This window comes from Granulicoccus phenolivorans DSM 17626 = NBRC 107789 = JCM 15570 (assembly GCF_000423085.1).
GTDB lineage: Bacteria > Actinomycetota > Actinomycetes > Propionibacteriales > Propionibacteriaceae > Granulicoccus > Granulicoccus phenolivorans.
The window spans coordinates 172,007-227,433 of the sequence record NZ_AUHH01000002.1 but is presented as its reverse complement, the minus strand read 5'-3'; the positions used below and the strand labels follow the sequence as shown (position 1 = coordinate 227,433).

Sequence of the window (55,427 nt, the reverse complement as noted above, 5' to 3'; positions counted from 1 at the left end):
CGCGGGCAACGGCCTGCCCACCTCCGGTTGGCTCAACGAGCTCGAGGGCGATCCCGCGCTGAAGCTGGGGTTCCCGCACCGGCCGAACCTGGTCGTCTTCGGTGGCGGCGTACCGGTGCTGCTCGAGGGTGAGCTCGTCGGCGCGATCGGGGTCTCCGGCGGTTCGGCCGAAGAGGACGCCGAGGTTGCCACCGCGGGAGCGAATGCGGTCGCCTGAGATGACCAATGTGGAGGACTACTGGCACACCAGTACGCCGAAGAAGCCGAATGAGGGCGAAGGTCTGCGCTCGGTCTCGGCGGCCCTGGACGTGCTGGAGTGCTTCGCGACCGACCGGGAACTCGGGGTCTCCGACGTGGCCCGCCGGATGGGGCTCGCCAAGAGCACCACGCATCGGCTGCTGACCACGCTGCGCTCCCGAGGATTCATCGAGCAGAATCCCGAGAACGGCCGCTATCGCCTGGGCCTGCACCTGCTCGAGCTCGGCCACCTGGCGCAGGTCCGTAATCCGCTGCGCCAGGTGGCCCTGCCGGTCACCCTGGATCTGGTCCGGCGGACCGGCCTGACGGTGAACGTCTCGGTCCCCGACGGTGCGGACATTGTGTTCATCGAACGCACCGAGACCTCCGCGCACGGGCGTACGCTCAGCCAGTCCGGACGCCGGCTCCCGGCCCACGTCTCCTCGGCCGGCAAGGCCGTGGCGGCATTCCTGCCCGAGTTCGCCCAGGCCCGCATCGACGCGGGCTTCCCGCCGCGGGCTCGCCAGACCATTCGGACGCCGGCCGAATGGGAGCATGCGCTGCGCGACGTCCGCCAGCGCGGTTTCGCAATGTCGCGAGACGAATCCTTCGACGGCATCACCACCGTTGCCGTCCCGATCATGTTCACCCGGCAGACCGCCCAGGCGGCGCTGTCCTTCTTCGGTGGTACGCACGATGTCGAATCGCGCTATCCGCTGCTGGTGCAATACCTCCAGCGGGCCGCCGGTCGAATCCAGCACGACGTGGCCCGGTTGCGCCGGGACCTCAGTTCCTGACCTCTTCAACAGCGCCCATTCGTGGGCTGACTGTGGAGGACGTTCCTGGGGTGGGAACACCCTCCCCAAACCACCGACGAGCCGATTAGGCTCTCTTTCAACGAAGCCGTTATCAAGGAGGATCCATGGCCCAGTGGGACGAGAAGAGTGTTGCTGCCGAGCTGCTGGCGTGCGAGGCCGAGCGTCGCGACCGCGAACCCTTCACCGACGAGTGGCCCGAGCTGGACGTCGACACCGGCTACCGCATCCAGGACGCGAACCTGCAGGTTCGCCTGGCCCGCGGTGAGAAGCTGGTCGGCGTGAAGCTGGGCCTGACCAGTGAGGCCAAGCAGAAGCGGATGGGTGTGTACGCCCCGTTCGTGGCGTGGTTGACCGACGCCATGCTGCTCGAGGCCGGCAAGCCGGTGCCCCAGGACAAGCTCATCCACCCGCGCATCGAGCCCGAGATCATCTTCATCATGAAGGACCGGCTGGAGGGCCCCGGAGTCACCCGGGAGTCCGCGATGGCCGCGGTCGACAAGGTCTCCGGCGGCTTCGAGATCATCGACTCCCGGTACAAGAACTTCCGCTTCCGCGCCGGTGATGTCGTCGCCGACAACGCGTCCTCCGGCGCCTGGGTGAACGGCTCGGAGTGGAAGGACATCGCCGACGTCGACGTGGCCGCCGAGAAGGTCGAGGTCTACAGCGACGGCGAACTGCAGCACACCGGTGTGGGCACCGACGTCCAGGGGCACCCGGGCGAGGCACTGGCCCTGGCCGCGAACGACCTGGCCCGCCGCGGCCTGGCGATCGAGGCCGGCTGGATCGTGCTCACCGGCGGCACCACCGACGCCGTCTTCGCTCCCCGCGGCTCCAAGACCGAGGTCAAGTTCAGCACCCTCGGCTCGCTGAGCATCGATGGCGGCGAGTGATGGCACCGCTGATCGAGGTCACCCTGACCGAGGGCCGGAGCCCCGAAAAGATTCGCGCCATGATCTCGGCGCTGACCAACGCGGTCGTGGAGACCGAGGTCGCCAAGAAGCCGGCCATCCGCGTGATTGTGCGCGAGGTGCCGAAGGCCCACTTTGCCGCCGGTGACGAAACCCTCGCCGAGCGCGCCGAGAAGCAGTCCGCCCAGGCCGAGCAGTCGGCCACCAACCAGCCCTCTTGAGCAGTACGAAAGGAACCGACATGCGCAAGGAAATCCAGGCCCGCGACGTTCAGAACTTCATCAACGGGAAGTACGTGAGCACCGCCGAGACCTTCGACGTGCTCTACCCGATCACCGGTGAGGTCACCGCCAAGGTGCACAAGGCCGGCCAGGCCGAGGTCGATGCCGCCGTCGCCGCTGCCCGCGCCGCGCTGAAGGGCCCGTGGGGCACGATGCCGCTGGCCGAGCGCTCGAAGATGGTCAAGGCCATCGCCGACGGCGTGATGAAGCGCTTCGACGACTTCCTCGAGGTCGAGGTGCTCGACACCGGCAAGCCGTACTCGGTCGCCAGCCACGTCGACATCCCCCGCGGTGGCTCGAACTTCGCCGCCTTCGCCGACATCCTCAAGGAACACGCCACCGAGGCGTTCAGCATGGACACCCCCGACGGCCTGGGGGCCCTGAACTACGGGGTGCGCCGCCCGCGTGGCGTCATCGGCGTCATCTCCCCGTGGAACCTGCCGCTGCTGCTGATGACCTGGAAGGTCGGCCCCGCCCTCGCCTGTGGCAACACCGTGGTGGTCAAGCCGTCGGAGGTCACCCCGTCCTCGGCCGCCCTGCTGGGTGAGGTCATGAACGAGGTCGGCGTCCCCGAGGGCGTCTACAACGTGGTCAACGGCTTCGGGGACACCGGCGCGATGATCACCTCCCACCCCGACGTCGACGGCATCACCTTCACCGGTGAGACCGTGACCGGCTCGATCATCCTCAAGGCGGTCGCCCCGACCCTGAAGGCCTCCTCGATGGAGATGGGCGGCAAGAACCCGGGCATCGTGTTCGAGGACGCCGACCTGGACCTGGCCATCAAGGAACTCGGCCGCTCCTGCTTCCTGAACACCGGTCAGGTCTGCCTGGGCACCGAGCGCGTCTACGTGCACGAGTCGATCTTCGACGAGGTCCGCGACCGGCTGAAGGACTACGCCGAGAACGAGCTGAAGTACGGCTTCCCCGACGATGAGGGCGTCAACTTCGGCCCGGTCGTCTCCGATGAGCACCGCGACAAGGTCCTGTCCTACTACAAGCTCGCCGAGGAGGAGGGCGCGACCGTCGTCACCGGTGGCGGCGCCCCGAAGTTCGGCGACGAGCGCGACGGCGGCTCCTGGGTCGAGCCCACCATCTGGACCGGCCTGGCCCAGGACTCCCGCACCGCGACCGAGGAGATCTTCGGCCCGGCCGTGGCCCTGATCCCGTTCTCCGATGAGGACGAGGTGATCAAGCTCGCCAACGACACCAAGTACGGTCTGGCCGCGACCTTCTTCACCCAGGACGTTTCCCGGGTGCACCGGGTGGCGCCGCAGCTGGAGGCCGGCATCATCTGGGTCAACTGCTGGTTCCTGCGTGACCTGCGCACCGCCTTCGGTGGCATGAAGCACTCCGGCATCGGCCGCGAGGGTGGCGTGCACGGTCTGGAGTTCTACACCGAGATCAGCAACGTCTGCGTCAAGATGTGATCTCCCAGCACTGATGCGACGGCCCCGGACCCTGTGGTCCGGGGCCGTCGTTCGTTGTGGGGTGGGTCAGCGGCGGAACCAGCGCTGCCACCAGCGCCGCCGTGGGGCTGCCGCCGGGGGAGCGGGGGTACGCCGCCGCTCGGCCTCGGCGAGCTCGGCCCGGTACGCCCGCCACCGCTCCAGCAGCGGGTCCACGTTGACCAGCGGAATGACGAACAGCCGGCCCTGATCGGGCAGGGGCTGGAAGTACGATTCCCGGATCCGATCGTTCAGATCCTCGAGGATCTCCCGGGCGTCGGCCTCGTAGGTCACGTCCGCGATCTTGGCGAACGCCTCCTGGGCCTCCTTGCGCAGCGCCAATCCGGCCGGCAGGGGCATCTCCAGGCCCTCGTGTTTCAGCTTGCCCTTGATCCACCAGTCCGGGGAGTCATCATCCAGGTTGGTCAGCGGCTGGCCGGCGCCGGGCAGGTTGTCGAACTCGCCCCGCTCGGTCGCCTCCCGGATCTGGCGGTCGATCCACGACTCGTACACCACCGGCTGGTACCGGCGCCGGAGCGTACGCGGTGGGTCCGGCGGCGGCTGGTCCGCGGCGCCGGATCCGGGGTTCTCGGGTGACTCGTTCTCGTCGGGCACGATGAGCGGGGTCGGGCGTACGGCTAGCCGACGCGGCCGGTGACAGTGGTGCGCATGGGGCAAGGCTAACCGAATGGTTTCAGCCCGCCATCGGCGTCGGTGCGCCTATTGACAGCCGATTCCGGGCGCTGGCAGATTTCTCGGTACGCCGGGAAATCTTTTGGCCCGAGCCTGGGGATCGCCCGGCGGTAGGCCGTCGGCGCGAATCGCAACGGGGCAGGGTGCCAGCGGCGGACCACAGTTTCATCGAAAACCCGGCCGGGCAACGCCGCCCGACCCGGATTCTAGGTAGCACCGGGCCGTCGCCCGGGTCGAGGAGCGACACGATGAGCACACCGACACATCCTTCCGGCGAGGCCGGGGGAACCGCCACCGGCACAGTGATTGATATCGCCGACGAGATCGACAAGGCGCCGATTTCCGGACTGCAGATCGGGGTGATCATCGTCGCATCACTGGCGGTGGTCTTCGATGGGTTCGACAGTCAGCTGTTCGGCCTGTCGATCCCGGCGATCGCGGCCGAATACGGGATCCAGCCGGCAGCGCTGTCTGCCCAGCTGGGGTGGGTGCTCTCGCTCACCTTCGTCGGGATGGGCATCGGCGCGGTCAGCGGCGGGTATGTCGCCGACAAGCTGGGTCGCAAGCTGGCCCTGAACATTTCGTTGCTGGTGATCGGGGTCACGACGGTGGCCGCGGCATTGATGCCCAACATTCCGTTGCTCGGCGTGATGCGGGTGTTGACCGGCCTGGGGATTGGCATGGTTCTCCCGGTGGTGGCCTCCTTGGTGGCCGAATACACCCCGGGCCGTCGGCGCAGCTTCACCGTGGCGCTGAGCATTGTGTGCGTGCCGTTGGGCGGATTGCTCGGCGGGATCGTGGCTGCCGGTCTGCTGGATGCGATCGGCTGGCGCGGGATGTGGCTGCTGGGTGGCGGCCTGGCGATCCTGATCACCGTGCTGATCCATTTCGTCGTGCCGGAGTCGCCCCAGTTCCTGGCGGCCCGGCACGCGCCTGGGGACCGGGAGCGGGTGATTGCGACGCTGAGGCGGATGGGGCACAACATTCCGGACGATGCCCAGTTCCTCAACCACCACGACCACGAGAAGCAGCGCGCCTCGGTCGGGGCCCTGCTCAAGCCGGAGCATCGCCGCGACACCCTCGGAATCTGGCTTGCCTTCTTCGGCAGCCTGCTGGGGGTCTACATGATCTTCGGCGCGGCCCCGACGCTGCTGCGCCAGGGCTTCAAGTTCACCAGCGCCGACGCCAGCCTGTCGATCACCTGGTACAACATCGGCGCGATCGCGCTCACCATCATCGGGTCCTGGGCGATGGGCAAGTGGGGATCGAAGCCGGTGCTGATGACCCTGGCGGTCGGCGCCGCGGTCAGTGCGGCGTGGCTGTGGCTGATGCCGCCGGTGGTCGGTGCCGGGGCGACCGGTACGTTCGTGGCCCAGTTCGTCATTCACGGGGGCTTCTTCGCCGGGCTGCAATCGGTGCTGTACTCGCTGTGTGCCCAGTTGTATCCGGTGAGTATCAAGGGCATCGGCGTCGGCATGGCCGGAACCGTCGGCCGGATCGGCGCGATCGTGGCCTCGGTGCTCGGGCTGGCGCTGGTCACCAGCGGCGGCACGTTCTTCCTGGTGATCGCCCTGGCCGCGGTCGCGTGCTTTGTGGCGATGCTGATCGTGAAGAACCACACCCCGCCGGCCGGTCGGGAGACGAAGTATTGACCTGGTGAGCCGTTCCGGGGATTGCGATCCCGGGTTGGGGCAGCGGGCGTCGGCAGTGTGCCGGCGCCCGTTGTCGCGTCCGGGATTCGCCATTCCCATTTGACAGGGGGCCCCGGCGCTGGCGTACATTGCTGATCACGCTGTGAGAGTCATCGGGGTCGCAGAGGCCCGGAATTGTCGCGCGGGCAGAGCAGCCGACCTTGAATCGCAATGGAGCAGGGTCCGATCGGCTGCCCCTTGCCACATTCTTTGACCGCACCAGATCGGCAAAGACGCCCGATCCGGATTTCACGCAGTGCCGGGGCAGTCGCCCCGGCCGAGGAGCGACACCATGCGTACAACACCAACTGACCATTCCGGCATGCCCGGGGGACCAAACCCGAGCACAGCGATTGATATCGCCGACGAGATCGACCGGGCGCCGATTTCCGGCCTGCAGATCGCGGTGATCATCATCGCCTCCCTGGCCGTCGTCTTCGATGGGTTCGACAGTCAATTGTTCGGCCTGTCGATCCCGGCGATCGCGGCGGAGTTCGGCGTACAACCGGCAGCCCTGGCTGCGCAACTGGGGTGGGTGCTCTCGCTCACCTTCGTCGGCACCGGCATCGGCGCGGTCAGCGGCGGCTTCGTCGCCGACAAACTGGGGCGCAAGCTGGCCCTGAACATTTCCTTGCTGGTGATCGGGGTCACGACCGTGGCCGCGGCGCTGATGCCCACCATCCCGCTGCTCGGCGTGATGCGGGTGCTGACCGGCTTCGGGATCGGCATGGTCCTGCCGGTCGTGGCCTCGCTGGTGGCCGAGTACACCCCGAGCCGCCGGCGCAGTTTCACCGTCGCACTGAGTGTCGTGTGCGTCCCGTTGGGCGGCCTGGTCGGCGGGATCGTGGCTGCCGGCCTGCTGGATGCGATCGGCTGGCGCGGCATGTGGCTGCTCGGCGGGGGACTGGCGATCCTGATCACCGTCCTGATCCATTTCGTCATTCCGGAATCGCCCCAGTTCCTGTCGGCCCGCAACGCGCCGGGGGACCGGGAGCGGGTGATTGCCACGCTGAGGCGGATGGGGCACAACATTCCGGCCGATGCCCAGTTCCTCAACCATCACGACCATGAGAAGAAGCGCGCCTCGGTCGGGGCTCTGCTGAAGCCGGAGCATCGCCGCGACACGGTCGGCATCTGGATCGCGTTCTTCGGCAGCCTGCTGGGGGTCTACATGATCTTCGGGGCGGCGCCGACGCTGCTGCGGCAGGGTTTCAGGTTCACCAGCGCCGACGCCAGCTTGTCGATCACTTGGTACAACATCGGCGCGATCGCGCTCACCCTGATCGGGTCGTGGGCGATGGGAAAGTGGGGATCGAAGCCGGTGCTGATGATCCTGGCCGCCGGTTCGGCGGTCAGTGCGGCGTGGCTGTGGCTGATGCCGCCGGTGGTCGGGGGCGGGGCGACCGGTACGTTCGTGGCCCAGTTCGTCATTCACGGGGCCTTTTTCGGTGGCCTCCAGGCCGTGCTGTATTCGCTGTGCGCCCAGCTGTATCCGGTGAGTATCAAGGGCATCGGGGTCGGGATGGCCGGAAGCGTCGGCCGGATCGGTGCGATCGTGGCCTCGGTCGTCGGGCTGGCGCTGGTCACCAGCGGCGGCACGTTCTTCCTGGTGATCGCCCTGGCGGCGGTTGCGTGTTTTGTGGCGATGCTGATCGTGAAGACGCACACTCCGCCGGCCGGCACGGAGACCAAGTACTGACCCCCCATGAGCCGGCCCGGATCCGGGGTTTCGGCTCAACCAGCGGGCGCCGGCAGTGCCGGCGCCCGCTGTCGTGCCCGGCTCAGGCCAGGGTGACCAGCCGGGAGAGATCGTCGACCGGCAGGGAGTCCGCGACCGCGGTGACCGCCATCCGATCGAGCTGGATGATCCCGCGATGGGTGCTCAGGAACGAGGTGTCGGAGGCATCCCGGCCGGTCGCGATGCGTACCAGGGACTGCCGGGGAGCCAATCCGGTCGCATCGACCACGACCCACTCCCCGTCGATCTTCGCCTCCGCGACGGCATGGAAGTCCATCGGATACAGCCCCGGGGCGTACACCGAGACCAGTCGGGCCGGCACATCGCGGGCTCGCAGCAGGGTGACCACGACATGGGCGAAGTCGCGGCACACCCCCTGCCGCAGGAGGAAGGTCTGGACCGCCCCGTCGGTGGGTCGGCTCGACCCGGACACGTACGCCAGGTTGCGTCGGGTCCAGGTGGTGACCGCGTCCAGCAACTCCTTGCCGTGCAGACCCTGGAACAGCGAGTACGCCACCGGGCCCAGCGAGTCGGAGTCGGCGTACCGGGAGGGGCGCAGATAGATGAGGTCCTGGACGGCGTCGTCATCGGCCGGCAGGGTGTTCGGGGTCCCGGTCCCGGTGTCGGTGACCGCGGCGTACTCCACGATCAGCTGGCCCTTCGGCAGGTCGGCCAGCCGATGCAGTCGGGTGTTGTGGTGCAGCAATTCCTGGGCCTCAATCGGGCGCCCGTCGAGGGTGACGCTGAGCTGTTCCTCGATCCGACCGGTCGAGGGTGCGACGGCGACCGACAGCACGGCCAGGTCGGTGGGTTCCACGATCGTGCAGTCCAGTCGAGAGGTCACCGTGCAGCGCATGGCGGTCACTATGTCACGCCCGGGCACGGTAGGGTATTTCGGCCGAGTTACCCTACCCGCCTGCGGCGCCCCGGACCCTACCCGCCTGCGGCGCCCCGGACCCTACCCGCCTGCGGCGCCCCGGCCCCTACCCGCCTGCGGCGCCCCGGACCCTTTCCGCCTGCGGCGCCCTGGCCCGGCCATGGCTACGAAACCTGTTCCGGGCTACTGCTGCGGCAATAGCCCCAGCAGCTTTCGTAGCGTTGCTCCGACGCACCTCGTCCCCCTTCGGCATCGGGGATCGTGGGTCTGTGATCTAGACTTACGCGGTGCGTGTGACCCTCGATGCCCCCGACCGACCCGCGGCCGTACAGACGAATACCCCCGTCGTGCTGGCCCCGATGGCCGGGGTCACCAATGCCGCGTACCGACAGCTGTGCCGCGAGCAGGCCGAATCCTCCGGCGTCGCCGCTCCGGCCGGGCTGTTCGTCTGCGAGATGATCACCAGCCGCGGGCTGGTCGAGCGCGACCGCAAATCCCTGGCGATGCTGGCCTTCGACCCAGGCGAGACGATCAACTCCGTCCAGTTGTACGGGGTCGACCCGGCCACGATGGCGCATGCCACCGAGATTTTGTGCAACGAGTTCGGGGTGCAGCATGTCGACCTCAACTTCGGCTGCCCGGTCCCGAAGGTGACGCGCAAGGGCGGGGGCGGGGTGCTGCCGTGGAAGCGGGACCGGCTGCGAGCGATCCTCAGCGCCACGGTGTCGGCCGCGGCGCCGTACGGGGTTCCGGTCACGATGAAGACCCGCAAGGGGATCGACGCCGACCATCTGACCTACCTGGACGCCGGCCGGATCGCGGCGGATTCCGGGATCGCCGCGATTGCGCTGCACGGGCGAACCGTCGCCGACGCCTACTCCGGCACCGCCGACTGGGACGCCATCGCCGAACTCAAGGCGAGCACCGGCATCCCGGTCCTCGGCAACGGAGACATCTGGGAAGCCTCCGACGCCCTCGAAATGGTCGCCCGGACCGGCGTGGACGGGGTGGTGATCGGCCGTGGCTGCCTCGGCCGCCCCTGGCTGTTCCGCGACCTGGCCACCACCTTCGCCGGGGCCCCGGCCCGCGCCCTGCCCACCCTCGGCGAGGTCGCGGCGACCGTACGCCGGCACGGCGAACTGCTCGCCGAACTGATGGGGGAGACCCGCGGCCTCACCGATCTGCGCAAGCACATTGCCTGGTACTTCAAGGGCTTCCCGGTCGGCGGCGACATCCGGCGCGGACTCGGCCTGGTCTCCACCTTCACCGAACTGGATGCGCTGCTGGCCCAACTCGACCACGACGCCCCGTTCCCGACCGAAACCCTCGGGAATCCGCGCGGCCGGCAGGGCTCCCCGCGCGACAAGGTCGCCATGCCCGAGGGCTGGCTCGACGACACCTGCGGGCTGGATCTGGCGCTGGCCGAGGACAACGTCTCCGGCGGCTGACCCGCCGACTTGGCATGGGGGCTACCGTTGAGCCATGGGTGCCGGTGAGCGTTACCGCGTTGCGATGTGCGGCGCCCTGCTGGTGCTGGCCGGGTGTACGCCCGCCACCCCGAACCCCGCCTCGCCCGCACCACCGGCCACCATCACTGCGACGACTACCGGCGGCGCGAGTCCGGTGACCCCGACGCCCGGCCCGTCCCCGACCGCGCGTCCGTTCGATCGCGCGGCCGCCCTGGCCACCGTCGCGCACCTGGCCGATTACGGCCCGCGCGAAGCCCGCAGCGCGGCGTACCGGAAGGCGGCGGAGTGGGTGCGGACCCGGTTCGAGTCCTACGGATACACCGTCAGCTCCCAGGAGTTCCCGATCCCGGCCGGCAAATCCTGGGGGATCTCGGTCCATGCCGGCTACTCCCACAACGTGATCGCGGACCCGCCCGGCTTCGACCCGGCCGCACCCCACCTGGTGATCGGCGCCCACTTGGACACCGTGCCCCAGTCGCCGGGGGCGGAGGACAATGCTTCCGGAGTCGCGGTGATGCTGGAACTCGCCCGGATGCTCGCCGAGCAACCGGCCGGCCTTCCGGTCCGCTTCATCGCCTTCGGGGCGGAGGAACCACGCGGGTCGGGCGACCGGCTGCACCACTTCGGCTCGCAGTACTACGTCGCCCAGCTCGGGGACACCGCCCGCTCGGTGAAAGCAATGGTCGCCCTGGATCGGGTCGGCGCGCCCGGCCCCGCGGTGCCGATCTCCTTCGGCGGAAAGGGTACCGGCGCCGTCCGGGACCAGTTGGTCGCTGCCGCCGGCACTATCCCGGTGACCGTCAGGGAATCCAACCGGACCAGTGATCACTGGTCGTTCGAGAAGGCCGGGATTCCGGCCGCCCGGCTCGGCAGCATCCCATACGCCGGCTACCACTCCGCCGGCGACGTCCCGTCGGTCGTGGACGGCGCCCAACTCGCGGCGGCCGGGGCGATCACCTGGAACTGGCTCCGCGCTCAGCCGGCATAGGGCCCGGTGCTCGTCCGGCGGACATCGGCCAGGATCTTCGCCGATCGGTCGGCATCGGCCGGCCGCGGGATGTGACCTTCGATCACGTACGGCACCGGCTCGACGGCCTTGACCGCGCCGTCCCACAGCACGATCTCCACGAAGATCCCCTCCTGCACCTCCCGGCTGAACTCCATGTCGAAGATGAAGTTTCCCAGCGAGTGCACCACCGTGGTGTCGCCGCTCACCTCCCAGCCCTGCACCCAGTGCGGGTGCCCGCCGACGACCAGATCGGCCCCGGCCGCGGCGAATCGGGCGGCCACCTCGTGCTGCACCGGTTCGGGCAGATGGGTGTACTGCGTGCCCCAGTGCGGCAGCACGATGACCGTATCGACCCGGCTGCGCAGGGCGCTGATGTCGGCGGCGATCCGGTCCAGCGCGGCGGTATCCAGCGGTCCGGTCCGCGGCGGCATGTTCAGTCGGTTGGTGCCGGGTCGGTCCGCACCGGCGGCGGGGGTTTCGCCGATCGACTCGGTGCCGAGAAACCCGATCCGGACGCCACCCGCCTCCACGATCCAGGGGGCCCGGGCGCGAGAGAGGTCGACTCCGGCACCGAAGTAGGCGATGCCGGCGGCGTCGAAGCGGGTGAACGTCTCCCGCATCGCGGTAATGCCGTAGTCGCCGAGGTGATTGTTGGCCAGGCTGACCCCGTCGATACCCGCCAGCTGCAACCCGGCCAACACGGCCGGATCGGCGGCGAAGGAGTCGCCGCCCTGGGTGGGGGAGCCGTTGCGGGACAGGGTCGATTCGAAGTTGCCGACCGTGACATCGGCGGCGGACAGTCGCGCCGCGAACGGCCGGAACGGGGCGGCCGGGTCAGCGGTGATCCCGCGACCGACCCGGCGTCCGAGCATGATGTCGCCGACCACGGTGATCGTGGTCACTCGGGGCGTCGCCGCGGCGGGCGCCGGTGTGCGCAGGGCGTACTCGTGCGGTTCGCGCAGCGGGTCGACCCCGTCGACGGCCAGCACCCGGACCCGTTCGTCGACCGCCTCGGCCGGCACCAGGGCAAGGGCCGCGGGATCGCCGGTCACCTCGGCGACCGCCGCGGCGGGGGAAGTGGTGTCCGGGATCACCCGGATCTCGGCGCCCGGCTGGCCCAACTCCGCCCAACTACCGGTGCGTCGTTCGACCAGGGCCCGGGCCGTCGCCAGCGGGACGCTGCCGGCCGGTCGGGAGTGATGGACCGCCAGCACCAGCGGAGCAGTCGGGCCGGGCGTCGACGTTGCGACGGCCGAAGGGCTCGTGCTGCCGAGCGGCTCCGGCGCCGTCGGCGGACCGGGATGGGGCGCGCAACCGGCGCAGAGCACCAGCAGCGCGAGCCCCGGCGCACGCAGTCTCATGCACCAACGTTACGCGCCACCGGTACGCCCGGCCGGGACGGGCGGCTCACTGGCTGCTGATGACCGCCACCGCCACCAACACGACCAGGCCGATCACCGGGGCCAGCACCGACATCACGATGGCGCCGACACCGGCTCCGCGGCCGCGACCGGTCGCGGTCGCCATGATCCCCATCACGAAGGCCGCGATCCCGACCGCGGACAACACCCCCAGACCGGTCCAGGCCGAACCAGCCCCGGCCTCGGCGATCGGCCGGGTATTGGGCACGTCGTAGGCGAGCACCAGGGTGGCGCCCCAGTAGCCCAACCAGATCCCGCCGGCGGTCACCAGCAGGGACAGGATCAGCGCGACGATCCCGAGCGTGCCGGGCTTCGGTTCGCGCGGGCTCGGGACCGGCGCCCCTTGGTGCGGCAGCGGGGCCCGGTACATCGGCGGAGTCTGGTACATCGGCGTGGCGGGGTAGGCCGGCTGGGCCGGGTACGCCGGCGGCGGGGTCGGTGCGGCCGCCGGGGTCGGTGCGGCTGCCGGGGTCGGCTGCGACTGATCGGGCTGGCGTCCCCACGGATCGGTGTTGCTGGATCCGCTCCCGGCGGACCACGGATCCTGTCCGGGCGGGCCGCTCCAGGGGTCGGCCGGCGGCGGGGTGGTGCCATAGCTCATGCGGTCAGTGTAGGTCGCGCGGCCGGGACGACCGGATCCTGAGCAGCTGCGGCTGTGCGGATCGTGTTGTTACTTTGTGGTATTCGGTCGTTATGGGTCGATTGAGGGCATCGACACGCAGGATCCGCACAGATCAGCGAACCGACCCGCGACGAGGCACCTGCCGGCGCCACGCCGTGGAACACTGGGCCCGGCGACGGGAGGAGTTCGGATGGCTGAATTGTTGCCGCGGACGGTCAAGTGGGCCGACACGATGGGCGGGCATCGCCACGACGGCGAGGTCGTTCGGGCCCACCGCGACTCCGCCGCCGCCCTGGCGGCCCGCCCGGCGCACACCCGGGAGGCGCGGGAGGAGTTGGAGGCCCGGCTGCTGCGTCCCGGCGCGACCCTGGCCCACGGCGCCGGGAACCGGGCGATCGAGGAGGAACCCGATACCGAGCGCACCTGTTTCGAACGGGATCGCGACCGGATCGTGCACTCGACCGCCTTCCGCCGCCTGGCCGGGAAGACGCAGGTGGTCGTGCATCCCAAGGATCACGAACGCACCCGGCTGACCCACGCCCTCGAAGTTGCCCAGGTGGCCACCTCGATCGCCCGTGGGGTCGGTGCCAATGTCGCGCTGACCGATGCCATCGCGCTGGGGCACGACTGCGGCCACGGGCCGGGCGGGCACGCCTCCGAGGACGCCTTCGACCTGTTTCTGCCCGAGGGTTTCGATCACGGTCCGTGGGGGGCCGACGTGACCCTCCGGTCGCTGAATCTGTGCGCGGAAACCCTCGACGGAATCCGGAACCACTCCTGGTCCCGGCCGGCGCCGGCCACCGTGGAGGGGGAGATCGTGTCCTGGGCCGACCGGATCGCCTACTGCGCCCACGACCTGGAGGACGCCATTCACGCCGGGGTCGTCGACCCCGAGGAACTGCCGGCCGAGATCGTGTCGGTCGCCGGCCGGACCCGCCGGGACCAGTTGCGGACCTTCGTCCATGCGGTGATCGCCGGGGTCGCAGCCTACGGCGAGGTCTGCATGGCGCCGCGGGAGGCCGCCGCGCTCACCGCGATGCGCCGGTTCAACTACGAACACATCTACACCCGGCCGGACTCACTGGCCCAGGCCGAGGCGGTGGTCCGGGTGCTGCGCGCCCTGGTGGATCACTGCGTGGGCCACCCGGACGTGATGCCGGAGGCCTACCGGGCAGCCAAGGGATCGCCGGAGGTGACCCTGAACGCCGTCACCTGGATCGGTGGGATGACCGATCGGTACGCCTTCGACACCGCGGTACGCCTGCTCGACTGGGACATCCGCGATCTGCCCCGGGCGATCGACGAGGACTGAGCCGGCCGCTCAGCTGTAGGAGATTTCTACGCTGCCGGTCCCGGTGGTGGTGGTGATCTTGTTCGGGGACTGGGGCACGGTGGTCACCCGGTTGTCCACGCGACCGCCCTGGGTCTGCACCTGATAGTCCCCGCGCGGCACTCGGATGTCGGTGCTGCCGGTGTTCGCATTCACCGTCACCGATTCCGGTTGACCGCCCTCGGCATTGACGTCGACGGATCCGGTCCCGGAGGTCACCGTGATCGTCTTGGCGTCGGTGGTGTTGATGTCGAGCGAACCGAGTTCGCCTCGGGCGTCCACGTTCCCGTAGCGGCCGCGCAGGTCGATCGAGCCGGTGCCATTGCGTACGGTGACCGACTCGGCCGAGCCCCGAGCATCGATCGAGCCGGTGTTGGCCTCCAGATCGACCTTGCCGTAGTCACCCCGCAGGTCGATCGAACCGGTCTGCGAGACGACCTTGATGTCCGGAGTGGTGCCGGCCATGCTGCGCGGCAACTGGATGGTGACCGATCGGCTGCCCGGGGTGATCTCCAGGTTGCCGTCGGTGATCTTGTACGCCACGTCCCCCCGGCGCGACTTGATCTGGGCCTGGCTGACATTGGCGTACTCGACGTCGACGCTGGCGGTGGACCCGGTGACGGTCAGTCCGGTGAACGCGCCGTCGATCCGGGTGGTGGCCCCCTGGTTTCCGCCGAAGAGCATGGAGCCGACCACGACGCCACCGACGATCAGCGCCACGGGGGCGGCGCGGCGGCGACGACGGAATCCGCGCGGCGGCGCGGCGGGCGGGTACATCGCGGCCGGCGCCATCGCCGCGGGCCGACGAACCCGGTCACCGTAGCCGTCGTCGGCGGCATTGCCGTAGGTGGCCCGGGGGTTGTACTGCGGGAACGCCTGGGTCGGGCGCGGCTGATCGGTGGGCTGCGGCTGATCGGTGGGCTGCGACTGATCGGTGGGCTGCGGCCGGTCAGTGGGGCTGGGCTGATCCATGAGTCGATCACTCCTTCCCCTCAAGGGTACGGCGGGATGCCCGCCAACCACCCGGCAGCGGGATCGATTCCGGGGCCGGGACCGGGTAAACCCGGAGTCAGGGGCGCAGCCGCTCGGCCAGATCCGTGGGCAGTTCCTTGGCCCGACCGATCAGCGCCGCGGTCACCGAGACCGTGACGAAGTTCGCGGCCAGGATCCCGACCAGCACCAGCAACTGGGCCGCGCCGGCCTGCAGCGGACTCCCGCCACCCAGGAGTACGCCGATGAACGCGCCGGGCAGGGTGACCAGGCCGACGGTCCGGGTCGAGTCGAGTTGCGGGACGATCGCATCGGCGCGCACCCGGCCGATGATCTCCGGGATCACCTCGTGGCGCTGCAGCCCGATCGCCAGTCCGGCCTCGTAGGTGCCGATGTTCGCGCGGAGTTCGGCGAACGCGCGGCGGGCCATCAGGGTGTGCCCGCTCATCGTGTTGCCGATGATGATGCCCGCGGTGGGCAGCAGCGAAATGCCGTTCAGCGGCATCGTGCCGGAGCCGAAGATGATCAGCAGCACCGGCGTGATGCCGCAGGCCATGGCCAGTGCCACCCAGCCGCGCTTCCGAATCGGGATCTCACACCGTTTGGCGGTGGTCCAGGTCGCCACGACGAACATCAGCGCCACGAACAGCGCCGATCCCCACAGCACCTGGACCGCGGCGGTGATGATCAGCGACACCACCGCCAACTGGAGCGCGGCGCGAATCACCGCGATCCAGATGGCCTTGGTCAGATGGAGTTTGGCAATCACCGAGGCGGCGGTGGCGACCAGGGTCAGCAGGACCAGGGCAACCGCCAATTGCCACGAAGGTTCGACGCTCACGCCGTCACCTTACGGTGCCCGAAACGTAACCGGAATTTCTGGATCCGGGGCCGGTGAATGCCCCGCCGGTGTGCAACGCTGGTCGGGTTCAGCAAGGCCTCACCAAGGAGAATCACATGTCGAACTACCAGCCGACTGAGCCCGGCGGCTACGGCCAGCAGCCCTACGCCGGTCAGGCCTACGGCGGCGTTCAGACGCAGGAACACCCCCAGGCGCAGACCACTTTCATTCTGGGAATCGTCGGCATTTTCGTCGGTATCTGCGCGTTCATCGCGTGGTACATGGGCGGCAAGGCCAAGAAGGAGATCGCGGCCGGCGCGCCCTACCAGTGGGGTGGCAACCTCAAGACCGGGTACCTGTTGGGCAAGGTCTTCAGCATCATCTACATCGTCTTCCTGGTCATCTACATCATCGCGATGATCGCCACCGTGATCCTCGCCGCCTCCTCCGGCAGCATGTGATCACTCGCCCACGCGCGAACTGAGGGCCGCCGGTTGTTCACCGGCGGCCCTCAGTGGCAAAATCACAATTGTGCCCCGACGCACCGGTCGTGGGAACCCCACAACTCTGACGTGCGTCAGACCACCGACAAGCGTCGCCGATTCCAGGAGCAACATGTCCTACCAGCAGCCGTACAACCCCGCCGAGCCCGGCGGCTATGGGCAGGGCGACCCGTACGCCCCCCAGGATCCGTACGCGCAGCCCTACCCGACGCAGGATCCGTACGCGCAGCCCTACCAGGCGCAGGATCCGTACGCTCAGCAGGTCACTCCCTATGTGGCCGGCGCCTACGGGCAGCAGCCGGAACACCCGCAGTCCCAGACGGTTCTCATCCTCGGGATCGTGGGTATCTTCACCGGCGTCTGCGCCTTCGTCGCGTGGTACATGGGCGGTCAGGCCAAGAAGGAGATCGAGGCCGGCGCTCCCTATCAGTGGGGTGGCAACCTCAAGACCGGCTATCTGTTGGGCAAGGTCTTCAGCATCATCACCATCGTTGTGGTGGTGCTGTACGTGCTGATCTACGCCATCATCTTTGCGGCCATTCTGGCTTCCTGAAACTACCTTCGGCAGGAGACGACATGTCGTACCAGCAGAATCCGAATGACCCGCAGGGCTACCAGGGCGGTCAGTCCTACGGCTCGGCGCCGGACCAGTACGGCCAGCAGGGTTACGGCCAGCAGGGTTACGGCCAGCAGGGCTATGGTCAGCAGGGCTACCCGCAGCAGCCCTACCAGCAGCAGCCCTACCAGGCGTACGGGGCCACCGCGACCCAGGAGCACCCGCAGTCCCAGATGGTTTTCATCCTCGGCATCGTGGGCATCTTCACCGGCGTCTGCTCGTTCATCGCGTGGTACATGGGCGGTCAGGCCAAGAAGGAGATCGAGGCCGGCGCCCCCTACGCCTTCGACGGCAATCTGAAGACCGGCTACATGTTGGGCAAGATCTTCAGCATTATCTACATCGTGTTCATCGCGCTGTATGTGGTGTTTTTCGTCGTGTATTTCATCTTTATCGCCGCGGTCATCGGCGCTAGTTCTCGGTACTGACGCGCACTGACCCCCGCCGTCCGGTGGCCCCACCCGTATGGGTGGGGCCATTTTTTGTCGGGACTGGTGGGTCCGGGGTGATTCTCGCGACGACCGGCACCCGTCGGCGTGGCGGGTACTATGCCCACGTGGCCGGGAGAATCAGGGATGAAGATGTCGCAGAGGTCCGCGCCCGGGCCCGCATCGATGAGGTCGTCTCCGGCTACCTGACCCTGAAGAACGCCGGCGGCGGGTCGCTGAAGGGGCTGTGCCCGTTCCACTCGGAGAAGACCCCCAGCTTCCAGGTCACCCCGTCGCGGGGGCTGTACTACTGCTTCGGGTGCGGCGAGGGCGGGGACGTGATCACCTTCCTGCAAAAGGTCGACAATCTCTCCTTCGCCGAGGCCGTCGAGCAGTTGGCCGACCGGGTCGGCGTCCAGTTGCGGTACGCCGACGGGTCCGGTCCGGGCACCGAACCGGGGCTGCGTACCCAGATTCTGGAGGCGAACGCCGCGGCCGCGGAGTACTTCGCCGAACAACTGACCGGCGCCGACGCGTTGCCCGGGCGACAGTTCCTCGACCAACGCGGATTCGATCGGTCCGCCGCCGAACATTTCTCGATCGGCTGGGCGCCCCAGGGCGGCAAGCAGCTCGGGAAAGTGCTTCGGGAGCGTGGCTTCCGGCCCGAGGTGTTGGTCCGGGCCGGCCTGGTCCGGGAGAACGGCTGGGACTTCTTCCAGGGCCGACTGCTGTGGCCGATCCGCGATTCCGGACGCCACGTGTTGGGCTTCGGGGCCCGACGGATCCTGGACGAGGATCGGATTCCCGCGAAGTACATCAACACCCCCGAGACCCCGGTGTACAAGAAATCCCACGTCCTCTACGGCCTCGATCTCGCCCGGCAGCAGATCGGCAAGAAGGCCCAGGCCGTCGTGGTCGAGGGCTACACCGATGTGATGGCGGCCCATCTGTCCGGAGTGGACACCGCGGTCGCCTCCTGCGGGACCGCGTTCGGCGCCGATCACGCCAAGCTGCTGCAGCGCCTGATGGGCAACCATGACGCCTTCCACGGCGAGGTCATCTTCACCTTCGACGGGGACGCCGCCGGTCAGGCCGCCGCGATCAAGGTGTTCAACCTGGACCGGACCTTCATCACCCAGACCTATGTCGCGGTCGAGCCGACCGGCCTGGATCCGTGCGATCTGCGACTGCAGAGCGGGCCGGAGGCGGTCCGGGAACTGGTCGGGCGGCGGGTCCCGCTGTACCGCTTCGTGATGCGCAATGTGCTGGACTCCTACGACCTGGATCGTGCCGACGGCCGGTTGGCTGCGCTGCGGGCGGCCGCGCCCCTGGTCGGCAGCATTCGGGATGCCTCGCTGGTGGATGCGTACGTGCGCGAACTCAGCGGCATGCTCGGGATGGACCTGGATACCGTGCGCGCCGCGGTGCACCGGGCCCGGAGTTCGCGGCCCGGTGAGGATGCGGCCGTGGTGGTCGAGCCGAAACCGGACCGGACGCAACTGCCCGATCCCGATGATCGGGAGCTCGAGGTGGAGCGGGACACCCTGAAGCTGCTGCTGCAACGCCCGCAGTTGTTCGGGGCCGACTGGGAGATCAGCGCCGAGGACTTCACCCACCCCGGCTACCGCGCCCTGTACGCCGCCACCGAGCAGGCCCGCGACGCCGAGGGGGACTGGACCCAGCGCGTCCTGGCGATCTGCGGGCACGGCCTGCTCGGCCAGTTGGCGATGGAGCTGTCGGTCGAGCCGCTGCTGCACGAGCCGGATGCGGCGTACGTGGATGCCTATCGCGCCAAACTGCAGTTGTTGACCTGCGTACGCCGGATCGGCGACCTCAAATCGAAGCTGCAGCGTACGAACCCGGTGGAGAACCAGAGCGACTACAACCGGCAGTTCGGCGAACTGCTGTCGCTGGAGCGGACCCGCAAGCAGCTGCAGGCCCGCAGCCTGGGCGGAATCACGCTCTGACCGGGCCCGATCCGGGGCTGTGAGGGCGTCCACACCACCGGTGTTGTCCGTGTGCGGACCGCCGGCGCTGTCCACAGCCGGGCGCGATCCCGGCTCGAGCAGCCCTGCGGTGGCCACGCTTGGGACATGGACGTCATCGATCAGATCTGCCGCCGTTCCCCGGACCTGCTCACTGCCACCGACGAGGCCCGCCTCGCCGCCGCCATCGAGGCCGGGCTGTACGCCGCGGAGTGCCTCGACCACGGGCACTACCCGCAGCGGGCCACCCCCGCCGAACTGCACGAACTGGTACGCCGGGGCGAACGCGCCCGGGACCGACTCGTGCTGGCCAACGTACGCCTGGTCGCCCGCCTGGCCCGCCGGGAGGCCACCCGCTCGGCGGAGGAGGCATCGGAGTTGTTCGCCGAGGGGCTGCTCGGGCTGTTCGAAGCGGTCCAGCGGTTCGACCACCGGCGCAACCTGCGGTTCTCCACCTACGCGGTGCCCTGGATCCGCACCCATGTGCGGGCGGCGGCGCGCAGTCCGCACCTGACTCGGTACTGGGCCGGCCGGCTGGCCGAGGTCCGGGCGGCGAGTGCGGCGCTGACCCAGCAACTCGGCCGGATGCCGACCGATGAGGAGGTGGCCCAGCGCGTCGGCCGGCCCCGGGCCTGGGTGGAGGAGCTGCTGAACCGGAGCATGCCGGCCGAGTTGGACCGCCCCGACGGTGGCGAGGTCCAACTGCGGGACGACACTGCCCAGCGCGAGTTCGACCGGGTGCTGGAATCCGGGGCCCGGGTCGATCTGTTGGCGGAGTTGAGCGGCCTGGACCGGGTGGTGATCGAGCTGCGGTACGGCTTCGGCGGCCCGGTCTGTTCCCAGGCCGAGGCGGCCCGCCGCCTGGGCATCAGCGCGGGTCGGGTCCGCCGCGCTGAGGAGCGCGCCCTGGACCGGCTGCGCGGGGTGTGCACCCGTCCGGAACCGATCGCGGCGTGAGCGCCGGCTCCCGATTCGGGCGGGCGCTCGACCGGTTGGCCGGCTGGGCAGAATGGGGCCATGGCACTCTTTGGCACGGCCGGTCCGGATTCGCAGACGCTGGCGGCGGTGGCCCGGCTGATCGAGCAGAAGCCGCGGGTCCTGGTCGCGGTGCCCACCGAGGACGGCTGGTGTCTGGGGCTGCCCGATCGGCTGGTCTGGTCCGACCCGATCGTCCCCGGCGGGTGGCGCCAACTCGGCTGGCACGAGATCGAGCGGGGCCAGTACAACGCCGAGACCGGGACGCTGCGCTGGACCACCGTCGAGGGCCGGGCGGGCAGCGTACGCCTGCCGAAGCCGGGGAACCTGCCGGGACTGTTCCGGGATCGGGTGAACGCCTCGATCGTGGTTCGTCAGCAGGTGGAGGTGGAAGGGACCCTCAACGGTGCCCAGCTGAGCGGGCGCCGCAACCTGGGGGACAACTCCCTGACCTGGCACATCAGTCGGGGCAAGGGCACCCCGAACACGCCCGAGCTGACCGCGGAACTGGAGGGCAAGCTGGCCGACCTGCGGCGCGAGTTCGGGTGACCTGAGCGCCGGGTACGATCACCGGCGACTTCGGTATCGGATCACAGGGGGAGTGCCATGCCGAATCTTGCTGTCGTGCTGCTGGTCGCCGGTGCGGTCCTGGTCCTGCTCATCGTGCTCGACCTGGCCCGGCGGGTGCCGCTGATCAATCCGGTGGTGGTGGGGATCTGCGTACCGCTGGTGCTGAACGCGCCGCTGCTGGGCCGACTCGGCTACCGGGAGCTGGGCCCGGACGGGCTGTGGATCCTGGCCGTCTTCGGGCTGCTGCTGCTCTGGTTCTGGATCCGGCTCACGGTGGCCCCGGTGCGCGACGGAGTACCCACCGGCCTGCGGCTCAAGGCACTCGGCGGGGCCGCCCCGATCCTGTGGGCCCTGTGCTGGGCGACGATCGTGGAGGCGGTGGTGCTGCCGCTGTCGTTCGTGCTGGAGGAGTCGGTGGTGCCGTTGTGGCTGCTGGTGACCAACACCGGGTTCGCGCTGGGCTGTTGCCTGTTGCTGTATCTCGACGGGGCACTGCGGGCGATCCTGCTGTCGCGCAGTCTGAGCCCGGCCGGGAAGGTGTTCCTGCTGGCGACACTGTGGATCCCGGTGATCGGCTGGGTGGCCGGCGTCGGGGTCGGGCGTACGGTCCGCAAGGAGTATCTGGCGGCGGTCGACCGGGTGCAGTGGGAGTCGACGATGCCCGAGGACCAGCGCTGCGCGACCCGGTTTCCGATCATCCTGGTGCACGGGGTGGGGTGGCGCGACTACCGGCTGTTCAACGCCTGGGGCCGGATTCCGACGTATCTGAAGCGGCACGGTGCCACCATCTTCCACGGGGAACAGCAGGGCTGGGGCAGCATCGAGGCCAACGGCACCCAGGTCGCCGCCCGGATCGACCAGGTGCTCGAGGAGACCGGGGCCGGCAAGGTGAACCTCATCGCCCACAGCCGTGGTGGCATTGATTCCCGGTACGCCATCTCGGCGCTCGGCATCGGGGACAAGGTGGCGAGCCTGACCACCATGAACAGCCCGCACCATGGGGTCCGGTTCGCCGACACGGCCACCAAACTCAAGGAGCCGCTCTACCGCCGGCTCGCGGCAGCGGTGGACTACACCTTCGGGGTGGCCGGGGACGAGTCGCCCGACTTCTTCGCCTCGACGATGGCGTTCCGGACCCGGACGGCGCGGGAGTTCAATCGGGCCCACCCCGACGACCCGCGGGTCTACTACCAGAGCTACACCTCGGTGATGAGTTCCCCGGCCGGTGACCGGTTGCTGGGGCCCTCGTACCGGGTGATCAAGGCCCTCGGCGAGGAGAATGACGGCCTGGTCTCGGTCGACTCGGCCAAATGGGGCGAGTTCCGCGGGGTGATCCGCAGCAGTACTCGGCGCGGGGTCTCCCACGGAGATCTGGTCGACATGCACCGGGAGGATTTCGCCGGGTTCAATGTGCTGGATGCCTACATCGGCATCGTCGCGGACCTGAAGCAGCGCGGCTTCTGACCATCGGCCGGTCCGCATGGCCGGTCCGGCCCGCGACAGGACTGGTGGCGTTGGGGCTTCGTGCGATAGGAAGTTCGCCGTCGGGGCTTCGTGCGATAGGAAGTTCGCCGTCGGGGCTTCGTGCGATAGGAAGTTCGCCGTCGGGGTTTCCCGCGACAGCCCGGACCATCCGGCGACAGTAACCATGTTCTCGCGGGCGCTGCAGCAGATGCGGGAAGCGTTCCGGATCGCTGGATGTCGGGAACCGACGCGGGACCTTGACCCGAGCTGCCGATTCGAGTGCGCGGCGGGTGGTCAAGTCCTGTTGGGTGGGTCTTTGGGGTGGTTCATGGGGGCGCTGCTCGCGGGCCCAGGCAGGCCCCGCGGGTCCAAATACGGCCCGCGGTTGCTCAGGGCTGCTCGCTGGTCCAAATCCGGCCCGCGGCCCCTGCAGGGCCCGCGCACCCGAACCCGACCCGCGCACCCGAACCCGACCCGCGCACCCGAACCCGACCCGCGCACCCGACAGGCAGATCGCGGGCTTCATGACGGTACGCGGTTCCTCATGCCTGCTCGCTGGCCCAAATCCGGCCCGCGGCCCCTGCAGCGCCCGCGCACCCGAACCCGACCCGCGCACCCGAACCCAACCCAGCGGATACCAGATCGGCATCGTTGTCCGTCCGGGGATCCACCCCGCGGGCATCCAGGAGGAGTCAACGCGTCGATTTGCCTCGCTCCCGGGTTCGTTGCTAATGTTTCTTCTCGCGCCCACGGTGGTGGGAGCACGGTCCCCCGTAGCTCAATTGGCAGAGCATTCGACTGTTAATCGAAGGGTTACTGGTTCGAGTCCAGTCGGGGGAGCCACACGCAACAGGCCTCTGACTAGGTGAAACACCACCAGTCAGGGGCCTTTCCAATTCCAGCGTGCAGGTTGCGTGCAGGATGGTCGGCCCCGCTTCCACAGGGAGAGCAGCAGCCATGACCGTCACCACCGAATCGTTCACACCTCCGCCGACGTCGTGCCCGTCCTGGTGCACGCTGCCGGCCGGCCATCCGTGGGAGCACTACTACGGCCTGGGCGCGACCCGGTACCACTCCCGCAAGGTCTGGACCGGTGCGGCTCAGCGGGTCGAAGTCCTCACCCAGGAGGTCGCCTACTCCGCTACCGACGTTCGCACGCTCGGGCCACATCTGAGCCTCGGGGATGACCACGGCTATGTTCCGTTGACCGCGCTCGAGGCGCGCGAGCTCGCGGCCGCCCTGGTCGAAGCTGCTGCCGAGCTCGAGGGAATCGAGGGGACGCTGTGACGGCCGTTAGTGAGGGCTTCGTGAGCATCTCTCCGGAGGTGGCGCGCTACATCCAATCGGGCCCGGTCGGCTTCGAGGTCAGCTACCAGCATGATCGGGAGACGCACTCTGTCTGTCACAGCCTCACCCGTCACGGGGTCCGGGTTGAGCTCTGGTACTCCGTCGATGTGCACGGGGAACTGATGGAAGATCCGGCGGTGTGGGTCGAGCGTGTGGACCTGGGTGAGGCGGGCGGATCGCTCACCGTCGCACAGGCCAAGTTCCTCGGTGACACGCTCGCGGAAGTGGCGCGGGTCGCGTCCGGGTGGCCCCTGGTCGGGGACACCGATTGACGCGATGGGGTGTGCCAGACACACCAGATCGATCCCGATGCCCTAACTACTAGTGAGGTCATCGATTCGATTGCCCGCCCAGGGCATGTCAGACGCACACCCTACGCGAATCGCCCCCGGCACCTTACTCGGTGCCGGGGGCTTGCATATGCCCTATGCCAGACATACCCCACCGGCATAACTTTCCCCGATCCGCTCAACTTCCGGAAGACGGATGTTGAGGGGTACGCGCCAGTGCGTACCCACAGGAATTGCCGTGCTGGGCGCTGTGAGGCTCGCAGGGGTACCCGTCGGAGACTTCGAGGCCGTCAGAGCGGCGTACAGGGCCGGGGCGGATGGGGTTAGTCCGAGTAACCCCATCCGGGGCCCAGGTCGACGGTGAACGCTTTCCCCTCGCGGCCGGTCGGCTCCTTGCAGAGCTCCTGCAGGGCCTTGATGTCGGAGGGCCACAGCTTCCATCCGGCCCTGGTCCGGGTGTCGACGGTGGTCGTGTTGGCGAACGGTCCGGCGGTCATCTGTTGGGTCTGGAGTCCGCCAGAACCGGCTTTGCCCCACCGTTCGAGCGTGGCGAGCATGATCAGCTTGGCCTCGGCTAGCTTCCCCGTGTCCGGGGCATCGGTGAGGCAGGGCGCTACCCGTGACACCTGCGAGTTGAGCGCTGCAATCATCAGGTCCAGCAGGATGCTGTCCCCGATGGTCGCCGCGATCCCGGCAGGCACCTCTGCGGGTTCCAGGATCATCACGGGCAGCGTCCCTAGCGGTCGGCGTGGAACAGGGCCTGTGCGACCGAAGCGCCGCCGTTCTGGTTCTTCGGTTGCTTGCCCTCGGTGGGCACGTAGTTCCCGCCGGCCAGCTGTGCGGCATCGCGGGCGGCGTCACGGGCTAGGAGCGCGTCGGCCTGGGCGGCCAGCTGTTCCTCGTCGGTGCTGGTCAGGAACAGGTCCGCATCGGCGCGACTGATACCCCGGTCAAGGGCGACCCGGTACCGGGCCGCTGCCTGGTTGGCTGCGGCCCGGGCCTGGTCGATGTCGGCCTGGGTAAAGACCGGTTCGGCGTGCTGGTCGCTCACGGGGTCGGGACCTTGACGGTGAACTTGACCACCCGCTCACCGTTCATCACCTTCGCACCGAAGCGGAACGTTCCCCGGATCGCGTAGGAATCGGCGGTGAAGTAGGCGTGCTCGCTGGTCGCGTACTCCACCGGCGACGCTGCGGCCGCAATGGAACGCCGGTCGAGCACCAGGCCCTCGGTGTCTTCCAGAGCGAAGGTGACCAGCACCGGAATCCCGAGCAGGGTCGAGGCTGCATCCCCCGAGCCGGCCCCGAGCAGGGACTGTGCCGAGCCGGTGGTGACCTTCAGCTTGCGGAGCTCGGCCCAGGCCAGCGGGGACAGCAGAATGTGCGACGGGGTCCCGCCGGATGCCTGGATCCAGGAGACCGCATCAATCAGGGTGTCGAGGTTGCCACTGACCTCCCCGGCATCGCTGATGCTCGAGGCGAGCACGCCGGTCGGGGGGATCACCGCCGGCGGGACAGGGGCAGTCTGGTTGAGGAACGCGACATCGGCCGACTTGATGATCTGCTTGGCCATCTCGTGAACGATGAGCTCCTGGGCGTTCGCCTGCTCGAGCTGTTCGCGGGAGATCCGCAGCAGGCACGACACCTTGCCGGTGGATACGGCGACCTCGGACAGGTCCGGCTCCGACAGGGTGATGTTGGTGCCCTCGGGAGTGAAGCCGGCCACCAGGGACGTGTCATCGACGTACGGCACCCGGACCACGGGCGCATCCCCGTCGGCGGATCCGAGCACGGTGGCGCATTGCATGACCAGGGCGTCGGGGATTGCGTCCTGCGGGGGCAGCGCAACAACGTCGGGGCTCCAGCTGATCGCGCTGGTAGTGGTGGTAACAGTCATGGGCTGTTGTCCTCTCTGATGATTCGGTTCGGCTGCTGGGGTCCGGCCGGCGGTGCTTGCTCTGGTCTGGCAGCAGACCCGGGCCGGGGAAGAATTCCATCCGTCAGGCGGAGGGAATTCCTGGAACTACCCCGGCCCGGTGCAGCAACCGACCGGAAGAGAGGCCCACCGGCAAAAAAATTCTCTCACGCGTCGGTTAGCCGTGACTCACCGAACACGCGGGGATCCCCTGGGCGGAGGGGCCGGTTAGCGGCGGTTCACCAAAAAATGTTGGACACACACACGCGCCTATCCGGGAAAGGCGGATTTTCGGGCCCCCCGGGGGGTCCCTCCCCACCCCGGCGGGCCCGCTGCGGCTACTGCTGTTCGGCTTCCATCGCGGAAATCGTTGCGTCGATGTCGGCCAGGATCTGCCGCTGGATTGTGGTGAGGACTGTTCCGGGTTGACCGAGTTGGCCGGCGAGCCCTCGGCAGATGTCGGCCAGGACCAGGACCAGGACCGCGAACGATCCATCTTCGGCAGTCCCTCGGATGAGTCGGAGTGTGCCGTCCTGGTCGCCCCGGCCCGTGGCGTGGAGCAGGGCGAATGCGTCAGCGACTGCGGCGCGATTGAGTCGAGCGTCTTCGAGGTGGGTCATTGCGTTGCCTCTCGGTTGTGGTTGGGCGTGGTGTGGTCGATGGCTCCCCAGACGCCTGCTGTCTCGTACTGGCCGGCCTCGGCGCATGGGTCGAGTACCGGGCAGGAGAGGCAGAGCGTTGCGGCGTGAGCGCGTTGCTTGGGATCGGGTGAGGTGAATGCTTCGGCGGTTCCGAACGTGCCGCAGGGAACTTGTTGGTTGAGCTCGGCGGCTGCGACCAGGGCGAGCTCGAAGCGAACTCGGGCGGTCACTGACATGGCAGAACGTTCCTCGGTGCCTGTTCGGTGTTGCTGTCTCGGCGGGGCCGGCGTCGGGTCTCGGCTGTGCAGTGGGGGCAGCCATAGCCGCGATGGTTGACCGGCCATAGGTGGGCGCGGCAGACCCAGCCAGTGAAGGGCACCCAGGCCGGAACGCGGGGGTACTCGAGGGGGGGGGGCTGGTCGAACGGGTCGAGGGGGGCCTGGTCATATCGGTTGGTCACAGGTGCGCTCCTGGTCGGAGTGGTTGGGTGCGAGCTCGAAGGGGGCCGGTAGTAGCGGACGCCCTTCGTGGGTAGCCGGCTCGGGTGCCGGTCATCGGGTCACCCTCATTTCAAGTGAGGGTCGCGAGCTCGAGGGGGTCACTACTGCTGACCCCCTTTTGTGGGCTCGGGTGCCGGTCATCGGGTCACCCTGCTTTCGGGTGGCCGGTCGCGTACTTGGCCCGGCACGAACTCGTGCCCGGGGTTGGCGTGCTTGCGGTGCTGCTCTCGGGTCATGCCGCAGTCACAACGGCTGGGCGTGTAGTGCCAGCCGTCGCGGGGTGCGGGGAGCCAGGGCCACTCCTGGCAGAGGGGGCAGGTGTCGGCGTTGCGGCGGTGCAGGCAGAGGGTTGCCCGTGGGTAGCCGGGGCGCGGGTCGGTGCCGGGCGTGAGTCCGTCCCCGCTCACGCTGCGCCGCCCTGGTCCTCGGTCTGCCGCCAGCGGGTGTGATGCCGTGCACAGGTGGCAGCGCCCGGGGTTGCAGCGGTATTCCGGCCGCAGTCGGGGCAGGTGTTGCGCTCGGTTGCCGGGCGGACCCTGGGCTCGGTGGGGGCGCGGTGGGCGCGATCACCTAAGAACTGACCGTCAATGCCGTCAACAGTGTCAAAGCCCTTAGGACTCCCCTTGTCTAAGGACTGACCGTCAATGGTGTCAACAGTGTCAAAGTCCTTAGGGTCTACCGTCTGGTCTATTACAGGTTTGACACCTTTGACGGTAGGACCGTAGAGGCCGGTGCTGATTTTGGTGATTCGCTCACTGTCGGAAAGCCGCTTGAGGTAGCCGCCGGCATTCCTGGTGGCGTTGTCTCCGGTGAAGCCGGGGACGGCTGCGACCACTTGACCCGCTCGAACGCCTTCGGGGTGCTGGTTGACGTAGCGCAGTACTGCGGCCTGCAGGTCTCCCAGGTTGCTGGTTGCCTGCCGTTCCTCGGCTGCTGCGGCCGCGTCGGCCAGGTCGTCACCGGTGAGGGCCCAGTGACCGCCGGCGGCTGTGACTGCGTACTGACCATCGCTCACGTCCCGGCCGGTGATGTTGATCAGCCCTTCGTCCTCGCCACGCTTGCGGCTGAGGTTCAGGGTGAAGTCGGCAGCACCGTTGAGGCCGTTCGTTCCTGAGGTGGACTCCATCCAGTCCTCTGTCTGGGCCTTGCGGACGTGGTGCACGACCAGGACGGTCGAGCCGGGGTGATCGTCAGCTAGCCGCTTGAGCTGGGCACCGATCCGGTAATCCCGGTCGTACGGGGATTCGCCGGGCAACTTCTGCGGCATGACTCGCCCTAGGGTGTCTAGGACTGCTACCGGGCTAGCGTCGTCGCCCTGGGCGTCGAGCCATGCGGCCATAAGGTCGAACGCCTGATTGGGTCCGGTGACCTCGGTCCGGTACTGGAAGTTTCGCGGGATTGGTGCATCCTCTCCCAGTAGCTGCCGGCACCGGGCCTGTAGTCGCCGCTCCCCATCTTCGAGAGCCAGGTAGAGCACTGGGCGGGGCCGGCCTACAGGGAGCTTCCCCAGGGCGCTCCCGCCGGTGGCGAGGGCCAGCGCAGTCCCCAGGACCAGCCATGACTTGCCGATCTTGGGCGCTCCGGTGAGCAGTCCGAGCCCTTCGGGGACCAATCCGGGGATTGCCCACTGCAGCGGAGGGAACACCTTCGCGTCGAGCTGGTCACCGGTGCGCACCAGGTCGAGAATGCTGGTCTCGATCATGCAGCATCACCGATCCCCAGGACGGCGCGCATGTCGTCATCCCACAGCGACGGGTCAGCCATGATCACGGCCTTGGCTCGGCAGGCCTCGGCCAGGTCGGCCAGCTCGGCATCCTTGGCCGCTCGGGATTCCGGTGTGGTGTTGCGGCCGATGAAATCACCGGGCCGGCGTCGGCAGTCCTCGAACACCTGGGCGCGACGTAGCCAGTAGTCAGCGGTCGCCTCAGCCAGGGCATCCTGTAGCGCGCGACGGGTGAACTGGTCGGCCCAGTCCGTTAGACTGACTTCAGCGCCTGCGAACGCTTTCCCAGTCCCCTCGGTTGCCCGACCGGGGGGATTACTTTGTCCCTCGGTCATCCGGCCACCGCCGGAATCGGACGGAAGGCTGCGTCAACTTCGTCCAGGTCGACGCGTATGACTCGCCGGTTGAGCCGGTAGCCGGTGATCTTTCCGGACGCGATCAGTCGGCGGATGGTGTCAACGGATACGTCCCAGCGCTCTGCTGCGACTTCTTGGCGCACATACTTCGCGTGCGCGGGGAGATCCTGGGGTTTCTTCGGATAGGGCACGATTGCCTCCAGGGCAGGGGGAACCTACCCGGGGCTGGCCCGGCGAAACGTAGTGGAACTGTAGCGCGACTTGTGCCGACTTCTACAGAAGAACACTCCGGAGGTGGGCAAGGTCGATGGTGGTGACCCCGGCGACCCGCAGGCGCTCCAGTACCGGCTCGAGCCGGGCCCCGCGGCTCTGCAGTGTGTGACCGCAGTCGGAGCACCGAAACCGCCACCAGGTGCCGCCCATCTTGCGCCCGGTCCGGCGGTCGGTCAGGAGCTTGGCGCGCGCGGCGGGGTCTCGCAGGACCTGGCCTCTCTCGGTGGTCGTGAGCTCGGCCAGGACGCCCCACTGAGTCCGGAGGGCGTTGCCGCCGTCGCGCCACTCGAGGAATCCGAAGGTCTCACCCTCGGTCGGCGGGGTGTGGTGAGTGATCACCGTGACGGTTCGGGTGTCGGCGGTGACGTCCGGCCGGCCCTGGTGGGAGCACGTCACGGTCAGTCGGTAGCTGTCAGGCATGCTCGGCCATCCTCGAGAGTGCTTCGGCAATCTGGGCGTCACGGTCCTTCGCGGCGTGCTGGTAGCGCATCGCAGCTGCTGGGGTCGAGTGCCCCAATCGCGCCATGAGCTCGGCCAGGGTCGCGCCGGTCTGCGCGGCCAGGACGGCGCCGGAGTGGCGTAGGTCGTGTAGTCGCAGGTCGGGCCGGCCGGCAGCCTCGGCGGCTCCCTTGAATCCGCTCGCGGACTCGTTCACTACTCGGCCCTTGATCAGCCGCGTACGGCCGGGTTTCCCGTTCAGCGTGGATTGCGCCAGGTGCCCACCGTTGCGGCCGGTGAACAGGAGCGCGTCCGGCCTGCGCTCCACATAGGTATCGAGGTGTTCGCGGACCACGGGCACCAGGTGTGGCGGGATGGTCACCCAGCGGATCCCGGCCTCAGACTTGGGCGTTGTCACCTGCCGTTCACCGTCGACCAGGACAACACCGCGCTGTACGTGGATTCGGTTCTTGCGTCGCACGTCGATATCGGAGCGGCGTAGCTCGGTGACCTCACCGAAGCGGAGCGCACACCAGGCCATCAACAGGATGGCCAGCCGGTACTGGGGTTTCATGTGCGACACGATCACCTCGAGCTCGGCGACCGTGGCCGGCTCCACCTTGTGCGCGGGCTTGGTCCTGGTCGCGCCGCTGATCGTGCACGGGTTCTTCTTGATCAGCTGGTCGGCCTCGGCGGCCCGCAGGATCGAGCCCAGGAGCGCGTAGGCGTGTGCGGTGTAGGTCGGGGTCTCGTCGGCTTCGAGGGTGCGAAGCCAGACCTTCACCATTGACTCACTGACGTGCTTGAGCTCCAGGTCTCCGAGCTCGGGCAGGATCCGGGTGTCGAGCAGCTTCCTGTAGTGAGCGAGGGTCCGGGCCTTGAGCGGCTTCCCGTCGCTGCGTCGGTGGGAGTCGAGCCACTGGCCGGCGTACTCGGCCAGGGTGATCCCTCTGGCGTGCCGTGACTTCTGCCGCTCGGCCGGGGGAGTCCATTCGTCAAGAGAGATCAGGCGACGCTCTGCGGCCAGCCATGCCTCGGCGTCTTCGAAGGTGTCGAAGGTGGCGGGTGCGTAGTGAAGTCCGGTGTCCGGACCGGTGTAGAACGCCTGGACCCGCTTCGACGGTAGGCGTCGGAGCTGACCGAATCCGCGCTTGCGTTTCGTCATGTGTGGGGACCTTCCGTGCAGGATACGTGCAGGATTAAAGCCATTTTAAGCCCACATCTGCCTACTTGTGCCTATCCGACATTCCCACTACTGTATTGCGTAACACCTAGTGAGAAGCATGTCTGATGCGTCCCAGCTCAGTTAGGGAAGGTTCACCGTGTTACTGGTTCGAGTCCAGTCGGGGGAGCCAATGGCAACAGGCCTCTGCACCGGGAACACTACTCCGGGGCGGAGGCTTTTGTTGTTCGGGGCCGACCCGGTGCGCGGTCGGCTGAACGAAGGGGATGTCGGTGAGTGAACCGGTGGCGGTGGCGCAGGTCAATGAACTCGAACCGGAGTCGGCCATCCGGATCCCGGCGGACCGCTGCGGGGCCACGGAGGACATCGCCCTGGTCCGGGCCGAGGACGGCACCTTCTACGCCATCTCCGACCTGTGTACGCACGCGGAGGTCTCCCTGTCGGAGGGGTTCGTCGAGGGCAGCCTGATCGAGTGCCCCGGACACGGCTCCCAGTTCTGCCTGCGCAACGGTCACCCGCAGATGCCGCCGGCCAACGTCCCCGTGCGGACCTATCCGGTCGAGGTTCGCGGCGACCAGGTGTGGCTCACCCCGGTCCCGAACCCGGTCGAGCCGTGACCGGACCGGCCTTCGCCGCCGCCGACTCGGTGCTGCGCCGGCCCGGCGTACGCACGCTCGGCTCGCGCGCCGACCTGGCCGACGCGCTCGCCCAGATGGCCCCCGGCCTGCGGTTGGTGGTGGCCGGCGGCGGCGTACTCGGCTCCGAACTGGTCGCCGCCGCGGTCGAGGCCGGCGCCGTCGCGGCCCTGGTCGACCCCGACCCGGCTCCGCTGACCCCGCTGCTGGGTCGCGAACTCGCCGAGGTGGTGATGGCCCGGCACCGCGCCCACGGGGTCGCCACGATCCTCGGGGCGATCACCGGCGTACGCCCGGACCCGGAGCATCCGGGCCGGCTGGTGGTCGAGGTCGGACCGAAGTTTCTGCCGGCAGATCTGGTCGCCGTCAGCGCGGCCGACCCGGCCGACGCCCCGACCCGCCACCTGGCGCTGTACCGCTCGCGGATCGAGCGCCTCGGCGACCCGGGCGCGGACGGGGAGACCCTGCTGCGCATCATCGCTGGCGAGCCCCGGTACGCCTTCCGCATCCGGGGGCACCGGCTGCTCGGGGCGGTCGCCATCGACCCGGCTCCGAGCGAAGTTGCGGCGCTGACCCGGCTGATCGAATCCGGGGCGGAGGTGGACCGGGACCGGCTGTGTCGTCCGGAGATAGGACTCGAAGACGTGGCCAGGTGAGTCCCGCAGTGCCTAGGCTTGCCCCCAACGGGGTTGGGGGATCCCGCTACGGGGGGAGAGCATGCACAGCGAGATCGTCGGCCCGGTGCCGACCGGTGCGCCGCGATGAGTCCGGGGTACGTCCTCCCGCAGGGGCCGACGCCCCCGTCTCGGTCGCCGGTGGCGACCCGACCGCCGGGCGCCGCACCACCACCCGGAGCCCAACCACCACCCGGAGCCCCGCCGCCGCACCGGAGGCGCCGGATCGCACTTGTCGCCGCGGTCGTGGTCACCACGTTGGCCGTGCTGGCCTCGGTGCTGATGGCGGTCACCGCGCGGCCCCCGACCGAGCCACCGGTCGCCCGCTGGGTCGGCTCGACCGGCATCCGCACCGGCTATGCACCGGGATCGGTCCCGCTGCTGCTGGAAGTTGCCGCGCTGCCGGTCCGCTCCATCCCGATGGCGTCGCCGTGGATGGACGGCGCCCAGGACTTCACCGCCCTGGCCGAGGCAAGGTGGGTGCTGGAGACCACCCATCCCGACGGTGCGCAGCGCTTCTCCGAGATGGGGGAGCAGGGCCTGCTGGAGCACGCGGTGGAATCCGGCGACCAGTGGCAGGCCTACAGTCCGGCGCGGATGGTGCTGCCCACCGATCCGCGGGCCGGGCAGACCTTCGAGTCCAGCGGTACGCTGCGCCGCAACGACGGAACCGCGGTCGCGTACCGTACCCGCGGCGAGATCGCCGGCGACGGGGACTGCCTGGTGATCCGGTTGACCGACAGCGTCGACGGGACCGACACCACCACCCAGCAGACCCGGTGCCCGGACCGCGGACTGGTGGCCTTCGAGGACGCACGCGGCGCCTGGCGGGCCGGTGACCTGCGACCACCCACCCTGGTCGGGCTGACCGCCGGCACCGGGCAGGGTCGGCTCACCGGAACTCCGCGTCTGGTGGCCGGCATGCTGCACCGCGGCACGCTGTCCATCGGCGTCAACGCGGTCAGTCCGGTGGCCCACTTCACCTCCGGCGGGCACGTGATCGCCGGGCAGTCCGAGGGCGCGCTGATCGCCTTCGACGACGACCTCAACATCCGGTGGCAGCGCGTCCCGGGCGGCTACATCACCTCGGTGGCCGCGTTCGGAGACCTGATCGTGGCCACCACGAGTTGGGCCCGCGTGGTGACCTACGACCGCAACGGGACGTATGTGTGGGAACAGACCCTGCCGGAGGCGGCCGTCGGCGAACCGGCCGCCCTGGACGATGGCGCCCTGGTGGTCCGCAGCCGGGACGGCAGCGTGACCAGCCTCGACCTGCGTACCGGAGCCCAGGGCTGGCAGACGCGCGCGCCCGACCCGGCCAGCGGGATCCGGGTCGCCGACGGACAGGTGGTCCTGCGCGGCCTGAAAGGTGTCCGGGCCCTGTCGGCGGCGGACGGGCGCGAGTTGTGGTCGGTCGATACCGGCTCGGACGTGGTCGCCATGCTGGCCACCGAGGCGGGCTGGTGGGTCGCCGACTCCTTCAGCGGGCTGCGGCTGATCTCCCCGGACGGGACGGTGCGCTATCGCGGTTCACTGCCAGGACTTCCGCGCGAGATCTGGCCGACCGCCGAGGGCCTCATCGTGGTCACCGACACCGTGGTCCTGGGGCTGACCCCCGACGGATCGGAGCGCTGGCGTGTGGCCACCGAGCCCTTGGTGACCAGCGCCCCGCTGCAGGACAAGGTTCTGCTGCTCAGCGGTCAACACGCCTTCACGATCGACGACCGCGGAGAGCTGACGGCCCTGCCCGACGAACTCGAGAACAACAACCAGTGGAAGCTGTCGGTGGATCCGCAGGGCCGGATCTGGATCACCGGAGCGGTCCGGCTGCTGGGGAGGTGGCAGTGAACATCATCGTGGACATCGCCCGCCAGGTTCTGTGGCTGCCGATCCGGCAGGGGTCGCCGGACCCCCGCCAGTGGCCGACCGCGGTGCGCCTGGCCATGGTCCTCGCCGCGGCGGCGATCGTGGTCGGAGCGACCACCGCGATCAGTGACATCTGGCTCCCCGGCGGTCGACTGATTGCGATGTCGAACGGCACCCTGCTGCCGGATTGGTCGATCCCGGTGCTGTTGTGGCTGGCCGCGGTCATCTGGGCGCTGGCGATCACCGGAATTCTGCACGTGCACTGGCTGCCGAAAACGGTGCTGACGCTGTTTGCCGTGATGAGCCTGGCGATGATGGGGCTCAGTCCCTATCCGGTGTCGCTGGCGGTGACGCTGCTGGCCCTGGTGGCGCTCATCGTGGTCATCGTGGTGCGCTCGTTCTTCAAGCAGCACTGGCTGGAGTTCCCGATCGTCCTGATGCTGGTGAGCGCGGTCGTCTTCGGGCCCGACCTGGTCGCCCCGCTGCGGGCCGGCGAGGAGCTGCGGCTGCTCGGGCTCTCCGGGATGTTGAGCGCCACCCAGGTGCTGACCGTGCCCATCCTGATCGGGGCCGGGCTGGCGTACGCCCAGATCTCGGTGACCCTGGTCCAGGCGGTGGTCCAGCGCAGCTACCGGATCTCGCGCCGTATCCCCGCCCTGTGGTACGCCCTGTTCGCCGTCCTGATCGCGGTGATTGTCGTCCAGAGCATCGAGGGGGTCCGGGGCGGCTCGGATGCGTGGCAGCCGAGCACATTTGTGTGGTCGTTGGGGCTGGTGCTGATCGCCGCCACGGTCTACGCCCTGGTCTGCCGGCGCCGCCCGGTGCTGGATGTGGAGTCGTGGAGTGCGCTGACCGTACCGATCACCGCCTGGATGATGGTTCCGATGATCGTCATCGTCGCGGTGATCCAGTCCTCGGCCGTCGTGCTGCTGTTCAGCGTTTCCGCCACCCAGCAATTCCTCGGCGTGGCCGGGGATATTCCGGTCAACCTGGTCCAGCAGGTCGGTCGCGGACTGCTCGGGGTGGCGCTGCTGGTGCTGTTCGTCCGGCGCAGCCGGCGCGGCGAGCACAATACGACCTTCGTGGTGCTGGTCGCCGCGCTGTTTCTGGTCCTCGGGGCGGTGCCGTCGTTGTCCGGGAGGCGGGTGAGCGGGGGACTCAGCCCGGAGGCCATCGGGCTGATCGCCGCGGTCGCCGGCCTGGCCCTGTTCGCGTGGCAACTGATTCGCCGTCGGGCCGAGCGCAACCAGGGGCTCGGGCTGCTCCTGGTCCTGGGGCTGGTTGCGCTCTACCCGTTCCGCCAGGCGCTCGGGGAACCGATGGAAGTCATCTCCGGGGTCGCCACCCTCGGCCTGCTGCTGCCGCTGCTGTGGCGCATCCTGACCGAGGGGGAGTGGACCCGGGCCGGTTCCCGGGTTTTCCCGCTCGGCTCCCGGGTGCTGCTCTATGCCGCGTACACGCTGCTGGCCGTCACGCTGGTGGCGTACAACGCGCTGGCCTCGACCTCGAGCATGCTGGACCCGAACACCCTGCAGGAACTCGGTGACTTCCTGCTCGGAACGCCCCTGTTCGTGACCGCGCTCGCCTTCGGCCTGACCCAGATCGCCACCAGTGGGACCGGGACGGCGGCGCGGCAGCCGGTGCCGACCCCGGTCGGGTCAGCGCCCCAGGTCCGTCAGAAAGTCTGAGGCCCAGCGGTCGATGTCGTAGGTGAACACCTGCTTGCGCATGGAGCGCATCCGGCGGGTGCGCTCCTTGGGCGAATCGTTGACCGCCTCCAGCATCCGGGCCTTCATGCCGTTGATGTCGTAGGGATTGATCAGGTAGCTCTGCTTGAGCTCCTGGGCCGCCCCGGCGAATTCGCTGAGGATCAACGCGCCGTCGTTGTTGCTGCGGCAGGCGATGAACTCCTTGGCGACCAGGTTCATCCCGTCGCGCAGCGGGGTGACGACCATGATGTCGGCAGCGGTGTACATCGCGGCCATCTCCTCGCGCGGATACGACGAGTGCAGATAGGTCAACGGCTGGACCCCGATCTTGCCCAGGTCGCCGTTGATCCGCCCGACCAGTCGATCGATCTCGTCGCGCAGCAGGCGGTACTCCTCGACCCGCTCCCGCGACGGGGTGGCCACCTGCAGGAAGACCACCTCGTCGGAATCGAGCTCACCCTCGGCGACCAATTCGCCGAAGGCGCGCAGCCGCTGCTTGATGCCCTTGGTGTAGTCCAGCCGGTCGATCCCCAGGAAGATCCAGCGGGGGTTCCCGAGCTCGGCGCGGATCTCGGCGGCCCGCTGCTGCACGTCCGGCTGCTGGGCCAGGGCCTGGAAGCCGGCCGCGTCGATCGAGATCGGGTACGCCTTCGCCAGCGCCCGCCGGCCGTCGGGCAGGCCGATCCAGCCGGCCTTGGACTCATACCGCAGCCGGAGCCGGACCGCTTGGCGGAAGTTCGCCGCACCGGCCGGGGTCTGGAAGCCGACGATGTCGGCGCCCAGCAGGCCCTGCAGGATCTGATCGCGCCACGGCAACTGGTTGAACAGTTCCACCGGCGGGAACGGGATGTGATTGAAGAACCCGATGCGCAGGTCGGGGCGCAGCGCGCGCAGCAGCGACGGCACCAATTGCAACTGGTAGTCCTGCACCCACACGGTCGCCCCCTCGGCGGCGATGTCGGCGATCTGCTTGGTGAAGCGCTGGTTCACATCCACATAGGAGTCCCACCACTCGCGATGGAACTCGGGGAAGGCAACCCCGTCGTGGTACAGCGGCCACAGGGTCGCGTTCGACATGCCCTCGTAGTACTCGGCGAGTTCCTGGGTGGACAACGGCACCGGGACCAGCTGGAGCCCGTCCTCGACGAACGGCTCCAGGGTCTCGTCCGGGGCACCGTGCCAGCCGACCCAGGCGCCCTGCTGGGCCCGCATCACCGGGATCAGTGCGGTCACCAGTCCGCCGGGCGAAGTACGCCACGCGACGGTGTCGTCGGGCAGGGTCACCCGATCCACGGGCAGCCGGTTGGCCGCCACGACGAAGTTGGCGAGACCGGACGCGGCGCCGTCGGCGGCCTGGTCGCGATCGGCGGAATCGGTACTGGACGGGTTCATGAGGGCCTCCTGGGGTCAGTCTAGGGGGCCGGTTCCGGTGCCGTGCGGCGCATGGTTGGCTGGGGGCATGACCGCCGAGGAGCAGTTGTTCAGTGACGTCACCACCCCGCAGGGCCGCGCCGGGTGGGCGGCGATCATCGCCGATCCGGCCGCCGCCCTGATCGCGCTCGACTTCGACGGGGTGCTGTCCCCGATCGTGGCCGATCCGGAACAGGCGTACGTCCTGCCCGCCGCGGTCGACGCGATGGCCGAGCTCGGCGGACGGATCGGCACGCTGGCGGTGATCACCGGGCGACCGGTCCAGGCGGCGCTGCGGCTGGGCGGCTTCGCCGGACGGGCCGGGCTGGAGAAGTTGATCATCCTGGGTCAGTACGGGGTGGAGCGGTGGGACGCCGCGACCGGAGAACTCACCACCCCCGAACCGCCCGCGGAGATCCAGCAGGTGCGGGACCGCCTGCCCGCTCTGCTGGCCGAGTGCGGGCAGCCCGATCTGTACGTGGAGGACAAGGGCCGCGCGATCGGCGTACACACCCGGCGCGCGTCGGATCCGCAGGCGGCGCTGGACGCCATCACCGGCCCCCTGCTGGACCTGGCCGACGAGCTGGGGTTGCAGGCCGAGCCCGGACGCAATGTGGTGGAGATCCGCGCGGCCGGGTTCGACAAGGGGTCGGCGCTGCAGGGGCTGGTCGCCGAGCGGACCGCCGGGGCGGTGGCGTACGCCGGGGACGATCTGGGCGACCTCGCGGCCTTCGACACCGTCGACCGGTTGCGCGCCGCGGGCACGCCGGGGCTGCTGCTGTGCTCGGCCTCCGACGAGCAGGACGCGCTACGACCCCGCGCCGATGTCGTCTGTGCCGGACCGGCCGGGATCGCGGCCTTCCTGACCCACCTGGCCGGCGCCCTCTGAGCCGACCGCCGCGGGGGCCGGGCGGGTCGCGGCGCTCCCGTCGACCGGGGTGCGGCGGCGTACCCGCCACTCGAACCAGGCCGCGATCAGCAGCATCGCCAGTGACAGGAAGAAGCCCCCGGCGGCGAACAGGTTCTGCTTGATCGTGTAGTGCCGCTCGGGCCCGATCAGGAACTTGTAGGGCAACGCCCAATAGGGATTGACCATGTACCACACGGTGGTGGCCAACATCGCCACGCGCAACAGCATCGGGGTGGTACGCCGGAACGCGGCCACCGCCAGGGGCAGCAGCCAGGTCATGTGGTGTACCCAGCCGACCGGATTGACGATCACGGTGATGAACCCGAGCAGGCTGAGCGACAGCAGCAGGTCCCCCCGCCGGGCGATCAGCACGCACACCACCATCGTGGCCAGCAGCACCAGGCCGCTGATCGCCAGGCCGACCAGCTCGCTGCTGGGGTGCCACTTCATCATCCGGATCGTGTGCGACACGATCGACTGATTGTTCAACCACCCCATCAGGGCCGGGTTGGCCCCGGAGTCGCCGCCGGCCAGCCGGGTCCAATAGCCGAGCGAGGCGCTGGGGGCCAGCAGAAACCCGACCACGACGGTGCCGAGGAAGGACCCCACCGCGACCAGACCGGCCCGGCGCCGCCGGATCAGGAACAGCAGCAGGATGAAGGCCAACGGGGTGAGTTTCAGCCCGGCGGCGATCCCGGTCAACAGACCGGTGGGCAGCGGCCGCCAGCGCGGGAAGATCCGCTGGGTGATGCCCTCCCCGGGGTAGAGGTCGAGGAAGACCAGGAACAGCACCAGAATCCCCAACTGGCCGAACTTGAGCACGTCGGTGAACGGATACATCCACAGGATGACCGCGCCCGACAGCACCGAGACGTGCCAACCCCGGAAGCCGAGCCGGTAGACCACCGCCATCACCATGAGGGCATTCACCGCCGCCCAGATCGTCTGGGACACGGTGAAGTCCAGCGGGAGCAGCAGCAGCGACGGCAGCAGCGCGAACGGCGGGTAGATGAACGGGGATTCCTTCACCCGGTAGAAGTCGACACCCTTGGCCCAGTCGATCGCCGCCTCGCGATAGACACGCAGGTCGGCCATGTTCGGCTCCCACGGCAGCAGGTGGGCGTCGACCTGGGTGGAGGTGGCGTACCAGGCCGCCAGGATCGGAAAAATGGCGCCGAGGGCCAGCCACAGCATCTGCGACCAGTCCACCAGCGGCTTGTGCACCTTGGCGGTGGCCGCGCTGGCGGTGCTGCCCATCTGCTCTCCTTCGCTCACCGGGTGACCCGGTTGTCGGGCCACGGTGGTACGGCGAGTGGGGCTCGAACCCACGACCCAAGGATTATGAGTCCTCTGCTCTGACCGGCTGAGCTATCGCCGCGTACGCCGGGATCCCCGGCTGGCCAAGCTTAACCGCAGTCCGCGCCCGGACGGGTTCTCCGCTACGCCAGCCAGCTCAGAATGGTCCGGCCCACCCCGGAGTCGGCATTGCTGCCGATGCGTACGCCGACGCTGTCCAGCGACTCGTGGGCCTGGGCCATCACATGCGGGCGGCCGGCCCAGTCCAGCATGCTGCGGTCGTTCGGCATGTCCCCGAAGGCGGCCACATCGGCCGGGTCGATGCCCTTCTCGGCGGCGTACCGGGCCAGCATGGAGGCCTTGGAGATGCCCGGCGCGCTGAGTTCGACCAGCCCGACCGAGGTGGTCATCGAATGGGTCACCGTCACCGTGTCGCCGACCGCGGCGTGCACCGCGGCGGCGAGGTCGTCCCCGTTGTGATGCAGGTTCTGCACCAGCAGCTTGACGATCGGTCGGGCCACCAGCTCCTCCGCGGGGGCCTCCAGAAAGCGTGGATCCCGCCGCTCCTGGGTACTCATCAGGGTGTGGAAGGTCGGCTCGTAGCCGAACTCGATGCCGCACTCCACCGCGAAGGCGGAGCCCGGAACCAGGCGGCGTACCTCGGTGATCACCTCGCGGGCGACCCCCGCGTCGACCGGCTCGGCATGCACCTGGGAGTCGGTGGTCAGATCCCACAGCAGGGCGCCGTTGCTGGCGATCACCTCGGTGTGGGAGGTGGCCAGCGGATGGTCCGGGGCAATCGGCAGTTCGTTGATCACATTCAGCCAGCGCGGCGGGCGGCCGGTGGCGAAGACCACCGCGATCCCGGCTTCGGCCGCGGCGAGGACGGCACGCAGATTCAACTCGCTCACCGTCCCGTCGGGGGACAGGAACGTCCCGTCCAGGTCGGTGGCGATCAGCTTGGGCAGGTCGGTGTTCACAGGCGGGAATCCGGGGTCGGGGAGCCCTTGCCGGACTCACTGGGGGAGGCGGTGGCATTGCTCGGGCTCGGCGAGGCGCTGGAATCGCTCGGGCTCGGCGAGGCCGAAGAACTGCTGGAGGAGGACGGACTCTGCTGCGGCGGCGGCGGGGACTGCGGCGGCTCATTGTGGAACAGCAGGATCGCGATCAGCACTGCGATCGCGGCCAGCACCAGCATCAGCAGCCAGGACGCCAGGATGGTCACCCAGCCGCCCCGGTCGAAGCGGCCCGGCCACGGCAGCGGCCAGATCCGGTTGCGTCCCGGCGCGGTCTGCTCGGCCCAGTAGTGCCGGTAGTCCGGTCCGCTCTCGCGGCCCTTGGGCGGCAGATCCTCCAGGGTGACATCGGCCAGCAGGGCCTCCGCGATCCGCGGGGTCGCCGGGTCGGCCAGCGACAACGCGACCCAGGGGGCGAGCCGGTCGGCATGCGGATCGGCGATCGAATCGGAGGACGCCTCGGCGTCCACATGTTCCTGCGGGTGATACCGGCGGCCGAGCCGACCGGAATCCTGCTCGTAGCCACCGCGGGCGATCACGGTGTCGATGTGCTGCTTGTTCACCAGGCCGGAGAAACGGTCCCGGGCCGCCTTGTCGGCCGCCGCGCCCTCGGAGAGTTGGACCACCACGACCGGGTCCCGGTCGGGATCCTCGGGGGCCGGATGGGCCAGGTAGGCGGTGCCGGAGGCGAACCGGAACAGGGCAGCGTCCAGCCAGTAGCCGCCGATCTCGGGTTGATCGTCGGGAAGCAGGGGCGACAGTGGGAACTCCGCCGACAGTTCATTCCTGGTCATCGCCACCTATCTCATCACACGTGCGGTAGCGATCGTGGTTTCGCCGAGGTGCGTACGCCTGACCCACCCTCTGACAGACCCACCCGCTGACTGACCCACCCTCTGACAGACTTGGGCCGGTGTCCAGGGTGCGCGCTAGGGTGCAAGGTGTTGAATCCTGCCCGGCGCCGGACCAGTTTCAGGAGAAGTGCGTGACCAATTCCGAGAACATCAGCAATGCCGAGGCAGCCCGTCTGCTGGGCGACTCGATTGCCCAGGTCCAGCGGGTGATCGTCGGCCAGGAACATATGGTCGAACAGCTGATGGTCGGTCTGCTCGCCAAGGGGCACGTGCTGCTCGAAGGTGTTCCCGGCGTCGCCAAGACCCTCGCGGTCCGCAGCTTCGCGACCGTGGTCGGCGGTGATTTCGCCCGGATCCAGTTCACCCCGGACCTGGTGCCCTCCGACATCATCGGCACCCGGATCTATTCCGCGAGCCAGGAGCGGTTCGACATCGAACTCGGTCCGGTCTTCGTGAACTTCGTTCTCGCCGACGAGATCAACCGGGCCCCGGCCAAGGTGCAGTCGGCGATGCTGGAGCTGATGGCGGAGAAGCAGGTCTCCATCGGCGGGCGGACCTACCCCGCACCCCAGCCGTTCATCGTGATCGCGACCCAGAACCCGGTCGAGTCCGAGGGCGTCTACCCGCTGCCGGAGGCGCAGCGCGACCGCTTCCTGCTCAAGGTCGACGTGCCCTATCCGCACGGCAACGAGGAATTCGAGATCCTGCGCCGGATGAGCGTCAGCACCCCCGAGCCGGATCCGGTGCTCAACCCCGACCTGGTCCGCGCGCTGCAGGACAAGGCCTCGGAGGTCTTCGTGCACAACCTGGTCGCCGAGTACATCGTCCGGCTGGTGTTGGCCACGCGTACCCCGCACGAGTTCAACATGCCCGACCTGACCTCGGTGATCCAGATCGGCTGCTCCCCGCGCGCGACGCTGGGCCTGGTCGCCGCGGCCCGGGCGCTGGCGCTGATCCACGGCCGCGACTACGTGCTGCCGACCGATGTCCAGGCCGTGGCCCGCGACGTGATGGCGCACCGGCTCGTGCTCGGCTTCGATGCCGTCGCCGACGACATCAATCCGGTGCAGGTGATCGAGCGGATCGTGGCGATGGTGCCGCCGCCCACCCCGGTGTGGAACACCGAACAGCGTCAGGCCAGCCACGACCAGCACCACCAGCCGGACTTCCGGCAGCAGCAGATCCAGCCCGAGTACGCCCAGCAGGGCTATCCGCAACAGTCCGGCTATCCGCAGCAGCCACAACCGCAGCAGCCGCAGCCGGGCTCCTACCCCTCCGCCCAGCCGCAGTACCCGGGTAACTGAGGCCGCCGGTGGCACGACACACTGATCAGCCGATCGGGGGACCGAACGCCGCTGCCGCCTCCGTGCTGGCCGAGCCCACCGGGGCCACGCTGCCGTTGTACCAGCTGGCGCCGGAGGCGGCTCTGCGTCGCCTGGAACTGGCGATCGTCCGCCGGCTGGAGGGCTATCTGCAGGGCGATCACCTCGGCCTGCTGCCCGGTCCGGGCACCGACGCCAACGACGCCCGCGCGTACGTGATCGGGCAGGACGATGTGCGCAAGATGGACTGGGCGGTGACCGCCCGGACCACGGTTCCGCACGTACGCGACACCATGGCCGACCGGGAACTCGAGGTCTGGGCCCTGCTCGATGTGACCCCCTCGATGAACTGGGGGACCGGCGGGGTGACCAAACGGGACCTCGGCATCGCCGCCATCGCCACTATCGGCTTCCTGTCCCAGCGGATGGGGGACCGCTTCGGTGGGCTGATCATGCGCCCCGACCGGATCAAGCGGTCCCCGGCCCGGTCCGGTCGCACCGCTCTGTACGGGCTGCTGCGGAGCATGCTCACCGAGCCGGTGGTGCCCGACCACGCCACCGGACCGTTCGATCTGCCGCAGGGGATCGAACAGTTGAACCGGACCGAGCGCCGGCGCGGCCTGCGGGTGATCGTCTCGGACTTCCTCACCCCCGGGGACCACGAACTCGACCCGGACATCCCGCCGCCGTGGGAACGGCCGCTGCGCCGGATGTCGGTCCGCAACCAGGTGCTGGCGGTCGAGGTGGTCGACCGGCGGGAGCTGGAATTCCCCCGGGTCGGGGAGATCCTGATCCGCGATCCGGAAACCGACTTTGAACGGTATGTCAATACTGGTGATGTGAAGGCCCGGGAACGCATGAATGCTGCCGCCGCGGCGCAGCGCGAGCGGATCCGGCTCGCGTTGCGGCGGGCCGGCTGCGGGCACATCCAATTGCGCACCGACCGGGACTGGGTCCAGGACATCGCCCGCTTCGTGCTGGCCTACCGCCGCGTGGCGAGCATGCTGCACGCTCCGCCGCAGGGGGTGTCCCGCTGATGCTGGACTGGTTCCCGAGCGAGTTCAATGAACCCTGGCGGTTGCTGCTGCTGGTGCTGATCCCGCTGATCGTGCTGGCGTACATCCTCGCCTCGCGGCGCAAGGGCCGCCGTGGCATGCGCTACACCAACACCTCGATGCTCGCGCAGGTGATGCCGAAGCAGTCCCAGTGGCGCCGGCACCTCGCGTTCGCGCTGTCGTTGCTGTCCCTGGTCACCCTGACCATTGCCTTCGCCGAACCGGTGCAGCTGACCAAGGTGCCCCGGGAGCGGGCCACGATCGTGCTGGTGCTGGATGTCTCCCGCTCGATGGAGGCCAAGGACGTCTCCCCGGACCGGATCACGGTCGCCAAACAGGCCGCGAGCACCTTCGTGGACCAGTTGCCCAAGCAGTTCAACATCGCCTTCATCGCGATGTCGGGCAATCCCCAGGCCGCGGTCGACCCGACCCAGGATCACCAGGTCGTCCAGAACGCGATCCGGGCCGCCCAACTGCGGGACTCCACCGCGATCGGCGACTCGATCACCCTCGCGCTCAACTCGTTGCAGAAGGCACCCAAGAGCGACAACGGGAAGGACCCCGCCCCGGGCGCGATCGTGCTGCTCTCCGACGGGCAGAACACCACCGGGATCCCGGCGGTGCAGGGGGCGCAGCAGGCCAAGGACGCCAAGGTGCCGGTCTACACGATCGCGTACGGCACCGAGAACGGCTACGTCGACCTCGACGGGCAGCGGCTGCAGGCGCCGGTGGATCGCCAGGAGCTCGCGCAGGTCGCCAAGGTCGCCGGCGGGAAGGCGTACCAGGCCAAGGACGCCGGCCAGCTCAGCGAGGTCTACCAGAACATCGGTTCCGACGTCGGGTACGAGGACAAGCGGACCGTCAGCAGCGCGCAGTGGGCCGGGTACGGTCTGGCATTCGCGGTGGGAGCGGCGCTGGCAGCGATTTCGCTGGCAGCGAGGTGGCCGTGATCGCCCTGCTGCTGCCGGAGTTCGCCGAACCCGGCCGACTGACCGCCCTGCTGCTGATTCCGCTGCTGGGCGTCGGCTATCTCGTGCTGCACCTGCGCCGCCGGGCCGGGCGCGGCTCCGATGCTGCCGAACTGGGGATGGTCCAGCGGGACCGGGCCTGGCTGCGGCACCTGGTGGTGGGCCTGGCGCTGTTGAGTCTGGCCACGCTCACCATGGCCTGGGCCAAGCCGCAGGGCGATGTGCTGGTGCCGCGGCAACGGGCGACGGTGGTGATCGCGATGGACGTGTCCTACTCGATGCAGGCCGATGACGTGAAACCGACCCGGCTGGCCGCCGCGAAGCTGGCCGCGCGCAAGTTCGTCACCGACATGCCGGCCACCTACAACGTCGCCCTGGTCAAGTTCGCCCGCAACGCCTCCCTGGTGGTGCCGCCGACGCAGGACCACCATCAGGTCACCGACGCGATCGACGGCCTGGAACTGGCTCCGGCGACCGCGATCGGGGAAGGCATCTACACCTCGCTGGACGCGCTGAACCTGCTCCCACCGGCCGCCGACACCAATGAGCCGGTGCCGGCCCGGATCGTGCTGCTCTCCGACGGGAAGAACACCGTCGGGCGATCGGCGTTCGACGCGGCCGCGGAGGCCCGGGCCCGGCAGACTCCGGTGGACACCATTGCGTACGGGACGCAGACCGGAATCGCGGTGATCAACGGCGAGAAGGTGGCCGTGCCGGTCGATGAGCTCGAACTGCGTGACATCGCGGTCGCCGGGGGCGGCAAGGCGTACGCGGCGAAGTCGGCGGGGCAGCTGCAAGAGGTGTACCGCGATATCGGGAACTCCCTGGGGTACATGCAGAAGAAGGAAGAAGTATCGGCCCAGTACGCGGGGTTCGGGCTGGTCTGTGCGGTGCTCGCGTGTCTCGGAATCGGATCCCTAGCAGCGAGGTGGCCCTAACAGTCATGGTTGGATTGCCCGAGTCGTTCGCCGCCCCGGTGCGGTTGTGGTGGCTGATCGCCGTGCCGGTGCTGGCCCTGCTGTACCTCGTGCTGCTGTATGTGCGCAACTCCGATCGGGACGTCTCCGACCTGCAGGTGATCAAGACCGATTCGCCGTGGAAGCGGCACCTGTCGGTGGGGTTGGCGCTGCTGAGCCTGACCACCCTGACCGTCGCCTGGGCCGGGCCGCAGGGCACCGAGGAGGTCCCGCGGGAGCGGGCCACGATCGTGCTGGTGATGGACGTGTCGTTGTCGATGGAATCCGATGACATCGCCCCGTCGCGGCTGGAGGCCGCCAAGAAGCAGGCGGTCGTCTTCGTGAACTCGCTGCCGCGGGGGTTCAATGTCGCCCTGATCGACTTTGCCCGGCGGGCCAGCATGGTCGAGGCCCCCACCCAGGATCGGCAGAAGGTGATCAACTCCATTCACGGCCTCAGCCTGCGGGAGTCGACCGCGGCCGGGGAGGGGATTCTGACCGGCCTGGATTCCCTGGCGTACGTGCCGCCGGATCCCGACCACGCAAACCAGCCCCCGCCGGCGGCCATGGTCGTGCTCTCCGACGGGGAGTCGGTCACCGGGCCCGACCCGGTCCGGGCGGCCCGCACCGCCAAGGATGCCGGCGTACCGGTGAGCACCATCGCCTACGGCACCGCGCGCGGGGTGATCCGGGACCGGTACGGGCGGACCCAGGACGTGCCGGTGAATGTCACGCAGTTGGCCCGGATGGCCGAGGCCGGCGGCGGTAAGGCATACACCGCCGAGAGTGAGGATCAGCTGGCCGGAGTGTACGCCGACATCCGTCGCTCGGTCGGCACCGACACCGTGAGCACCGACATCTCCGGGACCTATGCCGGCTACGGTCTGGTGCTGGCCGTCCTGGCCGCGCTGGGGGTTGCCTCGCTCGCGGCCCGCTGGCCGTAGGCACCGCCCGGGGTGGGGGAATCCCGGCGACCGGCTGCGGCCCACCGGTGTCCCGCGACGGCTCGGGCGCGTCCGGGACTTCCCGCGATGGCTCGTGTTTGCCCGGGGCTTCCTGCGACGGGTTTGTCGACGCACTCCTCTCCTGCATATCCCCCCTCCAGCCGGCGACGGATCCTCGCGCCCCGCGACGGCTGCAGTAGGCGCAGGAAAAGGAGTCCGTCGCCGGTCGACAGCTCCAGTCGCTGACTCCCGTGACCGCGGGGCAGCAGCACGTCCCGCACCCGGAATTGACCTGTGGATAACCCCGTTCCGGGGCAGCGGTGGGATATCGGACTGCGCTGGACTGAACCCATGGATCTCGAGATTTTCAGCACCGCGTCCCTGCTCGGTCAGGGCTTCACCACCGCTTCCCTGCGCCGGGCGTGCGCCCACGGGGAATTCGTCCGGCTGCGCCGCGGCAAGTACCGCCGGGCCCGGCCGAGCGACCGCCAGCCGGTGACCCAATGGCCGCCGGGGGAGGCCGAACTCCGCCACTGCTTCCTGATGGCCGCCGCGCTGCCGATGGCCGACGGGACGGTCTTCAGCCATCACAGCGCAGGGGTCCTGCACGGGCTCCCGGTCCCGTTCGGCGACCTGGCGGTCATCGCCACGCTGCGGGACGGATCCGGTCAGGGAACATCGAGCCGGAGCCGGAAGCTGCGGCGGGCCGCGTTGCCCGACAGCGATGTCATCACCGAGCACGGCGTACCGGTGACCACGCTGGTCCGCACCGTGGTCGATCTCACTCGGACGCTCGCCTTCCCCGACGGCGTCGCCGCGGCCGATGCGGCGCTGCGGGCCGACCCGGCCGGCGGCGAGGAACTGCGCGCCCAGTGTCTGGCGGCACTGCGGGCCCGGCAGACGGGCAACACCATGGCGCGGCGGGCGCTGACCTTCGCCGATCGTCGGTCGGAGTCACCCGGGGAGTCCCGGTGCCGGGCGACCTTCGCGCTGGCCGGCGTACCTGAACCCACGCTGCAGTTCGAGGTACGCGACGGTCGGCGCGAGCTGATCGGCCGGGCCGACTTCTGCTGGGAGCGCTATCGGGTCCTGGGGGAGTACGACGGCACGGTCAAGTACGGGCGTGACCTGGCTCCGGGGCTCAGCATCGAGGACATCGTGTTCCGGGAGAAGGCGCGGGAGAACCGACTGCGCGAACAGGGGTGGCAGGTGCTCCGGTTCGTGGCCGCCGACCTGAGGGACCCGGCGCAGGTGCGGGCACGGCTGGAACGGGCCTTCACCCGGGGCAGTGCCGGCGTACCCGCGACGGGTTCGACGTCCTCGCGATGGCACCTGTCTCCCGCGGGTGTGGCAGCACCCGCCAGGTGAGCCTCCCCGTAGCGGGCCCGACCGGGCCGTCGCAGGAAGGGAGGTGAGCGAAAGACCCGTCGCAGGAGCAGACTCGGCGGCAGAACCCATCGCCGGATCGGGGCCGCAGGGCAATCCGAGCGGCACAGCCGCCCGGGGCGCCCTAGAGTGGCGCCATGTCCACCATCGCAGAGAACCTCCGAGACATCCAGGGACGCATCGCCGCTGCCTGTGCGCAGGCCGGCCGCAACCCGGAGGAGGTACGCCTGCTGCCGGTCTCCAAGACGCACGGGGTGGACAAGATCCTTGAGGCCCACGCCGCCGGGATGACGCTGTTCGGGGAGAATCGCGTCCAGGAGGCCGCCGACAAGGCGCGCCACCTGGCTGACACCGACATCCGGTGGGCGCTGATCGGCCATCTGCAGACCAACAAGGCCCGCGACGTGGTGACCTTCGCCAGTGAGTTCCATGCCCTGGATTCGCTGAAGATCGCCGTGGAGCTGGACAAGCGGTTGCAGGCGGCGGGCCGTGGCCTGGATGTGTTCGTCCAGGTGAACTCCTCCGACGAACCGCAGAAGTTCGGCATTCCGGTCGATGAGGTGCCCGACTTCTGTTCCCGGCTGGGGGCGTACGCCTCGCTGCGGGTCCGCGGTCTGATGACGCTGGCGGTGTTCTCCGACGACCGGCACGAGGTCGGGGCCTGCTTCGAACGGATGCAGCAGTTGCAGGAGCGGCTGCGCCACGACGACCGGGCGGTCGGTACTTACGACGAACTGTCCATGGGCATGTCGGGCGACTTCGAACTGGCCATCGGTTACGGTGCCACTACGGTCCGCGTCGGCCAGGCGATCTTTGGAGCACGCCTGGATCCGAACGCCTATTGGAGCTGACCACCCGGCTGTTCGGGCTCCCGGCCGGCGCCTGTGAGCGCCCGCACACCGGCGTACAATCTGGTTCGTCTGGTGCAGAAGTGACTTGTGGTGCATGATGGTCTCGTTGGTTCCGCCCGTGTGGTGAGGCTGCTGGGGAAGGCAAACCTCGACCGTGGGAGAAACCGATGAGCACAACCTGTGGAGTCCTGTTCATTCACTCGACGCCGTCTGCGCTGTGCCCGCATATCGAGTGGGCAGTGGGCGGCGTGCTCGGCATGCCCGTCTCCTTCGACTGGCAGGCCCAGCCCGCCGAGCGAGGCAGCTACCGCACCGAATATTCCTGGCAGGCTCCGATCGGGACCGCTGCCACGCTGAGCAGCGCCCTGAAACGGTGGGGCCGGATGCGCTTCGAGGTGACCGAGGACCGCACCGCCACCAGTGACGGCGAGCGCTACTCCTTCACCCCGACCCTGGGCATTTTCCACGCCACAACCGGTCTGCACGGCGACATCCAGATCTCCGAGGACCGGATCAAGTCCGCCTTCGCCCAGGACGCCCTTGGCCGGCAGGGTTTCGCCGAGACGATGGCCGAACTGATCGGCGCCCCCTGGGACGGTGAACTCGAAGCCTTCCGGCACGCCGGGGACGGTACGCCGGTGCGGTGGCTGCACCAGGTCGGGTGACGGGTTCTGCGGGACGCGCCTTCCGGCGCTGCCGGGCAGCGACGCGGCGCCTTTCCAAGCCTTGGGTACGCAGCGGTCAGTCCTCAGAACTCATGTTCCAAAAGATAGCGCCGCTTTTCGCTTCCCGGCAGCGCCGGCAGTCCCGTCCGGTTCAGCGTCTGGGTGTCCCCCGGTAGCCCCCGAAGCCGGGTCCACTACCGACGACAACAGCAACGAGCCCGCCGAATCTCCCCGGCGGGCTCGTGTGCTGTCTGAGGTCTGAGGTCAGAGCGGGATGTTGGTGTGCGTCCCGCGGTTGCCCTCGTCATTGGCCCGGATCGCCTCGGCGATCGCCGAACGGCTGTCCCCGGGCTGGACCATCTCGTCGACCACGCCGATCTCGATAGCACGATCCACCCCACCGGCGATCCGCTCGTGCTCGGCGGCGAGTTCGGCCTCGACCTGGGGCCGGATGTCCTCCGGGGTCGCGGCCAGCTTGCGCCGGTGCAGGATCCGGACGGCGGCGACCGGCCCCATCACGGCGATCTCGGCACCCGGCCACGCCATCACCTTGGTGGCGCCCAGGGAGCGGGAGTTCATCGCGATGTAGGCGCCGCCGTAGGACTTGCGGGTGACCAGGGTGACCCGGGGGACACTGGCTTCGGCGAAGGCGTGCAGCAGCTTCGCGCCACGCCGGACGACCCCGTCCCATTCCTGGCCGACGCCGGGCAGGTAGCCCGGGACGTCCACCAGGACCACCAGGGGGATCCCGAAGGCATCGCACAGCCGCACGAACCGGGCGGCCTTCTCCGCGCTCAGCGAGTCCAGGCAGCCGCCCAGGCGCAGCGGGTTGTTCGCGATCACGCCGACGCTGCGGCCACCCAGGCGGCCGAAGGCGGTGACGATGTTCGGCGCCCACCGGGCGTGCAGTTCGAGGGTGCTGCCCTCATCGAGCACACCGTTGATCAGCGGGTGTACGTCGTAGGCGCGCTTGGGCGACTCGGGCAGCAGGGCGGCCAGGTCGCGGTCCTCGACGTCGTCGGCGACCACACCCTGGTCGGCGAAGAACTGGACCAGTTGCTGGGCCTGGGCCAGCGCGTGCGGCTCGTCGTCGGCGACCAGGTGCACCACGCCGGAGCGCCGGCCGTGGGTGTCGGGGCCACCGAGGCGGAGCATGTCGACGTCCTCACCGGTGACCGAGCGGACCACGTCCGGCCCGGTCACGAAGATGCGGCCCTCCGGCGCCAGGATCACCACGTCGGTCAGCGCCGGACCGTACGCCGCACCACCGGCGGCCGCACCGAGCACGATCGAGATCTGCGGGATCTTGCCCGAGGCCCGGGTCATCTCCTTGAAGATCCAGCCGACGCTGTCCAGCGAGGAGACGCCCTCGGCCAGCCGCGCGCCGCCGGAGTGCCAGATGCCGAGCACCGGGATCCGGTCGGTCATCGCGCGCTGGTACGCCGCCACGACCACGCGACAGCCGTCGACGCCCATGGCGCCGCCCATCACGGTCGGGTCGGAGCAGAACACCACGACCCGGCGGCCGCCGATCGACCCGGTTGCCGCGAGCATGCCGGAGCCGTCATCGGGGGTGATCAGTTCGACCGAGCCCTCGTCCAGCAGTGCGGCGAGCCGGTGATTCGGGTTGCGCGGATCCTCCTCGCGGGGGATCTTGACCTTCTTCTTCGGCGCGGCCGCGGCCTGCTCGGCGGACTCGTTCTTGGTATCGGTTGCGCTCATCAGGCGCTCACATTCTGGTTGGTGACCAGCACGGCGATGTTCGGCCCACCGAAGCCGAAGGAGTTGCTGATCGCGGCGAGGTCGCCCTGGCCGAGGGGACGGGTGGTGTTGGCGGCGATGTCGATGCCCAGGCCCGCTTCGGGGTGCTCCAGGTTGATCGTCGGCGGGACGACCCGGTCGCGCAGCGCGAGGACGGTCGCCATGGATTCCAGGGCGCCGGCGGCACCGAGCAGGTGGCCGGTCATCGACTTGGTGCCGGTGACCACGGCCTGCTCGCCGATCGCGGCCCGGATCGAGCCGGCCTCGGTGGTGTCCCCGGCCGGAGTGGAGGTGGCATGCGCATTCACATGCACGATGTCGGAGCCGGTGAGGTCGGCGTCGGCCAGCGCGCGCCGCATCGCCGAGGCCTGACCGGCGCCGGAGGGATCGGGCTGCACCATGTCGAAGGAGTCGGCGGAGTGGCCGACCCCGGCCAGGGTGCCGTAGATCTTCGCGCCCCGGGCGGTGGCATGTTCCAGGGTCTCCAGGACCAGCGAGACCGCGCCTTCGCCGAGTACGAACCCGTCGCGATCGACGTCCCACGGGCGGGAGGCGCGCTGCGGCTCGTCGTTGCGGCGCGACAGCGCCTGCATCTGGGAGAAGCCGGCCATCGGGAAGGGGTGGATGCAGGCTTCGGAGCCGCCGGCGAGGACCACGTCGGCGCGGCCCGAGCGCAGGATGGTCAGCGCCTGGCCCAGCGACTCGTTGGAGGAGGCGCAGGCCGAGACCGCGGTGTGCACCCCGGCCTTGGCGCCCAGCCGCAGGCCCACGTTGGATGCGGCGGCGTTGGCCATCAGCATCGGCACGGTGAACGGGGAGACCCGGCGTACGCCGCGCTCCTTCTGGATGTCCCAGTTGCCCAGCAGCGAGTTCATCCCGCCGATGCCGGTGCCGATGGCCACCGCGAGGCGGTCCCCGTCGACCTGGTTGTCCTCGCCGAGGCCGAAGCCGGCATCGGCCCAGGCCTCGAGGGAGGCGACCAGGGCGATCTGGCTGACCCGGTCCATCCGGCGGGCCTGCACCCGGGGGACCTGCTCCTCGGTCGGTTCGACCTTCAGGGTGGCGGCGATCCGGCTGGGCAGGTCGGCGGCCCAATCGGTCTCCAGCGCGCTGACGCCGGACTCACCGGCGAGCAGGGCGGCCCAGGTGGAGGCAACATCTCCGCCGAGCGGGGTGGTGGCTCCCAAGCCGGTGATGACAACGGTCTGTTCGGGGCGGGTCATGGACGGCTCCTAGAAGGTCGGTGGGTCGCGACGGGTGGCCGCGATGGCGGTTCGCTGAACTCGAGCCCGGCGCGCCTGCGTTGCGCTGCCGAGCGAGGCGAAGGTTCGGGGGTGCGGGCTGCTGAGGGATGGGGGCGCAGCTGCACCGAAGTGGATCCGGGGCCCCGAGCGGGCGGGCCCGAGGCCCCGGAGGATCGGCGCGTCGGGGACGCGTCAGTTCATCGCACGCTCGATGTGGGCGACGGCGTCACCCACGGTCTTCAGGTTCTTGGCCTCCTCGTCGGGGATCGAGACGCCGAACTTGTCCTCCGAGGCGTAGATGATCTCGTTCATCGCCAGCGAGTCGGCATCCAGGTCGTCGATGAACGACTTGTCCAGCTGGACGTCCTCGACGGGGATGTTGCAGACCTCGTGCACGATCTCGGCGACGCCGGCCAGGATCTCTTCAGTGGTAGCCATGTGGTTCTCCTTCGTTGTGGATTGGGTGAGACGGTCTGGATTGGGTGAGACGGGCGCAGCCGGTGGTCCCGACTGCGGTTCCGGAGATTACGGCAACCGGATGATCTGCCCGGCGTACACCAGGCCGGCGCCGAAGCCGACGATCAGCGCGAGCTGACCGGACTTCACCTCGCCGCGTTCGAACATCGCCTCGATCGCCAGCGGGATGGAGGCGGCCGAGGTGTTGCCCATGTGCGAGATGTCCCGGGCGACGGTGACGTGCTCGGGCATCTTCAGCGTACGGATCATCGCATCGATGATCCGGTCGTTGGCCTGGTGCGGAATGAAGACATCGAGATCGTCGACGGTCAGTCCGGCGCGCGCCAGCATCTCCAGGGTCTTCTTCGCGACCGTGGTGGAGGCCCAGCGGAACACCGGCTGGCCGTCCATGTGGATGTAGGGCGGCTCGTCGCCGGGTTCGTCCCAGTGCCGGGTGAGCCGGATGACGTCCTTGGCGGCGCCGTCGGACCCCCACACGACCGGGCCGATGCCGGGCTCGTCGCTGGGGCCGACCACGGCGGCGCCGGCGCCGTCACCGAACAGGAAGGCGGTGGTGCGGTCGGTCTTGTCGAGCTGCTCGCTGAGCTTCTCCGCGCCGATCACCAGGACCCGCGTCGCCGACCCGTTGCGGATCAGCCCGTCGGCCTGGGCCAGGCCGTAGCAGAAGCCCGCGCAGGCCGCCAGGATGTCGTACGCCGCGGCGTCGGTCGCGCCGAGCTCGGTCGCGATCTGCGGCGCGATCGCCGGGAACTGGGTCAGGTGCGACACGGTCGACACGATCACCGCGTCCAGGTCCGAACCCTGCAGGCCGGCATGGTCGAGCGCCTTGCGGGCCGCGCCCAGGGCCATCACCATCAGGGTCTCGTCATCGGTGGCCCAGCGGCGCTCGATGATGCCGGTGCGCTGGCGGATCCACTCGTCGGAGGAGTCGATCATGGTGCACATCTCGGCGTTGTCGACCACCCGGGAAGGGCGGTACGAGCCGATGCCCAGGATCGCACTGTGGGGTCCGTCGACGACGGTAATCTGCTTGCTCATCGGTCCACCTCGGTCGCGTAATCGTTTTCAGGGGCGGGGTGCAGCCGCAGCAGCGGCTGCCCCGGGCTGACGGGATCGTCCTCCTCGACCAGCCATTCGGTCACCAGGCCGCCGTGCTCGGTGACCACGGGGGTTTCCTCCCGCAGGTTGCGTACGCCGCCGACGGCACTGCCGGGGGCGAGCACCTGACCGGGTTCGACCCCGGGGGCCCGGGTGAAGTGGCCCTTACCGGGGGAGACCACCATCCGCCAGCTGGGGGTGTTGCTGATCTGGGAGGGCACCGCGCCGCGGGAGTGCTTCTCGACGAAGGCGCGCGCCTCGTCCAACTGATCGGGATCGTTGAGCGCGAACACCTCGACGTCCTTCAGGTTTCGCTTCGCGATCCCGGTCAGGGTGCCCGACGGCGGCAGCTCCAGCAGGCCGGTGACGCCCAGGTCGGCCATGGTCTCCATGCACAGGTCCCAGCGGACCGGGTTGGACACCTGGTTGATCAGGCGGCGCAGGTACTCCGCGCCGGACTGCACGATCTGGCCGTCGCGGTTCGACAGCAGCCGGACGCGCGGGTCGTGGGTGGAGACCGCCGCGGACAGCCGTTCCAGGCGGGCCACCGCGGGCTGCATGTGCTCGGTGTGGAAGGCGCCGGCCACACTCAGCGGGACCATCCGGACCCGGTCGGGCAGGTCCTTCGACAGTGCCTCCAACTGCTCCACGGTGCCGGCGGCCACGATCTGGCCGACGCCGTTGTAGTTGGCCGGGGTGAGCCCGTGCTTGCGGAGCCGCTCGACGACCTCGTCGGTGTCGCCGCGCAGGA

The 55,427-nt window shown here is 69.1% G+C and carries 57 protein-coding genes and 2 tRNA genes (2 of these 59 running past the window's edge); 33 read left to right on the top strand and 26 right to left on the bottom strand.

The genetic code is table 11. The features are described from left to right. The 5 genes from G531_RS0102415 to G531_RS0102395 form a co-directional block, all read left to right on the top strand. Positions 1-217, top strand: partial view of a GlcG/HbpS family heme-binding protein gene (locus G531_RS0102415; RefSeq protein ID WP_211221748.1) — the 3' portion only. The gene continues 209 nt to the left of window position 1, outside the view; 217 of the gene's 426 nt are visible here — the last part of the coding sequence; its start codon lies off the left edge, out of view; the stop codon is at positions 215-217. Between the two features lies 1 nt (position 218). Further along, positions 219-1,034 (top strand): IclR family transcriptional regulator, encoded by an 816-nt coding sequence (locus G531_RS19855; RefSeq protein WP_051214928.1) that lies wholly within the window; start codon positions 219-221, stop codon positions 1,032-1,034. A gap of 125 nt (positions 1,035-1,159) precedes the next feature. Continuing rightward, positions 1,160-1,945 (top strand): 2-keto-4-pentenoate hydratase, encoded by a 786-nt coding sequence (locus G531_RS0102405; protein WP_026926038.1) that lies wholly within the window; start codon positions 1,160-1,162, stop codon positions 1,943-1,945. Beyond that, a complete protein-coding gene (locus G531_RS0102400; RefSeq protein ID WP_035756849.1) occupies positions 1,945-2,184 on the top strand; it encodes a tautomerase family protein in 240 nt (79 codons plus the stop codon). The genes G531_RS0102405 and G531_RS0102400 overlap by 1 nt, the downstream gene beginning before the upstream one ends. 20 nt (positions 2,185-2,204) lie before the next feature. Next, entirely contained in the window at positions 2,205-3,674 is a 1,470-nt protein-coding gene (locus G531_RS0102395) for a 2-hydroxymuconic semialdehyde dehydrogenase (protein ID WP_026926036.1), read from the top strand. A gap of 66 nt (positions 3,675-3,740) precedes the next feature. Here G531_RS0102395 and G531_RS0102390 read toward each other — a convergent pair whose 3' ends face one another. Further along, complete coding sequence (locus tag G531_RS0102390; protein WP_211221747.1) at positions 3,741-4,307, bottom strand: DnaJ family domain-containing protein; 567 nt, start codon at positions 4,305-4,307, stop codon at positions 3,741-3,743. Between the two features lie 326 nt (positions 4,308-4,633). On the opposite strand from G531_RS0102390, the gene G531_RS0102385 reads away from it, so the two are divergent. Further along, positions 4,634-6,037 carry an MFS transporter gene (locus tag G531_RS0102385; RefSeq protein WP_026926034.1) on the top strand — a complete coding sequence of 468 codons (1,404 nt, stop codon included), beginning with the start codon at positions 4,634-4,636 and terminating at the stop codon, positions 6,035-6,037. A gap of 361 nt (positions 6,038-6,398) precedes the next feature. Beyond that, positions 6,399-7,775: an MFS transporter gene (locus tag G531_RS0102380; protein WP_026926033.1), complete on the top strand. Its 1,377-nt coding sequence runs from the start codon at positions 6,399-6,401 to the stop codon at positions 7,773-7,775. Positions 7,776-7,857: 82 nt separating this feature from the next. On the opposite strand, the gene G531_RS0102375 is transcribed toward G531_RS0102380, so the two are convergent. After that, positions 7,858-8,670, bottom strand: a complete 813-nt coding sequence (locus tag G531_RS0102375; RefSeq protein ID WP_026926032.1) for a transglutaminase-like domain-containing protein — start codon at positions 8,668-8,670, stop codon at positions 7,858-7,860. A gap of 314 nt (positions 8,671-8,984) precedes the next feature. On the opposite strand from G531_RS0102375, the gene dusB reads away from it, so the two are divergent. Both dusB and G531_RS26870 read left to right on the top strand, forming a co-directional pair. After that, complete coding sequence (gene dusB / locus G531_RS0102370; protein ID WP_026926031.1) at positions 8,985-10,139, top strand: tRNA dihydrouridine synthase DusB; 1,155 nt, start codon at positions 8,985-8,987, stop codon at positions 10,137-10,139. A gap of 34 nt (positions 10,140-10,173) precedes the next feature. Beyond that, the gene (locus tag G531_RS26870) at positions 10,174-11,148 is read left to right on the top strand and encodes a M28 family metallopeptidase (RefSeq protein WP_051214927.1); all 975 of its coding nucleotides are present in this window, start codon (positions 10,174-10,176) and stop codon (positions 11,146-11,148) included. Here G531_RS26870 and G531_RS0102360 read toward each other — a convergent pair. Both G531_RS0102360 and G531_RS0102355 read right to left on the bottom strand, forming a co-directional pair. Beyond that, positions 11,136-12,530 carry a CapA family protein gene (locus G531_RS0102360; protein WP_145978553.1) on the bottom strand — a complete coding sequence of 465 codons (1,395 nt, stop codon included), beginning with the start codon at positions 12,528-12,530 and terminating at the stop codon, positions 11,136-11,138. The genes G531_RS26870 and G531_RS0102360 overlap by 13 nt on opposite strands. Positions 12,531-12,576: 46 nt before the next feature. Next, a complete protein-coding gene (locus G531_RS0102355) occupies positions 12,577-13,191 on the bottom strand; it encodes a hypothetical protein (RefSeq protein WP_026926028.1) in 615 nt (204 codons plus the stop codon). Positions 13,192-13,402: 211 nt separating this feature from the next. Between G531_RS0102355 and G531_RS0102350 the strand changes: the two genes are divergently transcribed. Next, positions 13,403-14,524 (top strand): HD domain-containing protein, encoded by a 1,122-nt coding sequence (locus tag G531_RS0102350; RefSeq protein WP_026926027.1) that lies wholly within the window; start codon positions 13,403-13,405, stop codon positions 14,522-14,524. 9 nt (positions 14,525-14,533) lie between these two features. Here the strand turns inward: G531_RS0102350 and G531_RS0102345 are convergent, their stop codons facing one another. Next, positions 14,534-15,514: a DUF4097 family beta strand repeat-containing protein gene (locus G531_RS0102345; RefSeq protein ID WP_026926026.1), complete on the bottom strand. Its 981-nt coding sequence runs from the start codon at positions 15,512-15,514 to the stop codon at positions 14,534-14,536. 97 nt (positions 15,515-15,611) lie between these two features. Further along, positions 15,612-16,373: an ABC transporter permease gene (locus tag G531_RS0102340; RefSeq protein ID WP_081683747.1), complete on the bottom strand. Its 762-nt coding sequence runs from the start codon at positions 16,371-16,373 to the stop codon at positions 15,612-15,614. A 116-nt stretch (positions 16,374-16,489) separates the two neighbouring features. Here G531_RS0102340 and G531_RS0102335 point away from each other — a divergent pair, with 116 nt between their 5' ends. The 10 genes from G531_RS0102335 to G531_RS0102290 all read left to right on the top strand — a co-directional run bounded on the left by G531_RS0102335 (position 16,490) and on the right by G531_RS0102290 (position 24,533). Beyond that, entirely contained in the window at positions 16,490-16,834 is a 345-nt protein-coding gene (locus G531_RS0102335) for a hypothetical protein (protein ID WP_026926024.1), read from the top strand. A gap of 154 nt (positions 16,835-16,988) precedes the next feature. Next, positions 16,989-17,429, top strand: coding sequence for a hypothetical protein (locus G531_RS24250; RefSeq protein WP_051214926.1), 441 nt, complete (start codon positions 16,989-16,991; stop codon positions 17,427-17,429). Positions 17,430-17,452: 23 nt separating this feature from the next. Continuing rightward, positions 17,453-17,920 carry a hypothetical protein gene (locus G531_RS26375; RefSeq protein WP_026926023.1) on the top strand — a complete coding sequence of 156 codons (468 nt, stop codon included), beginning with the start codon at positions 17,453-17,455 and terminating at the stop codon, positions 17,918-17,920. 128 nt (positions 17,921-18,048) lie between these two features. Next, a complete protein-coding gene (gene dnaG / locus G531_RS0102320) occupies positions 18,049-19,887 on the top strand; it encodes a DNA primase (protein WP_026926022.1) in 1,839 nt (612 codons plus the stop codon). A 126-nt stretch (positions 19,888-20,013) separates the two neighbouring features. Then, on the top strand, positions 20,014-20,862 hold the full coding sequence (locus G531_RS0102315) for a sigma-70 family RNA polymerase sigma factor (protein ID WP_026926021.1): 849 nt from the start codon (positions 20,014-20,016) through the stop codon (positions 20,860-20,862). A gap of 60 nt (positions 20,863-20,922) precedes the next feature. Continuing rightward, entirely contained in the window at positions 20,923-21,429 is a 507-nt protein-coding gene (locus G531_RS0102310) for a hypothetical protein (protein ID WP_026926020.1), read from the top strand. 57 nt (positions 21,430-21,486) lie between these two features. Continuing rightward, complete coding sequence (locus G531_RS0102305) at positions 21,487-22,914, top strand: esterase/lipase family protein (protein WP_051214925.1); 1,428 nt, start codon at positions 21,487-21,489, stop codon at positions 22,912-22,914. A 767-nt stretch (positions 22,915-23,681) separates the two neighbouring features. After that, positions 23,682-23,757 (top strand) — tRNA-Asn (locus G531_RS0102300). Positions 23,758-23,871: 114 nt separating this feature from the next. After that, entirely contained in the window at positions 23,872-24,201 is a 330-nt protein-coding gene (locus G531_RS0102295) for a DUF6907 domain-containing protein (protein ID WP_026926018.1), read from the top strand. A gap of 20 nt (positions 24,202-24,221) precedes the next feature. Further along, positions 24,222-24,533: a hypothetical protein gene (locus G531_RS0102290; RefSeq protein ID WP_026926017.1), complete on the top strand. Its 312-nt coding sequence runs from the start codon at positions 24,222-24,224 to the stop codon at positions 24,531-24,533. A gap of 341 nt (positions 24,534-24,874) precedes the next feature. On the opposite strand, the gene G531_RS19845 is transcribed toward G531_RS0102290, so the two are convergent. The 10 genes from G531_RS19845 to G531_RS0102245 form a co-directional block, all read right to left on the bottom strand. Beyond that, positions 24,875-25,273: a hypothetical protein gene (locus tag G531_RS19845; protein ID WP_060929975.1), complete on the bottom strand. Its 399-nt coding sequence runs from the start codon at positions 25,271-25,273 to the stop codon at positions 24,875-24,877. Positions 25,274-25,287: 14 nt separating this feature from the next. Next, on the bottom strand, positions 25,288-25,602 hold the full coding sequence (locus G531_RS19840; RefSeq protein WP_026926016.1) for a hypothetical protein: 315 nt from the start codon (positions 25,600-25,602) through the stop codon (positions 25,288-25,290). Beyond that, complete coding sequence (locus G531_RS0102275) at positions 25,599-26,447, bottom strand: phage major capsid protein (RefSeq protein ID WP_026926015.1); 849 nt, start codon at positions 26,445-26,447, stop codon at positions 25,599-25,601. Before G531_RS0102275 ends, G531_RS19840 begins: the two co-directional genes overlap by 4 nt. A gap of 356 nt (positions 26,448-26,803) precedes the next feature. Next, the gene (locus G531_RS0102270) at positions 26,804-27,085 is read right to left on the bottom strand and encodes a hypothetical protein (protein WP_026926014.1); all 282 of its coding nucleotides are present in this window, start codon (positions 27,083-27,085) and stop codon (positions 26,804-26,806) included. Continuing rightward, positions 27,082-27,342: a WhiB family transcriptional regulator gene (locus G531_RS25070; RefSeq protein ID WP_162143132.1), complete on the bottom strand. Its 261-nt coding sequence runs from the start codon at positions 27,340-27,342 to the stop codon at positions 27,082-27,084. Before G531_RS25070 ends, G531_RS0102270 begins: the two co-directional genes overlap by 4 nt. A 667-nt stretch (positions 27,343-28,009) precedes the next feature. After that, a complete protein-coding gene (locus G531_RS19835) occupies positions 28,010-29,308 on the bottom strand; it encodes an AAA family ATPase (protein ID WP_051214922.1) in 1,299 nt (432 codons plus the stop codon). Next, positions 29,305-29,664, bottom strand: a complete 360-nt coding sequence (locus G531_RS25575) for a hypothetical protein (protein ID WP_145978556.1) — start codon at positions 29,662-29,664, stop codon at positions 29,305-29,307. The genes G531_RS19835 and G531_RS25575 overlap by 4 nt, the downstream gene beginning before the upstream one ends. Then, a complete protein-coding gene (locus G531_RS25065; RefSeq protein ID WP_035756846.1) occupies positions 29,661-29,876 on the bottom strand; it encodes an excisionase family DNA-binding protein in 216 nt (71 codons plus the stop codon). The genes G531_RS25575 and G531_RS25065 overlap by 4 nt, the downstream gene beginning before the upstream one ends. Positions 29,877-29,958: 82 nt before the next feature. Beyond that, complete coding sequence (locus tag G531_RS0102250; protein ID WP_026926011.1) at positions 29,959-30,378, bottom strand: hypothetical protein; 420 nt, start codon at positions 30,376-30,378, stop codon at positions 29,959-29,961. Then, on the bottom strand, positions 30,371-31,561 hold the full coding sequence (locus G531_RS0102245; protein WP_026926010.1) for a tyrosine-type recombinase/integrase: 1,191 nt from the start codon (positions 31,559-31,561) through the stop codon (positions 30,371-30,373). The genes G531_RS0102250 and G531_RS0102245 overlap by 8 nt, the downstream gene beginning before the upstream one ends. Before the next feature lie 290 nt (positions 31,562-31,851). Between G531_RS0102245 and G531_RS0102240 the strand changes: the two genes are divergently transcribed. The 4 genes from G531_RS0102240 (at position 31,852) to G531_RS0102225 (ending at position 36,442) form a co-directional block, all read left to right on the top strand. Further along, complete coding sequence (locus G531_RS0102240) at positions 31,852-32,196, top strand: non-heme iron oxygenase ferredoxin subunit (RefSeq protein WP_026926009.1); 345 nt, start codon at positions 31,852-31,854, stop codon at positions 32,194-32,196. Continuing rightward, positions 32,193-32,870: an FAD-dependent oxidoreductase gene (locus G531_RS0102235; RefSeq protein ID WP_026926008.1), complete on the top strand. Its 678-nt coding sequence runs from the start codon at positions 32,193-32,195 to the stop codon at positions 32,868-32,870. The genes G531_RS0102240 and G531_RS0102235 overlap by 4 nt, the downstream gene beginning before the upstream one ends. A 264-nt stretch (positions 32,871-33,134) precedes the next feature. Beyond that, entirely contained in the window at positions 33,135-34,736 is a 1,602-nt protein-coding gene (locus tag G531_RS0102230; RefSeq protein WP_026926007.1) for an outer membrane protein assembly factor BamB family protein, read from the top strand. Then, complete coding sequence (locus tag G531_RS0102225; protein WP_026926006.1) at positions 34,733-36,442, top strand: hypothetical protein; 1,710 nt, start codon at positions 34,733-34,735, stop codon at positions 36,440-36,442. The genes G531_RS0102230 and G531_RS0102225 overlap by 4 nt, the downstream gene beginning before the upstream one ends. Here G531_RS0102225 and G531_RS0102220 read toward each other — a convergent pair. Then, the gene (locus G531_RS0102220) at positions 36,413-37,855 is read right to left on the bottom strand and encodes an alpha,alpha-trehalose-phosphate synthase (UDP-forming) (RefSeq protein WP_081683744.1); all 1,443 of its coding nucleotides are present in this window, start codon (positions 37,853-37,855) and stop codon (positions 36,413-36,415) included. The genes G531_RS0102225 and G531_RS0102220 overlap by 30 nt on opposite strands. A gap of 67 nt (positions 37,856-37,922) precedes the next feature. On the opposite strand from G531_RS0102220, the gene otsB reads away from it, so the two are divergent. Beyond that, complete coding sequence (gene otsB, locus G531_RS0102215) at positions 37,923-38,762, top strand: trehalose-phosphatase (RefSeq protein ID WP_035756844.1); 840 nt, start codon at positions 37,923-37,925, stop codon at positions 38,760-38,762. On the opposite strand, the gene G531_RS0102210 is transcribed toward otsB, so the two are convergent. From G531_RS0102210 to G531_RS0102195, 4 genes are all read right to left on the bottom strand, one after another. Continuing rightward, a complete protein-coding gene (locus tag G531_RS0102210) occupies positions 38,682-40,040 on the bottom strand; it encodes a glycosyltransferase 87 family protein (RefSeq protein ID WP_026926003.1) in 1,359 nt (452 codons plus the stop codon). The two genes, otsB and G531_RS0102210, sit on opposite strands and share 81 nt — an antisense overlap. A 44-nt stretch (positions 40,041-40,084) precedes the next feature. Next, positions 40,085-40,161 (bottom strand) — tRNA-Ile (locus G531_RS0102205). A gap of 61 nt (positions 40,162-40,222) precedes the next feature. Next, entirely contained in the window at positions 40,223-41,059 is an 837-nt protein-coding gene (locus G531_RS0102200; RefSeq protein ID WP_026926002.1) for an HAD-IIB family hydrolase, read from the bottom strand. Beyond that, positions 41,056-41,889, bottom strand: a complete 834-nt coding sequence (locus tag G531_RS0102195) for a hypothetical protein (RefSeq protein ID WP_026926001.1) — start codon at positions 41,887-41,889, stop codon at positions 41,056-41,058. The genes G531_RS0102200 and G531_RS0102195 overlap by 4 nt, the downstream gene beginning before the upstream one ends. Positions 41,890-42,080: 191 nt before the next feature. On the opposite strand from G531_RS0102195, the gene G531_RS19830 reads away from it, so the two are divergent. The 8 genes from G531_RS19830 (at position 42,081) to G531_RS0102155 (ending at position 50,096) form a co-directional block, all read left to right on the top strand. Continuing rightward, positions 42,081-43,253, top strand: coding sequence for an AAA family ATPase (locus G531_RS19830; RefSeq protein WP_245630411.1), 1,173 nt, complete (start codon positions 42,081-42,083; stop codon positions 43,251-43,253). A 62-nt stretch (positions 43,254-43,315) separates the two neighbouring features. Next, positions 43,316-44,308, top strand: a complete 993-nt coding sequence (locus tag G531_RS0102185) for a DUF58 domain-containing protein (protein ID WP_373277275.1) — start codon at positions 43,316-43,318, stop codon at positions 44,306-44,308. Further along, positions 44,308-45,276: a VWA domain-containing protein gene (locus G531_RS0102180; RefSeq protein ID WP_026925999.1), complete on the top strand. Its 969-nt coding sequence runs from the start codon at positions 44,308-44,310 to the stop codon at positions 45,274-45,276. Before G531_RS0102185 ends, G531_RS0102180 begins: the two co-directional genes overlap by 1 nt. Next, positions 45,267-46,232: a VWA domain-containing protein gene (locus G531_RS0102175; protein ID WP_026925998.1), complete on the top strand. Its 966-nt coding sequence runs from the start codon at positions 45,267-45,269 to the stop codon at positions 46,230-46,232. The genes G531_RS0102180 and G531_RS0102175 overlap by 10 nt, the downstream gene beginning before the upstream one ends. 5 nt (positions 46,233-46,237) lie before the next feature. After that, entirely contained in the window at positions 46,238-47,194 is a 957-nt protein-coding gene (locus G531_RS0102170; RefSeq protein WP_026925997.1) for a VWA domain-containing protein, read from the top strand. Between the two features lie 351 nt (positions 47,195-47,545). Continuing rightward, positions 47,546-48,562, top strand: coding sequence for a type IV toxin-antitoxin system AbiEi family antitoxin domain-containing protein (locus tag G531_RS19825; RefSeq protein ID WP_051214919.1), 1,017 nt, complete (start codon positions 47,546-47,548; stop codon positions 48,560-48,562). A gap of 155 nt (positions 48,563-48,717) precedes the next feature. Beyond that, positions 48,718-49,431, top strand: a complete 714-nt coding sequence (locus G531_RS0102160) for a YggS family pyridoxal phosphate-dependent enzyme (protein WP_026925996.1) — start codon at positions 48,718-48,720, stop codon at positions 49,429-49,431. 167 nt (positions 49,432-49,598) lie between these two features. Next, on the top strand, positions 49,599-50,096 hold the full coding sequence (locus G531_RS0102155) for a DUF3145 domain-containing protein (protein WP_026925995.1): 498 nt from the start codon (positions 49,599-49,601) through the stop codon (positions 50,094-50,096). Between the two features lie 264 nt (positions 50,097-50,360). Here G531_RS0102155 and G531_RS0102150 read toward each other — a convergent pair whose 3' ends face one another. From G531_RS0102150 to G531_RS0102130, 5 genes are all read right to left on the bottom strand, one after another. Further along, on the bottom strand, positions 50,361-51,818 hold the full coding sequence (locus tag G531_RS0102150; RefSeq protein WP_026925994.1) for an acyl-CoA carboxylase subunit beta: 1,458 nt from the start codon (positions 51,816-51,818) through the stop codon (positions 50,361-50,363). After that, positions 51,818-53,080 carry a beta-ketoacyl-[acyl-carrier-protein] synthase family protein gene (locus tag G531_RS0102145; protein ID WP_026925993.1) on the bottom strand — a complete coding sequence of 421 codons (1,263 nt, stop codon included), beginning with the start codon at positions 53,078-53,080 and terminating at the stop codon, positions 51,818-51,820. The genes G531_RS0102150 and G531_RS0102145 overlap by 1 nt, the downstream gene beginning before the upstream one ends. A 213-nt stretch (positions 53,081-53,293) precedes the next feature. Continuing rightward, the gene (locus tag G531_RS0102140; RefSeq protein WP_026925992.1) at positions 53,294-53,539 is read right to left on the bottom strand and encodes an acyl carrier protein; all 246 of its coding nucleotides are present in this window, start codon (positions 53,537-53,539) and stop codon (positions 53,294-53,296) included. An 87-nt stretch (positions 53,540-53,626) separates the two neighbouring features. Beyond that, complete coding sequence (locus G531_RS0102135; RefSeq protein WP_026925991.1) at positions 53,627-54,616, bottom strand: beta-ketoacyl-ACP synthase III; 990 nt, start codon at positions 54,614-54,616, stop codon at positions 53,627-53,629. Further along, a protein-coding gene (locus tag G531_RS0102130) for an acyltransferase domain-containing protein (RefSeq protein WP_026925990.1) crosses the window boundary here: on the bottom strand, positions 54,613-55,427 show its 3' portion. 403 nt of this gene lie beyond the right edge of the window; only the last 815 of its 1,218 coding nucleotides appear in the window; the start codon falls outside the window, past its right edge; the stop codon is at positions 54,613-54,615. Before G531_RS0102130 ends, G531_RS0102135 begins: the two co-directional genes overlap by 4 nt.

What these genes read in the sequence shown, in the direction of transcription:
- G531_RS0102150 (WP_026925994.1), bottom strand. Translation starts at nt 51,818, where the DNA reads ATGAGCGCAACCGATACCAAGAACGAGTCCGCCGAGCAGGCCGCGGCC.
- G531_RS26870 (WP_051214927.1), top strand. Translation starts at nt 10,174, where the DNA reads ATGGGTGCCGGTGAGCGTTACCGCGTTGCGATGTGCGGCGCCCTGCTG.
- G531_RS0102160 (WP_026925996.1), top strand. Translation starts at nt 48,718, where the DNA reads ATGTCCACCATCGCAGAGAACCTCCGAGACATCCAGGGACGCATCGCC.
- G531_RS0102375 (WP_026926032.1), bottom strand. Translation starts at nt 8,670, where the DNA reads ATGCGCTGCACGGTGACCTCTCGACTGGACTGCACGATCGTGGAACCC.
- G531_RS0102135 (WP_026925991.1), bottom strand. Translation starts at nt 54,616, where the DNA reads ATGAGCAAGCAGATTACCGTCGTCGACGGACCCCACAGTGCGATCCTG.
- G531_RS26375 (WP_026926023.1), top strand. Translation starts at nt 17,453, where the DNA reads ATGTCGTACCAGCAGAATCCGAATGACCCGCAGGGCTACCAGGGCGGT.
- G531_RS0102170 (WP_026925997.1), top strand. Translation starts at nt 46,238, where the DNA reads ATGGTTGGATTGCCCGAGTCGTTCGCCGCCCCGGTGCGGTTGTGGTGG.
- G531_RS0102270 (WP_026926014.1), bottom strand. Translation starts at nt 27,085, where the DNA reads ATGACCCACCTCGAAGACGCTCGACTCAATCGCGCCGCAGTCGCTGAC.
- G531_RS0102220 (WP_081683744.1), bottom strand. Translation starts at nt 37,855, where the DNA reads ATGAACCCGTCCAGTACCGATTCCGCCGATCGCGACCAGGCCGCCGAC.
- G531_RS19825 (WP_051214919.1), top strand. Translation starts at nt 47,546, where the DNA reads ATGGATCTCGAGATTTTCAGCACCGCGTCCCTGCTCGGTCAGGGCTTC.
- G531_RS19835 (WP_051214922.1), bottom strand. Translation starts at nt 29,308, where the DNA reads ATGATCGAGACCAGCATTCTCGACCTGGTGCGCACCGGTGACCAGCTC.
- G531_RS0102395 (WP_026926036.1), top strand. Translation starts at nt 2,205, where the DNA reads ATGCGCAAGGAAATCCAGGCCCGCGACGTTCAGAACTTCATCAACGGG.
- G531_RS0102295 (WP_026926018.1), top strand. Translation starts at nt 23,872, where the DNA reads ATGACCGTCACCACCGAATCGTTCACACCTCCGCCGACGTCGTGCCCG.
- G531_RS0102350 (WP_026926027.1), top strand. Translation starts at nt 13,403, where the DNA reads ATGGCTGAATTGTTGCCGCGGACGGTCAAGTGGGCCGACACGATGGGC.
- G531_RS0102155 (WP_026925995.1), top strand. Translation starts at nt 49,599, where the DNA reads ATGAGCACAACCTGTGGAGTCCTGTTCATTCACTCGACGCCGTCTGCG.
- G531_RS25070 (WP_162143132.1), bottom strand. Translation starts at nt 27,342, where the DNA reads ATGTCAGTGACCGCCCGAGTTCGCTTCGAGCTCGCCCTGGTCGCAGCC.
- G531_RS25575 (WP_145978556.1), bottom strand. Translation starts at nt 29,664, where the DNA reads ATGACCGAGGGACAAAGTAATCCCCCCGGTCGGGCAACCGAGGGGACT.
- G531_RS0102385 (WP_026926034.1), top strand. Translation starts at nt 4,634, where the DNA reads ATGAGCACACCGACACATCCTTCCGGCGAGGCCGGGGGAACCGCCACC.
- G531_RS0102180 (WP_026925999.1), top strand. Translation starts at nt 44,308, where the DNA reads ATGCTGGACTGGTTCCCGAGCGAGTTCAATGAACCCTGGCGGTTGCTG.
- G531_RS0102345 (WP_026926026.1), bottom strand. Translation starts at nt 15,514, where the DNA reads ATGGATCAGCCCAGCCCCACTGACCGGCCGCAGCCCACCGATCAGTCG.
- G531_RS0102195 (WP_026926001.1), bottom strand. Translation starts at nt 41,889, where the DNA reads ATGACCAGGAATGAACTGTCGGCGGAGTTCCCACTGTCGCCCCTGCTT.
- G531_RS0102210 (WP_026926003.1), bottom strand. Translation starts at nt 40,040, where the DNA reads ATGGGCAGCACCGCCAGCGCGGCCACCGCCAAGGTGCACAAGCCGCTG.
- G531_RS24250 (WP_051214926.1), top strand. Translation starts at nt 16,989, where the DNA reads ATGTCCTACCAGCAGCCGTACAACCCCGCCGAGCCCGGCGGCTATGGG.
- G531_RS0102140 (WP_026925992.1), bottom strand. Translation starts at nt 53,539, where the DNA reads ATGGCTACCACTGAAGAGATCCTGGCCGGCGTCGCCGAGATCGTGCAC.
- otsB (WP_035756844.1), top strand. Translation starts at nt 37,923, where the DNA reads ATGACCGCCGAGGAGCAGTTGTTCAGTGACGTCACCACCCCGCAGGGC.
- G531_RS19845 (WP_060929975.1), bottom strand. Translation starts at nt 25,273, where the DNA reads ATGATCCTGGAACCCGCAGAGGTGCCTGCCGGGATCGCGGCGACCATC.
- G531_RS19855 (WP_051214928.1), top strand. Translation starts at nt 219, where the DNA reads ATGACCAATGTGGAGGACTACTGGCACACCAGTACGCCGAAGAAGCCG.
- G531_RS0102245 (WP_026926010.1), bottom strand. Translation starts at nt 31,561, where the DNA reads ATGACGAAACGCAAGCGCGGATTCGGTCAGCTCCGACGCCTACCGTCG.
- G531_RS0102355 (WP_026926028.1), bottom strand. Translation starts at nt 13,191, where the DNA reads ATGAGCTATGGCACCACCCCGCCGCCGGCCGACCCCTGGAGCGGCCCG.
- G531_RS0102315 (WP_026926021.1), top strand. Translation starts at nt 20,014, where the DNA reads ATGGACGTCATCGATCAGATCTGCCGCCGTTCCCCGGACCTGCTCACT.
- G531_RS0102405 (WP_026926038.1), top strand. Translation starts at nt 1,160, where the DNA reads ATGGCCCAGTGGGACGAGAAGAGTGTTGCTGCCGAGCTGCTGGCGTGC.
- G531_RS0102250 (WP_026926011.1), bottom strand. Translation starts at nt 30,378, where the DNA reads ATGCCTGACAGCTACCGACTGACCGTGACGTGCTCCCACCAGGGCCGG.
- G531_RS0102360 (WP_145978553.1), bottom strand. Translation starts at nt 12,530, where the DNA reads ATGAGACTGCGTGCGCCGGGGCTCGCGCTGCTGGTGCTCTGCGCCGGT.
- G531_RS0102335 (WP_026926024.1), top strand. Translation starts at nt 16,490, where the DNA reads ATGTCGAACTACCAGCCGACTGAGCCCGGCGGCTACGGCCAGCAGCCC.
- G531_RS0102380 (WP_026926033.1), top strand. Translation starts at nt 6,399, where the DNA reads ATGCCCGGGGGACCAAACCCGAGCACAGCGATTGATATCGCCGACGAG.
- G531_RS0102275 (WP_026926015.1), bottom strand. Translation starts at nt 26,447, where the DNA reads ATGACTGTTACCACCACTACCAGCGCGATCAGCTGGAGCCCCGACGTT.
- G531_RS0102305 (WP_051214925.1), top strand. Translation starts at nt 21,487, where the DNA reads ATGCCGAATCTTGCTGTCGTGCTGCTGGTCGCCGGTGCGGTCCTGGTC.
- G531_RS0102310 (WP_026926020.1), top strand. Translation starts at nt 20,923, where the DNA reads ATGGCACTCTTTGGCACGGCCGGTCCGGATTCGCAGACGCTGGCGGCG.
- G531_RS0102145 (WP_026925993.1), bottom strand. Translation starts at nt 53,080, where the DNA reads ATGACCCGCCCCGAACAGACCGTTGTCATCACCGGCTTGGGAGCCACC.
- G531_RS0102400 (WP_035756849.1), top strand. Translation starts at nt 1,945, where the DNA reads ATGGCACCGCTGATCGAGGTCACCCTGACCGAGGGCCGGAGCCCCGAA.